The 44,049-nt window shown below is 53.9% G+C and carries 35 protein-coding genes; 5 read left to right on the top strand and 30 right to left on the bottom strand.

From position 1 onward, the window contains the following. Nucleotides 1-213: 213 nt before the first annotated feature. Nucleotides 214-1,791 (bottom strand): glutamine-hydrolyzing GMP synthase, encoded by a 1,578-nt coding sequence (guaA, locus tag NNO04_RS15960; RefSeq protein ID WP_271445522.1) that lies wholly within the window; start codon nt 1,789-1,791, stop codon nt 214-216. A gap of 68 nt (nt 1,792-1,859) precedes the next feature. Then, on the bottom strand, nt 1,860-3,326 hold the full coding sequence (guaB, locus tag NNO04_RS15955) for an IMP dehydrogenase (RefSeq protein ID WP_271445521.1): 1,467 nt from the start codon (nt 3,324-3,326) through the stop codon (nt 1,860-1,862). Between the two features lie 161 nt (nt 3,327-3,487). Between guaB and xseA the strand changes: the two genes are divergently transcribed. Beyond that, nucleotides 3,488-4,870, top strand: coding sequence for an exodeoxyribonuclease VII large subunit (xseA, locus tag NNO04_RS15950; protein WP_271445520.1), 1,383 nt, complete (start codon nt 3,488-3,490; stop codon nt 4,868-4,870). A 1-nt stretch (nt 4,871) separates the two neighbouring features. Here xseA and NNO04_RS15945 read toward each other — a convergent pair whose 3' ends face one another. The 11 genes from NNO04_RS15945 to NNO04_RS15895 all read right to left on the bottom strand — a co-directional run bounded on the left by NNO04_RS15945 (nt 4,872) and on the right by NNO04_RS15895 (nt 21,604). Continuing rightward, nucleotides 4,872-5,090, bottom strand: a complete 219-nt coding sequence (locus NNO04_RS15945; RefSeq protein WP_271445519.1) for a zinc ribbon domain-containing protein — start codon at nt 5,088-5,090, stop codon at nt 4,872-4,874. Nucleotides 5,091-5,153: 63 nt separating this feature from the next. Further along, nucleotides 5,154-6,626: a ribosome biogenesis GTPase Der gene (gene der / locus NNO04_RS15940; protein WP_162379101.1), complete on the bottom strand. Its 1,473-nt coding sequence runs from the start codon at nt 6,624-6,626 to the stop codon at nt 5,154-5,156. A gap of 116 nt (nt 6,627-6,742) precedes the next feature. After that, nucleotides 6,743-7,921 (bottom strand): outer membrane protein assembly factor BamB, encoded by a 1,179-nt coding sequence (bamB, locus tag NNO04_RS15935; RefSeq protein WP_192613063.1) that lies wholly within the window; start codon nt 7,919-7,921, stop codon nt 6,743-6,745. Between the two features lie 10 nt (nt 7,922-7,931). Next, nucleotides 7,932-8,552, bottom strand: coding sequence for a YfgM family protein (locus tag NNO04_RS15930; RefSeq protein ID WP_271445518.1), 621 nt, complete (start codon nt 8,550-8,552; stop codon nt 7,932-7,934). Nucleotides 8,553-8,565: 13 nt separating this feature from the next. After that, on the bottom strand, nt 8,566-9,840 hold the full coding sequence (hisS, locus tag NNO04_RS15925) for a histidine--tRNA ligase (RefSeq protein WP_271445517.1): 1,275 nt from the start codon (nt 9,838-9,840) through the stop codon (nt 8,566-8,568). 110 nt (nt 9,841-9,950) lie between these two features. Then, complete coding sequence (gene ispG, locus NNO04_RS15920; RefSeq protein WP_271445516.1) at nt 9,951-11,069, bottom strand: flavodoxin-dependent (E)-4-hydroxy-3-methylbut-2-enyl-diphosphate synthase; 1,119 nt, start codon at nt 11,067-11,069, stop codon at nt 9,951-9,953. Nucleotides 11,070-11,095: 26 nt separating this feature from the next. Beyond that, nucleotides 11,096-12,091 carry a cytoskeleton protein RodZ gene (rodZ, locus tag NNO04_RS15915; RefSeq protein WP_271445515.1) on the bottom strand — a complete coding sequence of 332 codons (996 nt, stop codon included), beginning with the start codon at nt 12,089-12,091 and terminating at the stop codon, nt 11,096-11,098. A 291-nt stretch (nt 12,092-12,382) separates the two neighbouring features. Next, entirely contained in the window at nt 12,383-13,549 is a 1,167-nt protein-coding gene (locus NNO04_RS15910) for a bifunctional tRNA (adenosine(37)-C2)-methyltransferase TrmG/ribosomal RNA large subunit methyltransferase RlmN (RefSeq protein ID WP_271445514.1), read from the bottom strand. A gap of 168 nt (nt 13,550-13,717) precedes the next feature. Next, complete coding sequence (ndk, locus tag NNO04_RS15905) at nt 13,718-14,149, bottom strand: nucleoside-diphosphate kinase (RefSeq protein ID WP_162379108.1); 432 nt, start codon at nt 14,147-14,149, stop codon at nt 13,718-13,720. 174 nt (nt 14,150-14,323) lie between these two features. Further along, the gene (gene pbpC, locus NNO04_RS15900) at nt 14,324-16,636 is read right to left on the bottom strand and encodes a peptidoglycan glycosyltransferase PbpC (protein ID WP_271445513.1); all 2,313 of its coding nucleotides are present in this window, start codon (nt 16,634-16,636) and stop codon (nt 14,324-14,326) included. After that, complete coding sequence (locus NNO04_RS15895; protein ID WP_271445512.1) at nt 16,637-21,604, bottom strand: alpha-2-macroglobulin family protein; 4,968 nt, start codon at nt 21,602-21,604, stop codon at nt 16,637-16,639. A 208-nt stretch (nt 21,605-21,812) separates the two neighbouring features. Between NNO04_RS15895 and sseA the strand changes: the two genes are divergently transcribed. Beyond that, on the top strand, nt 21,813-22,655 hold the full coding sequence (gene sseA, locus NNO04_RS15890; protein WP_271445511.1) for a 3-mercaptopyruvate sulfurtransferase: 843 nt from the start codon (nt 21,813-21,815) through the stop codon (nt 22,653-22,655). Between the two features lie 88 nt (nt 22,656-22,743). Here the strand turns inward: sseA and sseB are convergent, their stop codons facing one another. The 11 genes from sseB to trmJ form a co-directional block, all read right to left on the bottom strand. Beyond that, entirely contained in the window at nt 22,744-23,520 is a 777-nt protein-coding gene (gene sseB, locus NNO04_RS15885) for an enhanced serine sensitivity protein SseB (protein WP_271445510.1), read from the bottom strand. A 107-nt stretch (nt 23,521-23,627) separates the two neighbouring features. After that, on the bottom strand, nt 23,628-24,911 hold the full coding sequence (pepB, locus tag NNO04_RS15880) for an aminopeptidase PepB (RefSeq protein WP_271445509.1): 1,284 nt from the start codon (nt 24,909-24,911) through the stop codon (nt 23,628-23,630). A 70-nt stretch (nt 24,912-24,981) separates the two neighbouring features. Continuing rightward, nucleotides 24,982-25,182: a Fe-S cluster assembly protein IscX gene (iscX, locus tag NNO04_RS15875; RefSeq protein WP_162379114.1), complete on the bottom strand. Its 201-nt coding sequence runs from the start codon at nt 25,180-25,182 to the stop codon at nt 24,982-24,984. Nucleotides 25,183-25,193: 11 nt separating this feature from the next. After that, entirely contained in the window at nt 25,194-25,529 is a 336-nt protein-coding gene (gene fdx, locus NNO04_RS15870) for an ISC system 2Fe-2S type ferredoxin (protein ID WP_271445508.1), read from the bottom strand. A gap of 1 nt (nt 25,530) precedes the next feature. Beyond that, the gene (gene hscA, locus NNO04_RS15865) at nt 25,531-27,381 is read right to left on the bottom strand and encodes a Fe-S protein assembly chaperone HscA (protein ID WP_271445507.1); all 1,851 of its coding nucleotides are present in this window, start codon (nt 27,379-27,381) and stop codon (nt 25,531-25,533) included. 15 nt (nt 27,382-27,396) lie between these two features. Continuing rightward, nucleotides 27,397-27,912, bottom strand: coding sequence for a co-chaperone HscB (gene hscB, locus NNO04_RS15860; RefSeq protein ID WP_271445506.1), 516 nt, complete (start codon nt 27,910-27,912; stop codon nt 27,397-27,399). 92 nt (nt 27,913-28,004) lie between these two features. Then, nucleotides 28,005-28,328 carry an iron-sulfur cluster assembly protein IscA gene (gene iscA, locus NNO04_RS15855; RefSeq protein WP_003037681.1) on the bottom strand — a complete coding sequence of 108 codons (324 nt, stop codon included), beginning with the start codon at nt 28,326-28,328 and terminating at the stop codon, nt 28,005-28,007. 19 nt (nt 28,329-28,347) lie between these two features. Continuing rightward, nucleotides 28,348-28,734 (bottom strand): Fe-S cluster assembly scaffold IscU, encoded by a 387-nt coding sequence (gene iscU, locus NNO04_RS15850; RefSeq protein ID WP_002913991.1) that lies wholly within the window; start codon nt 28,732-28,734, stop codon nt 28,348-28,350. Between the two features lie 25 nt (nt 28,735-28,759). Then, nucleotides 28,760-29,974 carry a cysteine desulfurase gene (iscS, locus tag NNO04_RS15845; protein ID WP_271445505.1) on the bottom strand — a complete coding sequence of 405 codons (1,215 nt, stop codon included), beginning with the start codon at nt 29,972-29,974 and terminating at the stop codon, nt 28,760-28,762. A 241-nt stretch (nt 29,975-30,215) separates the two neighbouring features. After that, nucleotides 30,216-30,707, bottom strand: coding sequence for a Fe-S cluster assembly transcriptional regulator IscR (gene iscR, locus NNO04_RS15840; protein ID WP_271445504.1), 492 nt, complete (start codon nt 30,705-30,707; stop codon nt 30,216-30,218). Nucleotides 30,708-30,902: 195 nt separating this feature from the next. Continuing rightward, nucleotides 30,903-31,634 carry a tRNA (cytosine(32)/uridine(32)-2'-O)-methyltransferase TrmJ gene (gene trmJ / locus NNO04_RS15835; RefSeq protein ID WP_271445503.1) on the bottom strand — a complete coding sequence of 244 codons (732 nt, stop codon included), beginning with the start codon at nt 31,632-31,634 and terminating at the stop codon, nt 30,903-30,905. 118 nt (nt 31,635-31,752) lie between these two features. Between trmJ and suhB the strand changes: the two genes are divergently transcribed. Then, entirely contained in the window at nt 31,753-32,556 is an 804-nt protein-coding gene (suhB, locus tag NNO04_RS15830) for an inositol-1-monophosphatase (protein ID WP_162379120.1), read from the top strand. Nucleotides 32,557-32,657: 101 nt separating this feature from the next. On the opposite strand, the gene NNO04_RS15825 is transcribed toward suhB, so the two are convergent. Both NNO04_RS15825 and NNO04_RS15820 read right to left on the bottom strand, forming a co-directional pair. Further along, nucleotides 32,658-33,638, bottom strand: a complete 981-nt coding sequence (locus NNO04_RS15825) for a nickel/cobalt transporter (protein WP_271445502.1) — start codon at nt 33,636-33,638, stop codon at nt 32,658-32,660. Further along, nucleotides 33,629-34,267: a DUF1007 family protein gene (locus NNO04_RS15820; RefSeq protein ID WP_271445501.1), complete on the bottom strand. Its 639-nt coding sequence runs from the start codon at nt 34,265-34,267 to the stop codon at nt 33,629-33,631. The genes NNO04_RS15825 and NNO04_RS15820 overlap by 10 nt, the downstream gene beginning before the upstream one ends. Before the next feature lie 124 nt (nt 34,268-34,391). On the opposite strand from NNO04_RS15820, the gene csiE reads away from it, so the two are divergent. After that, nucleotides 34,392-35,669 carry a stationary phase inducible protein CsiE gene (gene csiE / locus NNO04_RS15815; RefSeq protein ID WP_271445500.1) on the top strand — a complete coding sequence of 426 codons (1,278 nt, stop codon included), beginning with the start codon at nt 34,392-34,394 and terminating at the stop codon, nt 35,667-35,669. Here csiE and NNO04_RS15810 read toward each other — a convergent pair. From NNO04_RS15810 to NNO04_RS15795, 4 genes are all read right to left on the bottom strand, one after another. Further along, nucleotides 35,664-36,812, bottom strand: coding sequence for a 3-phenylpropionate MFS transporter (locus tag NNO04_RS15810; protein WP_271445499.1), 1,149 nt, complete (start codon nt 36,810-36,812; stop codon nt 35,664-35,666). The genes csiE and NNO04_RS15810 overlap by 6 nt on opposite strands. An 89-nt stretch (nt 36,813-36,901) precedes the next feature. Continuing rightward, entirely contained in the window at nt 36,902-37,744 is an 843-nt protein-coding gene (locus tag NNO04_RS15805) for an aldose 1-epimerase (protein WP_271445498.1), read from the bottom strand. Continuing rightward, nucleotides 37,744-39,183 carry a sugar porter family MFS transporter gene (locus tag NNO04_RS15800; RefSeq protein ID WP_271445497.1) on the bottom strand — a complete coding sequence of 480 codons (1,440 nt, stop codon included), beginning with the start codon at nt 39,181-39,183 and terminating at the stop codon, nt 37,744-37,746. Before NNO04_RS15800 ends, NNO04_RS15805 begins: the two co-directional genes overlap by 1 nt. A 73-nt stretch (nt 39,184-39,256) precedes the next feature. Further along, nucleotides 39,257-42,523, bottom strand: coding sequence for a DUF5107 domain-containing protein (locus NNO04_RS15795; RefSeq protein WP_271445496.1), 3,267 nt, complete (start codon nt 42,521-42,523; stop codon nt 39,257-39,259). A 114-nt stretch (nt 42,524-42,637) separates the two neighbouring features. Between NNO04_RS15795 and NNO04_RS15790 the strand changes: the two genes are divergently transcribed. Continuing rightward, entirely contained in the window at nt 42,638-43,831 is a 1,194-nt protein-coding gene (locus tag NNO04_RS15790; protein ID WP_271445495.1) for an ROK family transcriptional regulator, read from the top strand. Nucleotides 43,832-44,049: the final 218 nt, after the last annotated feature.

Below are 44,049 nucleotides of genomic sequence, written 5' to 3'. Positions count from 1 at the left end.
GTTATTAAGTGCGATGCTGAGTACAGGATATTTATTTCACCACAAGAAAATTAGTTAATATATTTCAAATTTATTTTTATTCTTTCAAAAAAACAATTCATCTAAAAATTTTCGCGCCTGGAAATTTATAACACGCATAAAAAAACCCTCTGTAAAAACAGAGGGTTGATTGCGTAATTGGATAGTTATGATTCGCTATGAACTAGCGGTACATCATTCCCACTCAATCGTCGCTGGCGGCTTGCCGCTGATGTCATACACCACGCGGGAGATGCCGTTCACTTCGTTGATGATGCGGTTGGAGACGCGACCCAGGAAGTCATACGGCAGGTGCGCCCAGTGCGCAGTCATGAAGTCGATAGTTTCGACAGCACGCAGGGAAACAACCCAGTCGTACTTACGACCATCGCCCATCACACCCACAGAACGTACCGGCAGGAAGACGGTAAATGCCTGGCTCACTTTGTTGTACAGGTCAGCTTTATGCAGCTCTTCAATGAAGATAGCATCTGCACGACGCAGCAGATCGCAGTACTCTTTCTTCACTTCACCCAGCACGCGAACGCCGAGACCCGGCCCCGGGAACGGGTGACGGTAGAGCATGTCGTACGGCAGGCCCAGTTCCAGACCAATTTTACGCACTTCATCTTTGAACAGCTCACGGAGCGGTTCAACCAGCCCCATCTTCATCTCTTTCGGCAGGCCACCCACGTTGTGGTGAGATTTGATGACGTGTGCTTTGCCAGTCGCAGAAGCCGCAGACTCGATGACGTCAGGGTAGATGGTACCCTGCGCCAGCCATTTAACGTCTTCCAGTTTCAGCGCTTCTTCGTCAAACACTTCAACGAATACGCGACCGATGATTTTACGTTTCGCTTCTGGATCGTTTTCACCCGCCAACGCGTCGAGGAAGCGTTTTTCGCCTTCCACGTGAACGATGTTCAGACCGAAATGGTCACCAAACATGTCCATCACCTGCTGGGCTTCGTTCAGGCGCAGAAGACCGTTATCCACGAAGACGCAGGTCAGGTTTTTGCCAATAGCACGATGCAGCAGCATGGCGGTGACAGAGGAGTCAACACCGCCGGAAAGACCGAGGATCACTTTATCGTCGCCCACCTGCTCGCGGATGCGGGCAACGGCGTCGTCGATAATTTTCGCCGGGGTCCACAGCGCTTCACACTGGCAAATATCGCGCACAAAGCGCTCCAGCATACGCAGGCCCTGACGAGTGTGAGTAACTTCCGGGTGGAACTGCACGCCGTAGAAGCGTTTTTCTTCGTTGGCCATAATGGCAAACGGGCAGGTTTCGGTGCTGGCAACGGTGACAAAATCAGCCGGGATCGCCGTCACTTTGTCGCCGTGGCTCATCCACACATCCAGCAGTGGTTTGCCGTCAGCGGTCAGGGAGTCTTCGATACCGCGAATCAGGGCGCTGTCGGTTTTCACTTCAACTTGCGCATAACCGAACTCACGTTCGTTAGAGCTTTCAACATGACCGCCCAATTGCATTGCCATGGTCTGCATACCATAGCAAACGCCGAAGACAGGAACACCCGCTTCAAACACGTACTGCGGTGCGCGTGGGCTATTGTCTTCAGTGGTACTTTCCGGACCGCCGGAAAGGATAATGCCGCTTGGATTGAATTCGCGAATTTGTGCTTCCGTAACATCCCACGCCCACAGTTCGCAGTAAACGCCAAGTTCACGCACGCGACGCGCCACCAGCTGAGTGTACTGAGAACCGAAATCCAGGATGAGAATGCGATGTTTATGAATGTTTTCCGTCATTGACGCTAATTCCGAGGCAAGTGAAACAGATTAAATAAATCGCCCGACACAAGGTCGGGCGAAGAAAATCAGGAGCCCAGACGGTAGTTCGGGGACTCTTTGGTGATCGTCACATCGTGAACGTGACTTTCCTGAATGCCCGCACCGCTGATGCGTACAAACTCTGCTTTGGTACGCAACTCGTTGATAGTACCACAACCGGTCAGTCCCATACAGGAGCGCAGGCCGCCCATCTGCTGGTGAATAATCTCTTTCAGGCGGCCTTTATAAGCAACGCGACCTTCGATACCTTCCGGCACCAGTTTGTCAGCGGCATTATCGCTCTGGAAGTAACGGTCAGAAGACCCTTTGGACATCGCGCCAAGGGAACCCATACCACGATAAGATTTGTAAGAACGGCCCTGGTACAATTCGATTTCGCCCGGGGATTCTTCGGTACCAGCCAGCATGGAACCGACCATCACGGCAGCTGCGCCTGCTGCGATCGCTTTCGCGATATCGCCGGAGAAACGGATACCACCGTCAGCGATAACCGGAATACCGGTACCTTCCAGCGCTTCAACCGCGTCAGATACCGCGGTGATCTGCGGAACCCCTACGCCGGTAACGATACGGGTAGTACAGATAGAACCAGGACCGATACCGACTTTCACCGCGCTCACGCCAGCGTCAGCCAGCGCACGTGCGCCAGCGCCAGTCGCCACGTTGCCACCGATGATTTGCAGATCCGGGTATTTTGCACGGGTTTCACGAATACGCTGCAGAACGCCTTCAGAATGACCGTGAGAGGAGTCGATCAGCAGCACATCAACACCAGCAGCCACCAGCGCATCAACGCGCTCTTCATTGCCCGCGCCTGCACCGACTGCCGCGCCAACGCGCAAGCGGCCATGCTCATCTTTACAGGAATTCGGTTTACGTTCCGCTTTCTGGAAGTCTTTAACGGTAATCATGCCGCGCAGGTGGAAACCACCGTCAACCACCAGCGCTTTTTCAACGCGTTTTTCGTGCATTTTCGCTAATACTACGTCACGGGCTTCGCCTTCACGAACGGTGACCAGACGCTCTTTCGGCGTCATATAAACGCTCACCGGCTGGTTCAGATCGGTCACAAAACGGACATCACGGCCAGTGATAATACCGACCAGTTCGTTGTCTTCAGTAACGACAGGATAACCGGCAAAACCATTACGTTCGGTCAGCTCTTTGACTTCACGCAGCGTGGTGGTCGGCAGGACTGTCTGCGGGTCGGTTACGACACCCGACTCGTGTTTTTTCACACGACGAACTTCTTCAGCCTGGCGCTCAATAGACATGTTCTTGTGGATAAAACCGATGCCGCCTTCCTGCGCCAGGGCAATCGCCAGACGCGCTTCCGTCACGGTGTCCATTGCTGCAGAGAGCATAGGGATGTTCAGGCGAATGGTTTTCGTTAACTGCGTGCTGAGATCGGCAGTATTCGGCAGAACGGTAGAATGAGCGGGAACGAGGAGGACGTCGTCAAACGTCAAAGCTTCTTTAGCAATACGTAGCATGGGCAATATCTCTGACCTGGGGGTGGTTAAATATTGCCGTGGCATTATACAGAGCGGAACCGATTGCTTCCACACTTTTTTGCAAATAATACTTGCGCTCCTCTGTGGGCGGGTTACTATCGACTGAATAACCTGCTGATTTAGAATTTGATCCCGCTCACATGTTATCCGCTCAAACCTCCTCAATCTTTACTGTTAGCCGCCTCAACCAGACGGTTCGTTTGTTACTTGAACAGGAAATGGGACAGGTATGGATCAGCGGCGAAATCTCAAATTTTACCCAACCCTCTTCCGGGCACTGGTACTTCACGCTAAAAGACGATACAGCCCAGGTTCGCTGCGCGATGTTTCGCAACAGCAACCGCCGCGTCACTTTTCGCCCGCAGCACGGTCAGCAGGTTCTGGTTCGCGCCAATATTACGCTCTATGAACCGCGCGGCGACTATCAAATTATTGTCGAGAGCATGCAGCCTGCGGGTGAAGGGTTACTTCAGCAGAAATATGAACAGTTAAAAGCCAGTCTGCAGGCTGAAGGTCTTTTCGATCAACAGTTAAAGAAATCACTTCCCACCCCGGCACACTGTGTAGGGGTGATTACCTCTAAAACCGGCGCTGCGCTGCACGATATTCTCCACGTCCTTAAACGTCGCGATCCGTCGCTGCCAGTGATCATTTACCCGACGGCCGTACAGGGCGATGATGCGCCGGGGCAAATCGTCCGCGCCATTGAACTGGCGAACGCACGCAACGAATGTGACGTGTTAATTGTCGGGCGCGGCGGCGGTTCACTGGAAGATTTATGGAGCTTCAACGACGAGCGCGTGGCGCGGGCCATTTTTGCTAGCCAGATTCCGGTGGTCAGCGCCGTTGGCCATGAAACCGACGTCACGATTGCTGATTTTGTTGCCGATCTGCGGGCACCAACCCCTTCCGCAGCAGCGGAAATCGTCAGTCGCAATCAGCAGGAATTGCTACGCCAGGTGCAGTCTGCACAACAACGGCTGGAGATGGCGATGGATTATTATCTCGCCAACCGCGCGCGCCGTTTTACCCAGATCCATCACCGCTTACAGCAGCAACATCCGCAACTACGGCTGGCACGCCAGCAAACCGCGCTGGAGCGTCTGCAAAAACGGATGCGTTTTGCCCTTGAGAACCAACTCAAGCGCGCATCGTCGCAACAGCAACGACTGGTTCAACGCTTGAATCAGCAAAGCCCACAGCCGCGAATTCATCGCGCCCAGACACGTCTCCAGCAACTGGAATATCGCCTGGCGGAAACGTTGCGTGCGAAGCTCAGCGCTACGCGTGAACGTTTTGGCAACGCCGTGACTCACCTTGAAGCAGTCAGCCCACTTTCAACACTGGCGCGCGGTTATAGCGTAACCCGCACTGCCGATGGCGCTGTGCTGAAGCAGGTTAAGCAGGTGAAAGCGGGTGAAATAATGACCACTCGACTGGAGGATGGCTGGGTGGAGAGTCAGGTTCTTGATATCACGCCGGTGAAACTGAAGCGTAAACGCAGGCCTGCGGCGAAATCATGATTCAGTCTTGAACCACAAACTCTACGCGTTTTTTTGAAATTAACCCATGTCCGTGCTGGCAAAAATAATCTACGGCACCGCAGGCTTTTAAAACCTGCAAGGGTTGATGGCAATCAGGGCATCGGGCTTCCAGTTTGAAATCTTTTTCACATGACGCACAATGCGCTGTTTCGCCATTGCGTTCCAGTAGCTGGTGACAGACGGGACAAATGAGTTCCATACATCCTCCTCACATTCCTGTTGATGACACCCTCCCCGGAACGGAGAGGGCGATAAAGTCAGATTACTTACTTTTCTTGATGTGCTTGATCAGACGCTTACGCTTACGCATCTGGGTTGGGGTCAACGTATTGCGTTTGTTGGCATACGGATTTTCCCCTTCCTTAAACTGAATGCGGATCGGTGTCCCCATCACTTCCAGCGACTTACGGAAGTAGTTCATCAGATAGCGCTTGTAGGAGTCCGGCAAGTCTTTGACCTGATTACCGTGGATCACCACGATTGGCGGGTTATAACCACCGGCATGGGCATATTTCAACTTCACGCGACGACCACGTACCAGCGGCGGTTGATGATCTTCTGCCGCCATCGTCATGATACGGGTCAGCATCGCCGTGCTCACACGACGCGTTGAGCTGTCGTACGCCTCACGAATAGATTCAAACAGGTTACCCACACCGCTGCCGTGCAATGCAGAAATAAAGTGCACGCGGGCAAAGTCGATAAAGCCCAGACGGAAGTCCAGCGTCTCTTTTACCTGCTCTTTGACTTCCTGGGTCAGGCCATCCCATTTGTTCACCACAATAACAAGTGAGCGCCCACTATTGAGGATGAAGCCCAGCAACGACAGATCCTGATCGGAAATACCTTCGCGTGCGTCAATCACCAGCATCACCACGTTGGCGTCTTCAATCGCCTGCAACGTTTTGATAACGGAGAATTTTTCTACCGCGTCAGTGATTTTACCGCGTTTGCGAACACCCGCTGTATCAATCAGTACATACTCACGCTCGTCGCGCTCCATCGGAATATAGATGCTGTCACGCGTTGTGCCCGGCATGTCATAGACGACAACACGATCTTCACCCAAAATGCGGTTAGTGAGTGTGGACTTACCTACGTTCGGGCGACCGACGATAGCCAGCTTGATCGGCAGATCTTGCGGGTTGAAATCATCTTCCGGCTCTTCTTCACCGTTTTCTTCGGCTGCAAGCTTCGCCCAATACTCCGCGTCTTCATCAACTTCTTCCTGCGGAGCAACATCATCCATCCACGGCAGCAGCACGTGTTCCAGCAGGCTCAGTACGCCACGCCCATGAGATGCCGCAATCGGGTGGATTTCGCCTAAACCCAGTGAATAGAAATCGACGATTGCCTGGTCAGGATCAAGTCCGTCAGTTTTGTTGGCAACGAGGAACGTCGGTTTCTGGCGAGAACGCAGATGCTGGGCGATGGCTTCATCGGCTGGCATCAGTCCTGCTCGCGCATCAACCATGAACAACACCACATCGGCCTCTTCAATCGCCAGCAGCGACTGTTCCGCCATACGCGTCTCGACACCGTCTTCAGTGCCATCAATACCGCCGGTATCAATGCAGATAAACTCACGACCTTCAACTTCCGCACGACCGTACTTACGGTCACGAGTCAGACCCGGGAAATCCGCAACCAGCGCATCTCGGGTGCGAGTTAGACGGTTAAATAACGTGGATTTTCCGACGTTAGGGCGCCCGACAAGCGCGACCACAGGTACCATGTTTAAAGCCTCATTTAAAAAATCATCAGACAACGCGCACATTTTATGCCGTTGTTAAAAACAGTAAAACGGCCCCTGCACCAGGAGCCGTTTTTCAAAGCGAGCGGCCGTGACGGTTAACGCGTAATAGAATACACCGTGCCGTCTTTTGCCTGGAGCAGCAGTTTACCATCAGCCGATACCGGTTCGGTCAGTAAACCAGAGCCGTCTACTTTTTGCTGAGCCACAAAACGACCATCTTCAACGTTGAGCCAGTGCAGATAACCTTCGCTATCGCCGACCACTAAATTGCCATTATACAGCGCAGGTGAAGTCAGCAGACGGTGCAAAAGATCGCTTTGTGTCCACAGGGTCACGCCACCGTCAGTGGTCAACGCCATGATACGGTCATTCTGGTCAACGAGATAAATACGGTTGCCGTCAACGATAAAGTCATTCACCGAACCCAGCTCACGTTTCCACATAATCTGACCGCTGCGCAGATCAAGCGCCGTCAGGTTACCATTATAAGCCAGCGCGTAAACAACGCCATTGACGATGACCGGCGTCGTATCAACGTCGCTCAGACGGTCAATTTCAGTCGACCCTGTGGTTTGCGAAATACGCTGCTGCCAAATCATCTGGCCCTGCTGCATCAGCACCGCACTGACACGGCCATTATCGCCACCTACAATTGCGGCACCATAGGCGGTCGCTGGAGCAGACTCGCCACGCAGAGAGAGTGACGGCATATCAAGGTTGACGGTCCATTTGATAGCACCATCCGCCTCATTTAACGCCTGGAGTTGGCCGTTACTGGTATGAATCAGCACCACGCCATCACTGACCACCGGACGAGACAACGCTTCACCAGCGACTTTCGTCTGCCATGCTGGCGTGCCGTCGCTGGTATTCAAGGCATACACCTGCGCTTTTTCACTGCCGATATAAACATGGCCGCCGGAAACGGTCACACCGCCAGAGAGTTGCGCAGAGGCTCTGGAGAACCACCCGTCTTTCTCTCCCAGATTAACAGACCAGACCTCTTTGCCATCGTCTGCATTCAGTGCCTTAACAACGCCAGCACGATCGGCTGCATAGACGACGTTATCCGCCAGAGCAGGATGAAGATTGGAATAGAAATCACCAATACCGTTGCCTACAGAAGTGCTCCAGGCCGTGGACGGTTGAAACTGATTTTCAACCACTGGTAACGGGGACATCTTAACAACATCTTCTTCGCCACTAAACAGTGAACAACCGCTCACGAGGCTCACGGAAAGCAGCCCTGGCAGAAGTAATTTACGCAATTGCATCGGGTCCCTCTCAGATGGACAAATTATTGATTTTCATCTGCATCATTTCGCTCAGTGCTGGGGTAGCGTCGCTCTTCACGCCAGCTTCCCATGCACTACGCGCGCCTTGTTTATCACCTTTACTCAGCAATGCTTCTCCACGCAAATCGGCGACAATGGCTGCCCACCCTTCACCTTTGATGGTGTCGAGCGTTTTCAGCGCAGTATCCGCTTGCTTGAGTTGCACCTGAACGCGGGCCAGACGCAGATTGATCACCGCTTTGAGATTCTCATCGCTGGTGGCCGTCAACCCCTGCTGTAACTGGGCAGCGGCTTTCTCAAGTTCATTCTTATCAACAAACTGCTGCGCCAGTTCCATAGAAGCCAGCGCGCCGTATGTATTTTTGTTTTCCGCAGCAAATTTCTCCGCAGCAGGAAGGCTATCAGGTTTACCTGCACTCACCGCAGTTACCGCATTTTGATAGGCCAGAGAAGCAGAACGTGCAGACTCCGTCTGATGGCTGGTCCAGTAGCGCCAGCCGACCAGCGCACCAACCCCTAAAATAACCCCAACAACCAGCGCTTTACCGTTCTCAGCAAAGAAACGTTTGATCGCATCAATCTGATCGTTTTCGTTCTCGTAAATTTCCACGCGGTCCTTCTCCTTAACGAGTCAAAGTGCGCAAATATGCGGCAACGCTATCCTGCGCGACTGTCGTTTGCTCACCAGAGCGCAAATTCTTCACGACCACAGTACCGTCAGCCACTTCAGTCTCACCCAGCACCAGCGCAACGCTGGCACCCCATTTGTCGGCACGGGCAAACTGTTTTTTAAAGTTGCCGCCACCGTGGTTTGTCATCAGTTTTACGCCTGGCATTTCATCACGCAGACGTTCAGCGAAGGTCATCGCAGCGGACTGCGTATCCACGCCTGAAGCGACCAGATATATATCGACAACAGGATCGACGTTAAATTCCGGATTAACTGCCTGAACAAGCAAAACAAGACGTTCCAGACCCATGGCAAAACCGACCGCCGGGGCTGCGCGACCGCCAAGTTGCTCCACCAGACCGTCATAACGACCACCCGCACATACGGTGCCTTGTGAGCCCAGGCTGTTGGTGACCCATTCAAAGACGGTACGGTTGTAGTAGTCGAGGCCACGCACCAGACGTTGGTTGACGGTGTAGGCAATACCTGCGGCTTCAAGCAACTTGCACAGCCCCGCGAAGTGTTCGCGTGAATCGTCATCCAGATAATCACCCAGCGCCGGCGCGTCGTTGAGCAACGCCTGCACTTCCGGATTTTTGGAATCCAGGACACGCAGCGGATTGGTATACATACGGCGTTTGCAGTCTTCGTCCAGCTTCTCTTTATGCTGTTCGAGGAAGGCAACCAGCGCATCACGATAGTTAGCACGGGCTTCAAGTGAACCGATAGAGTTCAACTCAAGGCTGACATGTTCAGAAATACCCAGCGCACGCCACCAGCGCGCAGTGAGCATGATAAGCTCAGCATCAATGTCCGGGCCTTGCAGGCCAAACACTTCGACACCCAGCTGATGGAATTGACGATAACGCCCTTTCTGCGGGCGTTCGTGGCGGAACATCGGCCCGATATACCACAGACGCTGTTCCTGATTGTACAGGAGACCATGTTCGATGCCGGCGCGTACACAGCCCGCCGTCCCTTCGGGACGCAATGTCAGGCTATCGCCATTACGGTCCTCAAAGGTGTACATCTCTTTTTCAACCACGTCAGTAACTTCACCGATCGCGCGTTTGAATAACGGGGTCTGCTCTACAATCGGCAAGCGGATTTCACTGTAACCGTAGCTGCCGAGCACGTTTTTGAGTGTGCCTTCAATGCGCTGCCAGATGGCGGTTTCGCCAGGCAGATAATCGTTCATGCCGCGAATGGCTTGAATGTTTTTTGCCACGTTTATTCTCTTTCTGAATATAAAAATGAACCCTCAGCGCTTCCCCAAACGGTGCGGGAGCTATGCGGGTTCAATCATACACGGGAAGCACGCCGCTTCCCATCACGTTATTATTTTTCAACCTGCTGCACGTCAATTCGGCGCGCTTCATCCAGGATGCTTGCTTTCGCACGAATGCGGGCTTCAAGCTGCGTGATCATATCGTCGTTGTCGAGTCGGTCTTTACGCACACCGTCTTCATAGAGGCCGCTTTTCTTGTTACCGCCCGTCACACCCAACGTAGAAACCAGCGCTTCGCCTGGACCGTTTACAACGCAGCCGATAATCGAAACATCCATCGGCGTAATGATATCTTCCAGACGTTGTTCCAGCGCATTCACCGTACCGATGACGTCAAATTCCTGACGAGAACAGGTTGGGCAAGCGATAAAGTTGATTCCGCGAGCACGAATACGCAGCGATTTCAGAATATCGAAACCGACTTTGATCTCTTCCACTGGATCGGCAGCCAGCGAGACGCGCAGCGTATCGCCAATCCCTTCCGACAGCAGTAACCCCAGACCAATCGCTGATTTCACGGCGCCACTGCGTGCGCCGCCCGCCTCGGTGATCCCGAGATGCAAGGGTTGTTCGATCTGGCGCGCCAGCAAACGATAGGATTCAACCGCCAAAAAAACATCAGAGGCTTTAACGCTGACTTTAAACTGATCAAAATTGAGACGATCGAGATGATCCACATGGCGCATTGCTGATTCCAGCAACGCTTGCGGTGTGGGTTCGCCGTATTTTTCCTGGAGATCTTTTTCCAGCGATCCGGCGTTAACACCGATGCGGATCGGGATGTTCTTGTCGCGAGCGCAATCCACCACCATACGGATACGCTCTTCATTGCCAATATTGCCTGGGTTAATCCGCAAACAATCGACACCGTACTCCGCTACTTTTAGCGCAATGCGATAATCGAAATGGATATCGGCAACCAGAGGTACGCTGACCTGCTGTTTGATCAGTTTAAACGCTTCGGCAGCATCCATTGTCGGTACAGAAACACGAACAATATCGGCACCAACGCGTTCAAGCGCTTTGATTTGATTGACCGTCGCCACCACATCCGTGGTACGCGTGTTGGTCATAGATTGTACGGCGATGGGAGCACCATCGCCAATCGGCACATTCCCAACGTAAATACGCTTTGACTTTCTACGTTGAATTGGAGCCTGGTTATGCATGAAAAATCTCCCGCATTGCCCGTCTGTTACTGAGCCGGTGATTGTTCGGCATTAACGGTCAGACGTGCAACCTGGTTAGTTCTGATAAAACGGCTAAGATCGACAGGCTTTCCTTGATACTGGATCTGTACCGCGGCCGGAGCGCCAATTTTAAGCTTGTAAGGCGCCTGGCCCGTTAAGTTTAAATTGCCATCTTTACGCTGCATACCGCTAAACAACTTTTTACCTGTTGCATCAGTGACTTCTAACCAGCAATCGGCAGTGAAGTTCATGACCAGCGCATTGGGATCAACCGCAGGCGTCGTTACGCCAGCCTGGTCAGTCGGCAATGGCGCGCCTGGAGCAACAACAGGAGCCGTCGTTGCGGTATCAACGTTCGCCTGAGAAGGAGCAACAACCGCATTCTGTTGCGCATCAGCAGTCGGCGCAACGGATGTCGCTTCCGGCGTCTGCGGCGCAGTTGTCGTATTCGCGGCGTCAGCAGGCGCTTGAGCATTATCCGGGCTTGCCGTCGCGCTGGTATCCAGCGGTACGCTCTGCGTGCTCTCGTTACTGGCGTTCAGTTCCGCAGTGGATTGATCGGCCATCGTGGTGATCTCTTCCTGCTGCGCCTTGTGATTTTGCCACCACCAGGCACCTGTCAGGCCAACAACCACAAACAGAATCAGCCAGGTGAAAGTCATCAACCAGCCATCGCGTTTTTTACGACGCTTGCCGAGAGAAAAACTTTGCATCGGGGCGACTTTGCCCGGTCGAATCGGTGCCTGCTTTTCCAGCCCTGGCAGCAGCTCTTCTTCAGGAATATGCACCAAACGTGCGTAAGAACGGATATACCCGCGCAGGAACGTTGAGGCGAGATCGGCTGGTGCCTTATCGTCTTCAATGTCGCGTACAGTGGAAACCTTCAGGCAAAGTCGCTCCGCGACTGCCTGCTGGCTGAGTCCGAGTTGTTCACGGGCATTGCGCAGACGAACGCCGGTGGTTTGTGCTTCATTTTTGTCGTGCGTGGCTTCAGTATTCATTCGCTACAGCTGCAGGTACGTGTAAATAAGGGCTCAGGTGCCGGCGAGCCACAATGCCCACCCGCACCGCGAAACATCAGGTTAGTTAACCTTAGTCGGACAGTATAAGACTGCCAGGTTACTCATGACAAAACAGCTAAAGCCTAAGGCTAAACTATTGTTGCACCGCTACATACTGCCCTAAAGTCGACAAAAACGCACCGTTATTATTGAGCATAGAGAGATAGCGATACCTCAAAATAGTTTACCTTAGTGCTGCGGTAAATTAATTATACCGCAGCGTAACTAACATCAAACCGCTTTAATGTCGATTGCTTCACCCTGCATGCGCTTACGCAGGGTGCGTTTAGTACGATCAATCACGTCACCCGCCAACTGACCGCAGGCTGCATCGATATCATCACCGCGGGTTTTACGCACAATAGTGGTGAAGCCGTAACCCATCAACACTTTGGAGAAACGGTCGATCCGACTGTTTGAACTACGTCCATACGGTGCGCCCGGGAACGGGTTCCACGGAATCAGGTTAATCTTGCACGGCGTATCTTTCAGCAACTCTGCCAGTTGATGCGCATGTTCGGTGCCGTCGTTAACATGATCGAGCATGACATACTCAATCGTGACGCGCCCCTGGTTCGCATTGGATTTCTCCAGATAGCGACGAACCGCGCTCAGGAACGTTTCGATATTGTACTTTTTGTTGATAGGAACGATTTCATCACGAATTTCGTCGTTCGGCGCATGCAGGGAAATCGCCAGCGCGACGTCAATCATATCACCCAGTTTGTCCAGAGCAGGTACAACACCGGAGGTGGACAGGGTAACGCGACGCTTTGATAAACCGAACCCGAAATCATCCAGCATGATTTCCATGGCCGGAACGACGTTGGTCAGATTGAGTAATGGCTCGCCCATCCCCATCATCACCACATTGGTAATAGGACGTTGCCCGGTGATTTTCGCGGCACCGACGATCTTCGCCGCCCGCCACACCTGGCCGATAATTTCCGACACGCGCAGGTTACGGTTAAAGCCTTGCTGCGCAGTTGAGCAGAATTTACACTCCAGCGCACACCCCACCTGTGAAGAGACACACAGTGTGGCGCGATCGTCTTCCGGGATATAGACCGTTTCAACACGCTGATCGCCAACTGCAATCGCCCATTTGATGGTGCCGTCAGACGAACGCTGCTCTTCAACCACCTCCGGCGCGCGGATTTCCGCCACCTCTTTCAGCTTACCACGCAATACCTTGTTGATATCGGTCATATCATCAAAGTCATCGCTGCAATAGTGGTACATCCACTTCATCACCTGGTCGGCGCGGAAGGGTTTTTCACCTAATTCTTTAAAAAACTCGCGCATCTGCTGGCGGTTGAGATCCAACAGATTAATTTTATTCTCTTTATTAGGAACTACCGGGGTGATGCATTCAGATGTGACAATTTGTTCAGACATAATCTATTCCGGCCTCGTTATTACACGTTATGGCCCCTGGAGGGTTGAAAAAAGAAACGCCCCGGTGAGCGGTGCTCGTCCGGGGGCGCTGCATTGTACAAATTCTATCGCAAGGATGCCACGCTTGCGCGAGACATTAGCGAAAATAATGTGTAAACGCCTGCTCGATTAGCGAGTACGCGGGCACACTTCGCCTTCGCCAAAGAAATAGGCGATTTCACGCGCGGCAGACTCAGCGGAATCAGAACCGTGGGTGCCGTTTTCAGTGAAGCTGTCAGCGTAGTCAGCACGCAGGGTGCCAGCCAGCGCGTTAGCTGGGTTGGTTGCGCCCAGCAGATCGCGATGACGCTGAACGGCATTTTCGCTTTCCAGTACGGAAACGACGATCGGGCCTGAGGTCATGAACTCTACCAGGCCATCGAAGAAAGGTTTACCGTCGTGCTCTGCATAGAATCCGCGAGCCTGTTCAACGGTCAGGTGCAGCATTTTAGTACCGACAATTTTAAACCCTGCTGCTTCAAAGCGCGCAAAGATGTTGCCAATAACGTTTTTTGCCACCGCGTTTGGTTTGATGATGGAAAAAGTACGTTCAATAGCCATGATTACCTCTGAATATGTTCTGTTGTTATCTACCCGTTAGGGTTTATGTACGTATGTACGACCTGGCGCGGATTATAATGACCCTCCAGCCAGTTGACCATTGACGAAGGTAACATTTTTTTAAAATAAATCGAACGTTAGCAACAATTCCACGCAATCAGGTCTACTGTCCAGCTACTGCAAGGTAAATCTCACTGTCGCCACCTGCCCCGCATCATCCATCACCAGGAGCTGATATTCTCCTTTTTTCGCAACGCGTAACGTGATATTCCGCCCACGCTCTGGCAGTCGTTCTCCATTCAAAAACCACCAGCGCTCTTCCGTTCCACCACGGGTTTGGATCGGTAAAGAGGCTTCTGGCGATCCGGGTAAGCGCCTCAGAATCGCGTCGTCGCGAACCCCCGTCAACTGGAGGGGTAAAAGCGCCCCCTGCCCCAACGGCGGACAGGTGGTTGAAACCGGTGGAAGCCGCGATGCGCGGCGTTCGGAGGCAGGAAGCCAGGGTTCAAGCGGTAAAGGCCATACAATCAACGTTTGCTCACGCGCCTGCGGACAGTCAGCGGCGACACGTTTTCCCGAGTCATCCAGCCAGACCGGAAAATGGATGCCGTTAATCCCTTCCTGTTCAGGTAATAACAGTGTTGGCGGCTGGTTGCCTTCCAGTAGCCATGTGGCCAGTCGGCGACGGCAGTTTGGGTCTCCTGCGGGAAGTGATTGTCCTCCAGGCCAACAGATCACGCCCTGACTGACCGATGGCGGGCGCGGATCTTCAGGCTGAACCGTCGTTCGCGCCTGCAAAATATTGTTCACCTGATTCAGTAACGGGATAGCGCTTGCGAATCCAAACTGTCCCACAACGGGCGTGCCGTCCGGCCTGCCCGTCCAGACACCAATGACATAGCGCGCGTTAATGCCGATTGCCCAGGCATCGCGATAGCCATAGCTGGTGCCGGTTTTCCATGCCAGCGGCGCAATCCTCGGCAGAGTATTATCCGGTAAAGGCTGCGCCTCATCCGCCATAATTCGCCGGATAATCCACGCAGCGCCTGGCGACATCAACGGACGTTCTTGTAACGGGGAGTCAGGCTGAAGCCGCAAAGCACCGGCTTTGCCATGACGCGCAAAGGCGCTCCAGGCCGCCGTCATCTCATCCAGTTTCGCCCCTGCCCCCCCCAGAATCAGTGAAAGATTAGGGGCCGCCCCGGCAGGTAAATACAACGGCAGACCTGCATTGCGGAGTTTGCCGGCAAAACGTTTTGGACCATACGCTTCCAGCACTTGTACTGCGGGTAAATTCAGAGAACTCACCAACGCTTCGCTCATGCTGACCGGACCATGAAATCCACTGTCAAAATTCCCCGGGCGATAATCACCAGTACGGCGCGGGACGTCCTGTAATAATGACGCCGGATGGATCAGACCTTCATCCAACGCCAGACCGTAAACAAAAGGTTTGAGCAGCGATCCCGGCGATCGGATCGCATTGACCATATTGACATGACCAAAGCGACTGTCGTCGTTCATGTCCACCGATCCCACCCAGCCGCGCACGCTCATATCGGTGTGTTCAACAACGATCATCGCCAGTGAACTGCGGGCGGGAAGCCTGCTTTTCCAGGTCTGGGCAAGCTCTTCCAGTTGATACTGTAATCCCGCATCCAGCGTGGTAACGATTTTGTCGCTTTTGCTTTTCCCGAGCATCATGCGTGAGAAGAGCGGCGCCAACTGCGGCATTTTCCGGGGCGACAGCCAGACCGGTTCTTCACGAGCTTCCTGCACGATTTTTGCTGACCATATGCCCTGGGTCGCCATCCGTTCCAGCACTTTATTTCGCGCCGCTTGTGCGCGATCCGGCCAGCGATCGGGACGCAAACGACTGGGTGCCTGCGGCAAAACGGCCAACAGCGCCGCTTCCGAATAGCTCAGTTTCCCTGGCGGTTTTCCGAGGTAGGCCCAGCTTGCTGCGCCAATGCCTTGCAACGTTCCCCCAAAGGGCGCGCGGTTAAGATACAACGTCAAAATATCGCGTTTGGAGAGATGCCATTCAAGCTGAAGCGCGCGCCAAAGCTGGCGAAACTTGCCGCCGAATGTGCGCGGATGGGGATCAAGCAATCTGGCGACCTGCATGGTGAGTGTACTGCCGCCAGACACCACACGTCCGGAGGAGAGATCCTGCCAGGCTGCGCGTACGACAGAAAACGGATTTACCCCTGGATGCTTCCAGAACCAGCGATCTTCATAATTGATGAGCGCCTCCAGATATCGGGGGGACACCTCTTCGGGAGTCACCGGATAACGCCAGATGCCGTCCGCATCAGCAAAACGCCAAAGCGGTACGCCGTCATGCGCCACCACCACCCGCGCAGGGCTCACTTCCCTGAGCGGCAGCGGCCAGATTTTATCTGCAGCCCATACCAAAAAGAGAATGAAAATGGGGGCGGCTACCAGTCCAGTCCAGTAGCCGCGTTTTCCTCGAAAGCCTCTCATTTACGGTGTAACAATCATGAATCCTTCGGTTGCCCCGGTCGCCCGCCACTTCGGAACATACATTGATTCCACCTGCGGAACCGGAACCTGATACGTTCCCGGCGTCACCGCTCGCGCGAGGTAGACCAGCGTCACCGGTTGTCCTTCATTTACCGCGACGGCGGCAACAAAGCGGTCATCTCTGAATTCCAGATGCTGGATGTCCGCCTGCTGCATTTGGCTCAACAGATTCTGCACCGCGCTACCGCTATCCTGCAGGCTGGCGCTGCCGTTCGCCAGATTCTGGTTTTCCAGTTCAAGCCCGGCGGGTAATAAATCCACGACCAGAGCATCGGGTACATTCTGGCTGGCAGTCACCGTCAACGAAACCAGCACCAGTTCGCCGCTACGCAAAGAGGAGAGCGATTTACGCTGCCCGTCGGTTCCCAGGATCTGGCGTTCAATTTGCAGAACGTGACTTGTCGACGCAGGAGCTGAATCCGGATAGCCGCTGCTGTCCAGACGCAGCCACAGCGGTTGATTGCCGCTGTTAGTGACAGCAAGGGTAGATAACTGGTCGGCATCAAGATTACGCGTTTGTGCGTTGGTGCCCGTAAGCGGCTGCTCTGAAAGCGAAGTCTGCGCCTGCCAGTTCCCCGGCAAATCCTGCAAAGTTCGCGCTGCAAGGAACAGAGCATTACTTTCCTGAGTGGAAAGCCAGCGCTGGCCGAATGCCTGCTCAGACAAGGTGTTCAGCAAGGTATTTTGCACATCCGGTTTGAGTTTATTTTCTTCCAGCAGCGACAACATCAGCGCGTTATCGCGCAGCGAACTGCCGTAATCCGCCATCCACTGCTGCGTATCACGCCGCGGCGTATTGAGAGCCAGCGTCAAAGCTTGTTCACTGCGAGTGGCATCGCCCATGTTTTTCAGCGCAATACCCAATTGCAGCAAGGACAAGCCTGATGCGGCCTGAGCACGACGTTCCCAGATCTCACGCAACGCGCCCAAAGGCGCCTTTTGCTGGCGTGCTAGTACCAGCGCAGCGTACGCCTGAACAGCAAATTTGCTGGCCGGAGTATCGTCGCTGTAGCGGATCGACATCATGCCCGGGTCCTGCAGATAGCGAAGCAGGCGTTCATTGCCACGGTTCACCGCCTCCGTCGGCACGCTGTATCCTTGTTCGCCAGCACGCACGAGGAAGTCCATCGCATAAGCCGTCAGCCAATACTCTTCCGGTCCGTTTTTATCCCACAGAGCAAAACCGCCGTTATCACGCTGCATCTGCAAAATACGAGAAATACCGACATCGACCGCCGCACGACGTTTTTCATCGCTATCGCCCGTAATATCCAGCGCCTTCAACTGCGCCGCATTGGTATACAGTGAAGGGAACAGTCCGCTGGCGGTCTGCTCAAGACACCCGTACGGATACGCTTTCAATTCACGAATATAACGCGCCAAATTCAGCGGCGGTTTGCCGCTCAGCAACAATTGCCCCTGTAGCGTAACCACAGAGAAATTCTCCAGATTCTGCGCAGGTGCACGCCAGGTTTCTCCGGGTTGCAGAGTGACGCCGCTGTTTACCGTCTGGGCAGGCCAGGCAGGGCGTACCCCAATCTTCCACTGTTTATTTTGCGCGGCAATGGTTTCACCCGGCAGGCTTACTCCGTCGATAGTTGCCTGTAATTCGCCATCGCCAAAACCCTCAAGAGCACGCACGGGAATGAACAATGTGGTCCTGACTCCCGGCGCCAGATTGACGGGCTGAGGCTGTTGGCTCACCAGTTCGAGTAATCCGCTGGCGTTAAGCGTGATATTGAGCGTTTGCGGCTTGTCTGTCAGGTTCGTGACGTCCAGCGTCAGGCGTGAGGTATCGCCAGCAGCCATAAAGCGTGGGGTATTCAGCTCCGCAATCACTGGCGCCGCAACGACCACTTTGCTTTCACTGCTGCCAAAATTTTCGGCAGTCCACGCCTGTGCCATGACCCGCAGTTCACCATTAAAATCACCAATCGGCAGAGTCACCGTACCTTCACCCTGTTCATTGAGCGCCACTGGCAATGCCTGCTGCGCCACAATGTTCACATGGTTGACTGGTGGTTTACCGCCGCGTTTGAGTGCATCGCCATCGCCACCAAAGCGAAGCGCCGCCAGACGCCCCTGGCCTTCAATCACCTGGCCGTAAATATCATAGATATCTGCGCCATAGCGTTTTTGCCCGAAGAACGCCTGCCACGGATCCGGCGTCACGTAATCCGTAATATTCAGCACCCCGCTGTCCACGGCGGACACCAGCACATTGACCTGTTTTGGTGTTTCGCCCTGTTTGACGCTGGCTTTCACCTTCACCGTGAGCGGTTGATTGGGACGCATTTTGGCTGGCGTGTCCAGACTCAGGTCCAGACGGCGGGTTTCATCCCCTAACGGCAGATGTAATAACCCGACAGCGCGTTTCGGCGTGGCTGAGCGTGATTTATCGCCAGGGCGCACCACCAGCGCGCTCAGGTATAAATCGTGGCGATTCCAGGTTTTATCGACCGGAATCGCCAGTTCAAGTCCCTCCGCAGGGACATCAATTTCTTTCCACCACAACGGGCCGTCGCTCGATTCCACCATCGCATACCCTTTGCCCGCAGCAGGCGCAGCGATATGCAACTTGAGGGTGTCGCCAGGGCGATAGGTAGGTTTATCCAGTTTCAGCGTGACACGATCCGGACGGGCAGCGCCGCTGCCATCGCTGTTATCCTGCCAGCTGTATCCAGCCCAGAATCTGACGCTACTGACCGCGTCGTTTGGCGCTTTCACCTCCAGACGATATGAACCCCAGTCAACGGGAAAGCTGACTTTGCCGGTTTCGTCCGCGTTAAGATCGAGAGACTGTTCTCCTTCCACCAGATCTTTTTGATCAAACTGTGATTCCCAGCCTTCGCTTTCTGACCAGTTCCAGTAGTAATCACGCCGCTCGCGAATCAAACGAACCTGTAATCCTGAAACCGCCTTTTTTACGCCTTGCGCATCGGCGTAGACAATGTCAAAGGCCGCATTGCTGCCTTCGTCCACAATTGGCTGATTTACCGTAGTGTCCGTGCGGTAGTCATACACGGCTTTCGCAGCGAATTGCGGACGAATGCCAGGCAATGTTTCCGCAGGCCAAATAGCCTGTTCAACACGGCGCGTCACCGGGCGTCCTCCTGACTCCAGCAAGCTTGCCTGTAGGATCACCTGCAACGGCGAGTGCGCCTCTTGCCACTGGCTCGTCGTCGTCACCTCACCGCGTCCTGTATCATCCAGCGTTAACTGAACTTCATCGAGACTGCGGGAGAGATTCTCTTCGGCAATATTACCAAACTGGAATCCCGGCAGCGCCGATACTGCTTCTCGCAGCGGGCGCAAAAACAGCTGTCCTTGCAACGCATTACCGTTTGCTGGTGCGCCGTACAGGTAGTAGCCGACGACAGAGAATTTCACTTCATCGGCGGGGGCTATCGGTGTTTTTTGTGCTGTCAGGTTGAGCGCCATCCGCTCGGGCATAAAGTCTTCAACGTGGAAATCCCACATCCGTGACTGGTTATCGCCTGTGTTCGCGCGGATGTGCCACATGCCGGTCGCCGCACCGCTGTCCAGCGGGTACGTAAAGCGATACAAGCCGTTTTCTGGCTGACTCACTACCGTACGTAACACCTGACCATCCGGTTTCACCACTTCCAGTTTGACGGGTTGATCGGGCAACGCCTTGCCGTCGCTGTCACGCAGTAACCCATTGAGGATCACCGTTTCACCAGGACGATAGAGATCGCGGGGTCCAAACATAAAGAACTGTTTGCTGTAACCTGGTGCGCCCGCAATATTAAATTCAGCCAGATCCAGAGCAGGCAATTTCAAATCCAGCAGCGTGGTTTGCCCGTCTTTTCTCGCCAGCAATAACGCCGCGTTTTTGTCCGTCTCCAGTTGGACGTGTCCCTGCGCATCACTGGTCGCTTGCGCCAGTGTTTGTCCCTTATCATTGAGTAAAGCGACCTCAATGCCCTGTTGCGCGGCACCGTTCCCCAGACTTTGCGTAAAAACATCAAGCCGGTTGTGATAACGGTGCGCAGAAACACCGATGTCGCTGAGTGTAAACAGCGTAGCGGCATTGCTGTAATTATAATGTCCTGCCTGATTCATCACTGCCACATAGACCCCTGCCTGCTGTAATGGCTTAATCTCGCTTAATGGCAGGAGGAGTTTTTCGCGGGTATTACGGGCAGGATTTAAATCGAAGCGGCCGGTATAGACCAAATCCGCCATTTTAAGCAGATTGTCAGATTCCCAGTTTGAGACTGAATTCCGGTACTCCCACTGGCTGACAAATGCCGCCAGCGACTCGGGTTTAACCCGAAAGAAATTAACATCCACATTGTTCACATTGAGTGCCATCACCGGCAAGCCTTCAACCACTTTCCCCGGCAGCAACGAGCCGCGACTGGCGAATCCCACACTCGGTTGAATATCCCGCGTCGTGATGGTTTTTTCATAATCGCTACCAAACGTGGCTTTATTCAACGCCTTTACATCGCGCTCAACCGTCACGATCAGATCCCGATTTGGCTCAAGATGCCGTAAACGCAATTCTTTCAGATTTGGCGCAAGCTCCCAGGCCCCGTCGATCTTGCCGCTTTTTTTATCAACCACATGCACGGTACGGGAAAAGTCTTGCTCAGGATCTAACGGGATCGAGAATGTGAGCACCAGCGCGGCAGCGCCTTCCAACTGGACTTCCGATGCATCCAGCAGCGTTAGCGCTTTCCCCTGGCTTTGCTGAGTCAGCTTCTGCAACAACGCGGGATCTTTCACCGCTGCTGCCTGTTGCGCAGGGGCGGCATTTTTAGGCTTTGTTGCCTGAGGTGCAGACGTAGTATTTTTTGCCGTTGTCGTTGCGTCGTCGCTGTTATCGCATCCCGCCAGCGCTGCCAGCAGCATACAGGCTGCTACACGTAAGTGTTTCATCGTTCATCCCTGGCCACTCAGGCCCGTTGCCACTGTTGATAAGATATTATGCGTGATATTTCCAGTTGTGTACGTCCGTATCAATATGATGAATTCTGATTTTTTAGTGAGAAATGTGGCTCCGCCTGATAAATCAGCCTCTTTTACTTGTTCCTTTACGGCAAACGGCCGACAATTTGCCAAAGAACTGGTAAAAATGGAGACGCCTATGACTACCCCCTGGTTTGTTACAGCCGACTGGCTTGCAGAACATATCGACGACCCGGAAATACAAATCATTGACGCCCGCATGGCTCCCCCAGGACAAGAAGACCGTGACGTTGCGGGCGAATACCGCACAGGCCACATCCCCGGGGCTGTTTTTTTCGATATCGAAGCGCTCTCCGACCATACCTCATCATTGCCGCACATGATGCCCCGCCCGGAAGCTTTCGCTGTCGCAATGCGCGAACTGGGTGTCTTTCAGGATAAACATCTGGTGGTCTATGACGATGGCAACCTCTTCTCTGCCCCGCGTGCGTGGTGGATGCTCCGCACCTTCGGGGTAGAAAATGTCTCTATTCTTGCCGGTGGACTTGCAGGCTGGCTGCGTGAAAAACGGCCGTTAGAGGAAGGGGAAGCCGCACCGGGTGAAGGGGAGTTTGAGGTTAAATTCACCCCAGAGTCAGTCGTGCGTGTGACCGATGTCTTGCTGGCCAGTCATGAAAAAACGGCGCAGATTGTTGATGCCCGTCCGGCAGCACGATTCAATGCAGAAGTCGACGAACCGCGCCCGGGCCTGAGACGCGGTCACGTTCCTGGCGCCCTAAACGTACCGTGGAGTGAACTGGTCCGTGATGGCGCGTTAAAAACAGCTGACGAGCTGGATACTATTTTCTTCAGCCACGGGGTCAGTTTTGACAGACCGATCATCGCAAGCTGCGGTTCAGGCGTCACGGCGGCTGTCGTGGTTCTGGCGCTGACGACGCTCGGCGTGCAGAACGTTGCACTGTATGACGGCGCATGGAGTGAATGGGGCGCACGCGCCGATTTACCGGTAGAGCCTGCTTAATGATTGCAATGCCGGATTGCGCTAAACGCTATCCGGCCAACAAAATTGCCCCTTGTAGGCCTGATAAGCGCAGCGCCATCAGGCTTTTTCAGATGATCCGATTCTGTTTAAAATCGCGCAGGAACCCGCCCCAGCGGCGCTCGTAGAACGGCGCGATATGCTCGGAAAAAAAGTGGCTAATCCCCTTATCACCTTTCACTACCTGGCAGATATCAATCGGTTCATCGCCCGGTAACGTGTCGGTCGCCACGCTGCCCGCCGCCTGAATAATCTCCTCAATATCGCCATCCGCTTCGATACCAATTAGCAGGTTGGGTTGTGCTTCTGCGCTGTCTTTGATCGAACAAAGGAACGCCCTTTTTACCGGTTTAATGGTTTTAAACAGCGTCGTCAGCGAATCAATCATCTGCGCTGGCGGTTCTGCCACTTCGGAGAGGATCAACGATTCGCCGCCTTCCAGTACCTCCTGAGTACTCAGTGGATTGCCCTCTTCACCGATCAAATGACTGATTTCACGCGGCATAAACTCTTTGCCCGTCGGCAGTTTGGCATTGAGAAAAAGCGTCTCGCCCAGCGTCATTTCAAACAGGGTACGCACCGGCATCACCACAAATGCCTGCTCTTCTTCCACGGCTTGCTGCAAGGCTTCAAGCGAGGTGAAAAATGGGATGACCGTCGTGCCGTCCTCTTTTTCCCAGTGCTGCAGATCCAGCGCGCTGTCTTCAACAATCGCTTCGCCTTCTGCGGCGGTGCCCGGAACCCAGACGGTAGACTCCAGTAAAGTGCGGAAAAATGCCGGACGATGCGCGGGCTCAGTAGCCGCCTTCTCCAGCAGGGTTTCTAATTCGTTTTTTGTTTCAGACATAGAGATCACAAATTATATATGGGTTGTAGGCCTGATAAGACGCACTGCGTCGCCATCAGGCAAAATGCCGGGTGGCGCTTCGCTTACCCGGCCTACAAAAACACTTTTCAGGCAGTCAGTAGATTAGCAATCGTGCGGACACCCAGTCCTGTCGCCCCTGCGGACCACTGCTCTACCGGTGCCTTGCGGTAGGTTGCGGAGCAGTCGATATGCAGCCAACCTTGCTGGTAGTTTTCCACAAAATGCGACAGGAACCCCGCCGCCGTACTCGCCCCTGCCGGGTACGCCGCACTGGCAGTGTTGTTCAGTTCTGCAAAGTTAGACGGCAACTGGTTACGGTGGAACTCAGCCAGCGGCAAACGCCAGAACGGCTCATTTTCTGCCGTCGCGCTCGCCAGCAGACGACCTGCCAGTTGATCGTCAAAGCTGAACAGCGCGTGATAATCATTACCCAGCGCGGTTTTCGCCGCCCCCGTGAGCGTCGCGGCATCAATGATCAGCTCCGGTTTTTGTGCGCAGGCATCAATCAACCCGTCCGCCAGAACCAGACGCCCTTCTGCATCCGTGTTCATGATTTCAACGTTTTTGCCGTTGCGATAGCGAATAATATCACCCAGTTTGAAGGCATTGCCGCTGATCAGGTTATCCGCACAGCACAGGTAGAGCTTCACACGTTTGTTCAGACCACGGGTAATAGCAAACGCCAGCGCGCCAGCCACCGTTGCCGCACCGCCCATATCGGACTTCATCGAGTCCATAAACGCGCTTTGCTTAATGCTGTAACCACCGGAATCAAAGGTGATCCCTTTACCCACCAGGCAGGCATACACCGGCGCTTCTTTGCTGCCCGTCGGATTGTAATCCAGCGCCAACAGAACCGGCGGACGTTCGGAACCACGCCCCACCGTGTGCAGACCCATATAGTTCTGCTCGCGCAGATCTTCACCTTTAGTGATGCGATAAGAGACGTGGTCGCACGCCACGCTACACAACAAATCCACCGCACGCTGCGCCAGTTGTTCCGGCCCAAGCTCTTCCGCTGGCGCGTTAATGGTATCGCGCACCCAGTCGATAATAGTCAGACGGCTCTCCAGTTCCTGACGTTGCGCGTCCTCCAGATCCGGCCATTCCACTTTACGGCTGCCTTTCGGCGCTTTGTAACCCTGCCAGAATGCCCAGCAGCGATCCGTATCCCAGCCTTCCCCGGTCAACTGCACATGTTTGATACTCAGACCGTCGATTTTACGCGCCGCGCGCTGGATAACACCAAGGTCGTCTTTCCCATTGAGATGCAGGGTAATGCCTTCGTTATTAATGCTGTATGTCGCTTTTTCTCCCCAGCGAGCGTCAGCAGGTTGCGTGGAAAGCGTAATTTTCATGGCTTCTGTCATTGTTATTTTCCTTATTCGCACATAATTCGCACATACAGAAAAACGGGCCACCCGTGGGCAGCCCGTTTACTTATTCAGCTTCGTCCAGCCAGATCAGCAGGATGGCTTCAAGAATTTTTTCGTTTGATGCCTGCGGGTCATCATCGAAATCTTCCAGCTCGCAGATCCATTGATGCAGGTCGGTGAAACGAACAGTCTTTGGGTCAAGATCGGGGAAGGCATCATACAGCGCTTCACCAATCTCGCGGCTATCAGTCCACTTCAATCCCATACTACCCCCTGTTAATGCTCACGCGCATGGTTGATTGTGTAACGTGGGATTTCGACCACTAAATCTTCGTCAGTGACGCGCGCCTGGCAGCCTAAACGACTCTCCGGCTCCAGTCCCCAGGCCTTATCCAGCATGTCGTCTTCGTCTTCCGAGCTTTCGGCCAGGGAGTCGAAACCTTCACGTACGATGCAGTGGCAGGTAGTGCAGGCACAGGATTTTTCACAGGCGTGTTCAATCTCGATACCGTTGCGCAGGGCAACATCAAGAATGGTTTCTCCGCTTTCGGCTTCCAGAACTGCGCCATCGGGACAGAGATCCTGATGAGGCAGAAAAACAATCTTTGGCATATTAAACCTCGTCCACGGATTGGCCTTTCAGCGCGCTACGGACCGACTGGTCCATACGGCGAGCGGCGAATTCCTGGGTTTGTTTGTCTACGTTTTTGATGGCTTGTTCAATGGCGTCAACATCATCGCCCTGTGCAACCTCGCGTAAGTGCGCGGCGGCATCGTCGATAACCTGACGCTCTGCGGCGCTGAGCAGCGCGGCATCCGCAATGAGCGCGCTGGTCAAGCTTTCCAGCACGCGTGCAGCTTCGACTTTTTGCTCTGCCAGCATACGGGCTTTTACATCCTGCTCGGCAAAGCTCATGGAGTCCTGGATCATGGAGGCGATTTCGCTGTCCGTCAGGCCGTACGAAGGCTTAACCTGGATAGACGATTCGACGCCAGTGGATTTCTCCATCGCAGTGACGCTCAACAGACCGTCGGCATCGACCTGGAAAGTCACGCGAATATGCGCCCCACCGGCAGGCAGCGCCGGAATTCCTCGCAATGCGAAGCGTGCCAGCGAACGGCAATCCTGCACCAGTTCACGTTCACCCTGCATTACGTGGATAGACATGGCGGTCTGACCGTCTTTAAAGGTGGTGAAGTCCTGCGCACGCGCCACTGGAATCGTGGTGTTGCGAGGGATCACTTTTTCCACCAGGCCACCCATGGTTTCCAGACCCAGCGACAGCGGGATCACATCCAGCAGCAGCATTTCGCTGTCCGGCTTGTTACCGACCAAAATATCAGCCTGGATCGCAGCGCCGATGGCGACCACTTTATCCGGGTCGATAGAAGTCAGCGGCGGACGACCAAAGAATTCCCCGACGCGTTCGCGCACCAACGGCACACGGGTGGATCCCCCGACCATCACCACTTCCAGCACATCCTGCGCCTCGACACCGGCATCTTTCAATGCGCGACGGCAGGCCAACAGGGTACGTTTGACCAGTGCGGAAATGAGTTCGTTAAACTGTTCGCGGGTAATGTCACCCTGCCATCCCGCCACATTCACGGTGACGACATCGGAATCGCTGAGCGCGATTTTCGCCGCAATCGCCGCATCCAGCAGTTCGCGCTGTACACGGTTGTCGCTACGGTCGGCAACACCGGCTTGTTCGCGAATGTAGTCAGCCAGCAGATGGTCGAAGTCATCGCCGCCCAGCGCGGAATCACCGCCGGTCGCCAGCACTTCGAACACACCGCGACTCAGGCGTAAAATCGAAATATCAAACGTGCCGCCGCCCAGGTCATAAACCGCGATGACGCCCTCTTTACCGGAGTCCAGGCCATAGGCAATTGCCGCCGCCGTCGGTTCATTAAGCAGACGCAGCACATGCAGCCCTGCCAGACGCGCGGCGTCCTTGGTGCCCTGACGCTGTGCGTCATCAAAATACGCCGGAACCGTGATGACGACGCCGTCCAGTTCACCTGACAGTGATTCGGTTGCCCGCGCCGCCAGCGCTTTCAGGATATCGGCAGAGACACGTATCGGATTCAACAATCCTGCCGCAGTTTCGATCATCGGCAGACCGTTTTCACTTGCCTGAAACTGATAGGGCAGGTGCGGGTAACGTGCACGAATGTCCGCCAGAGAACGGCCCATCATACGTTTAACCGAGCTGATGGTGTTGGCGGTATCCAGCGCGGCATTGGCGCGTGCGTCGTAACCGACCGAGTGGCCCTGCTGCTGATAGTGAACCACTGACGGCAACAGGTGACGGCCTTCGTGATCGGCCAGCGTTTCCGCCTGCCCGCTACGCACGGTCGCCACTAAAGAGTTGGTGGTGCCTAAGTCGATACCGGCCGCCAGACGACGCTGGTGCGGCGCAGCACTCAGACCAGGCTCACTAATTTGTAATAAGGCCATATTCGCTTCCGAAAATTAAAAATCGAGCAGCTTTTCTTCGAGTTGTTCTGCTGAGCTTTGCAGTTTATCGAGAAAACGCAGTTTACGCACGGTGTCTGCCGCCCTATCCCACGTCTCATTGTCTAACTGTTCCACCATCTGCTGACGGCGGGTCTCAAACATCGTTTTCACACGCTTGATAAAACCTTCCAGCCGCGCTTCATCCTTCACCTGTTCAATCTCATCAAGCTCTTCACGCAGTTCGAGCTGTTCCATCAGGAACGCGGTATCACGCACGGTGTGCTGCTCGCTGGAAAGATCGAAACCGTGCAGTGACAACAAATATTCGGCACGCATCAAAGGATGGCGCAACGTTTGCCAGGCCTGGTTAATGTTGGCGGAGTGTTGTACGGCAGCGAGTTGCTCCGCCTGCGTACCGCTGGCGAATTTATCAGGATGATACTGACGTTGAAGATCCTGAAAACGAAGGCTCAGCGCCTGAGTATCGAGTTGATATTGCGCCGGTAAGCCAAAGAGGGTGAAGTAGTCCATAACATTCTCAGGGCAGCGATTCTCTTTTACAGAGAGTCAGGTAAAACAAACCCCACGCGCAGGCGACCACGGTGGGGTTATCGGTAAGCGCGTTACACGTGGAAGCTTTCGCCGCATCCACACTCGTCTTTTACGTTCGGGTTAGTGAATTTAAACCCTTCGTTCAGACCTTCTTTCACGAAGTCCAGTTGCGTACCGTCCAGAAATTGCAGGCTCTTGCCGTCGACCACTACTTTTACGCCTTTGTCTTCAAACACGGTGTCTTCAGCCGCCGGTTCATCGACAAATTCCAGTACATAAGCCATACCCGAGCAGCCAGAGGTTCTCACACCCAGACGCAGACCAAACCCTTTACCGCGGTTGGCCAGAAAGGTATTAACTCGCGCTGCTGCACTGTCGCTAAGTGTAATCGACATAACAAAACCTCAACTCTTTTTATTTTGCTTCACGTTTGCTTTTGTAGTCCGCAATGGCGGCTTTAATTGCGTCTTCTGCCAGAATGGAACAGTGAATTTTCACTGGCGGCAGTTCAAGCTCGTCTGCGATGTCTGTGTTTTTAATTGCCTGTGCTTCGTCCAGCGATTTCCCCTTTACCCATTCGGTAACCAGGGAGCTGGAGGCAATGGCGGAACCACAGCCGTAAGTCTTGAAACGCGCGTCTTCAATGATACCTTCATTGTTGACTTTAATCTGCAACTTCATCACGTCGCCACAGGCTGGTGCACCCACCATACCGCTGCCCACGTTCTCGTCGCTGTTGTCAAAAGAACCCACGTTACGTGGATTCTCGTAATGATCGATTACTTTTTCGCTGTAAGCCATGATGAATTCCCCTTATCGGTACCGATTAATGATGTGACCATTCGATGCTGTTCAGATCCACGCCCTGCTTGAACATGTCCCACAACGGAGAAAGTTCACGCAGACGACCAATGGATTTGCGAACCAGAGCGATGGTGTAATCAATTTCTTCTTCGGTAGTAAAACGACCTAAAGAGAAACGGATAGAGCTATGTGCCAGCTCGTCGGTCATCCCCAGCGCACGCAGCACATAGGATGGCTCGAGGCTTGCGGACGTACAGGCGGAACCAGAAGAGACGGCCAGATCTTTCAGCGCCATAATCAGCGATTCGCCTTCAACATAGTTAAAGCTGACGTTAAGAATGTTCGGCGCGCCTTGCTCGAGGGAGCCGTTCAGGTAAACCTCTTCCATATCTTTCACGCCTTCCCACAGACGGTTGCGCAGACCACGCAGACGCGCCATCTCGGTTTCCATCTCAACTTTGGCGATACGGTAAGCTTCACCCATGCCGACAATCTGGTGAACAGGCAACGTACCGGAACGCATGCCGCGCTCGTGACCGCCGCCGTGCATCTGAGCTTCGATGCGGATACGCGGTTTACGACGCACATACAGCGCGCCAATGCCTTTCGGACCATAGATTTTGTGGCCGGAGAAGGACATCAGATCCACTTTCAACTGGCTCAGATCGATAGGCAGTTTGCCCACGCTCTGAGTAGCGTCAACGTGGTAGATGATCCCGCGCGCACGGCACATTTCGCCGATCGTCGCAATATCCTGTACCACGCCGATTTCGTTGTTCACGTGCATAATCGACACGAGGATGGTGTCGTCACGCATCGCCGCTTCCAGTTCTTTCAGGTCGATAATACCGTTGCTCTGCGGCGCCAGGTAGGTCACTTCAAACCCTTCGCGCTCCAGCTGACGACAGGTATCCAGCACGGCTTTATGTTCGGTTTTGCTGGTGATGATGTGCTTGCCTTTTTTCTGATAAAAGTTGGCTGCACCTTTGATCGCCAGGTTGTCGGATTCGGTTGCACCGGAGGTGAAAACAATTTCACGCGGGTCGGCACCCACCAGGTCAGCAATCTGATTACGGGCGATATCAACCGCCTCTTCAGCATGCCAGCCAAAACGGTGTGAACGGGAAGCTGGGTTACCAAAGTTTCCGTCCAGAGTCAGACACTGCATCATTTTCTCGGCAACACGCGGATCCACCGGCGTGGTTGCGGAGTAATCGAGATAAATCGGTAATTTCATTGCTCTTAAACTCCGTACATCACTCAATGCAAGGAGTCAGGCAACCGGCTGGATGTACGACCGCGTTAACGGGGTGTGTAACACCCCGGCCTGACTCTGAATTCTTTATAATTTTTTGCCCTAAATAGTTCGTGTTGCAGCAAGGCGGCAAACTTGAGAGTCCCAGGAGCTTACATCAAGTAAGTGACTGGGGCGAGCAAGTGCGGCCAACGCAGTTGCAGCACGAAATATGACGGGCAAATTAGGCGCGCAACTTCACGTCGATTGCCTCTTGTGTACGAGCACTGCGCGGGTTGTCGTGAGTGTGCTGGCGACCAGACACATCCAGCACTTCCTGGTTATTCACCAGTTCGCCCAGGGTAATATTGTTAAGGAAACCGGTCAGACGGTCACTCAAATCACGCCACAGCGCATGCGTCAGGCACTTATCGCCGCCCTGACAACCGCCTTTGCCCTGGCAACGGGTCGCATCAACCGACTCGTCAACAGCGCTGATCACTTCACCTACTGCGATGCTGCCTGCATCTTTGCCCAGCAGATAACCACCGCCAGGTCCACGTACGCTGGAAACCAGACCGTTTTTCCGCAAACGTGAAAACAGCTGTTCCAGATAAGAAAGGGAGATTCCCTGACGTTCAGAAATATCAGCCAACGGTACCGGGCCCGCTTCAGAGTTGAGCGCAACGTCCAACATTGCGGTCACGGCATAGCGCCCTTTAGATGTCAGTCTCATGTCTTACTTAACCTCAAACTCGCCCCTGCCCGGGGTTTTTATTGTAAAATGGGGGTATTGCATAGCAGGGCCAAGTCTGACATTCCTGACTAAATTGGTCAACTATTTACTTGACTGATTTAGTCAGGTATTTAACCTTCAGTGCCATTTTCTGTCACCGGATAGCGCTACGCTTACCCGGTCAGTCGCTCGCACTTACTTTCCTTTATTTTGTTGCTCAATCGATGCCAGAATCCCGCGCAGAATATTTAATTCCTGGCTTTCCGGACGCGCACGGGTAAACAGACGGCGCAATTTGTTCATCACTTGTCCCGGGTGGCCCTCACGAATAAAGCCAGTTGAAAGCAACGTTTGCTCCAGGTGGCCATAAAAACGTTCCAGATCGTCCACCAGCGGATACGGCGTCTCTTCGTGTTTCTCTGCGTCGCCGGATTCCTGCGTGGCCAGCCAGGCCATACGCACTTCATAGGCAATCACCTGAACAGCCATGGCGAGGTTAAGTGAGCTGTACTCCGGGTTCGCAGCAATCGCGACATGATAATGACACTTTTGCAGTTCGTCATTGGTCAGGCCGACACGTTCACGCCCAAAAACCAGCGCAACAGGCGCATTTGCTGCCTCTGCGACACTTTTTAAACCGCATTCACGAGGGTCAAGCATCGGCCACGGCAGCGTACGAGAACGCGCGCTGGTGCCGACGACCAGGCTGCATCCCGCCAGCGCTTCATCGAGCGAGTCAACAATTTGCGCATTGCCGATCACATCGCTGGCACCTGCCGCCAGGGCGATGGCCTGAGAGTCAGGTTTTACCAACGGATTCACCAGCCACAGATTGGTTAACCCCATGGTTTTCATCGCACGAGCAACAGAACCCATGTTGCCAGTGTGAGAGGTTTCCACCAGTACAATTCGAATATTTTGCAGCATTGTCTTTCTTCAGCTAAAGATTATTCAGCCATATTATCATAAATCGAAGACATATTCCGATCTCGCTGCTATACTCTGCGCCGTTTTCCCGTTCTTTAACATCCAGTGAGAGAGACCGATGCATCCGATGCTGACCATCGCCGTGCGCGCAGCGCGCAAGGCGGGTAATGTAATTGCCAAACACTACGAAACTCCAGACTCTGTAGAAACCAGCCAGAAAGGCAGCAATGATTTTGTGACTAACGTTGATAAAGCCGCCGAAGCGATTATTATCGAAACGATCCGCAAATCTTACCCTCAGCACACCATCATCACCGAAGAAAGCGGTGAACATGTTGGTGAAGATTTGGATGTTCAATGGGTTATCGATCCACTGGATGGCACCACTAACTTCGTAAAACGCCTCCCGCACTTCGCGGTATCCATCGCAGTACGCATTAAAGGCCGTACTGAAGTCGCCGTTGTTTACGATCCAATGCGTAACGAACTGTTCACCGCCACTCGCGGTCAGGGCGCACAGCTGAATGGCTACCGTCTGCGCGGCAGCACCGCTCGCGATCTGGACGGCACCATTATCGCCACCGGCTTCCCGTTCAAAGCCAAGCAGCACGCCACCTCTTACATGAATATTCTCGGCAAAATGTATACCGAATGCGCTGACTTCCGTCGCACCGGTTCCGCTGCGCTGGATCTGGCCTATGTTGCCTCTGCTCGCGTTGACGGTTACTTCGAAATCGGTCTCAAGCCGTGGGATTTTGCCGCAGGTGAACTGATTGCCCGTGAAGCAGGCGCGCTGGTGTGCGACTTTACTGGCGGTCATAACTATATGGCAACCGGCAACATCGTCGCAGGTAACCCACGCGTTGTTAAAGCGATGCTGGCGAATATGCGTGACGAACTGAGCGATGCGCTGAAGCGTTAATCTGTTGTTGTGCCGGATGGCGACGCTTACGCGTCTTATCCGGCCTACAATGCATACCGTTCACGTAGACCGGATAAGGCGTCAGCCACTATCCGGTTTTTCTAAAATGGCCTTAATCCCCTTCCCACTGGCACCGCACTTACCCACATCACCACAGCAGTAATAATGAGCACTGCGCCTCCGGCTAATGCCAGCGTTACCCCGCCAACCTGTCGCCATAATACCGGCGTTCTGTTACCGCTTAGCCTGATAGCCAACGTTCGAAAACTGTGCACCAGCAAAGCCAAAGAGGTTATCGTTAAAGATGTGCCCGCCGCCATCGCCAGCGCCGACGCCATTCCCCAGCTAAAGACGCCAATCACTTTGCTGAACAACAACACCATGATGGCGCCGGAACAGGGACGCATCCCCATCGACAGAATAATCATCAGCCGTGCGCGCCAGTCATCCCCGCGCTGTAACTGTTCAGGATTAGGCAAATGCTGATGCCCACAACCACAGTTTTCATGATGCACGTGGTGCGGTGTAAAGGCGGTAAATTTCGGGCGACGCAGCAGCATGCGTAATTTTTTCAACGCCCGCCAGCACAGTAAAATCCCCAGCACACCAACCAATGCATAACTCCCTTTCTCCAGCCAGAAACTGCTCATATGCAGTTGTCGCGCAGGCAGTTGCAGTACCGTTAGCACCACAACCACCAGCCCAATCGCCACCAGTCCCTGTAACAAGGATGATGCCAGTGTCAGGCCGATACTGGATTTCAGCTTTGAGGGGTGGGTCGCCAGCCAGGTGGTGATCACCACTTTTCCATGCCCCGGCCCCAGTGCATGCAGCACGCCATACGTAAAACTAAACAACAGTAGCGAACCACCTGCCTGGGTCGGGTTCGCCGCCACGGCCTTCAGCAAGACGCTAATCTGTTGGTTCACTTCTCTTTGCCAGAGAACACTTTTCACCATCACTTGTGGCCAGTTCTGCCACAGCCAAAATCCGCCGCCGATTGCCAGTAAGACGAAGAGCGCCAGCGGCCACAATGCCCACCAACGTCGTGGGTGACGGCGTGACAGGGACATTACTGGCATGTCACCGTCACCTTCTGTGCAAACTGTTGGCCCAAATTCATATCCTCCGGCGGGGCATCTTCTTTATCTAGCGACTGGGCAAAGCTCAGCGTTTCTTCATTTGGCGTCGGTGTGTGCATCACCATCTGGCACTGCTTTTCCAACGTCGGCGGCAGCATCGCGTCGCTGTCCTTGTCATAGCTCATGTCGACATAATAACTCGGGTCGAAGGTCGAAAATGTATACGTCTGTCCGTGTAATGGCTGCGGTTGTGCCAGTGGTAGCACAAATGTCAGCACAGCCTGATGACCTTCACGCGCCATCCCATATTCTGTGGGCCGGTTTTTAAACTTCACCTTTTGTCCGCGATGCCAGACCTCGGTGAAATAGTGCTGCCCGAGCACGTTGGCCATCACTTCCGCCGCCAGCTTTTTCCATATCTCCGAACCCGGTTTAGCATTCCCGGCATCATAAAGCAGATCGGCAGAGGTGATTTCGTCCATCGTCCAGCGCATTTTCAGCGCCACAAACTGGTCATTTTCGCTAACGATCTGAGTTTGTAGATGAATAAAGCTATGAGGGTGCGCCTCCGCAGTAAAAGAGTAAACTGCCAGAAATATCATCAAAACGCTGCGTTTCACTGCCTGCATCTCTTCCTCACGTTAAAAATTCTGTGATGCTCTTCAGCATTCCTGGTGTAAAGCGCCCTTATCCCCACTTTCACAGGCAAACTTTAGCTATCCTTACCTAACATACCAACGGGAGGCCAGACGGATGATGCCAACACTCACTACACCATCTGTATTTTCCGCTCCCCAGCGCCGCTGCCAGGTGCTACTGACGCTTTTCCAGCCTGGGCAAAATGCCACTACGGAAACACTCAGCGCACTCAATGGCGTTGATGATGAGATTGTTCGTGAGGATATCACCGAAACCCGCCTGGAGATCCAGCGCTATCATCAGCTCACCATCACCACTGCTCAAAACGGTCGCTACCGGATTGAAGGTTCAGCGCTTAATCAACGTCTGTGCCTGGTACAGTGGTTACGACGCGGTCTGCGGCTGTGTCCGACGTTTGTTACACAACAGTTTACGCATGCGCTGAAAACCGAGCTTAAACAGCGAGGGATTGCACGCACGTTATATGACGACGCGAATCTCCACGCGCTGATTAATCTCTGCTCGCGGCGGTTGCAAAAACCGTTTGAATTCCGTGATATCCAGTTTTTGCAGCTGTTTTTGCAGTATTGCCTGCTGCAACACCATGCCGGTATCTCCCCGGAGTTTAACCCGGTACAGCAGCGGTGGGCGCAATCCTGCGCAGAGTATCAACTCGCTCTGGAGATTGGCCGTCACTGGCAACGCCGCGTGATGCAAAATGCGCCACTGAATGAGTCGCTGTTTATCGCCCTGCTGTTTTCACTGATCCGGATCCCTGATCCCATCCGCGACAATCATCAGCAAGATCGACAGCTGCGTCTGGCCGTCGCCAGACTGGTGTTGCGCTTTAGAGAGATGGGCAATACTCGCTTTCGCGACGAACAAGGGTTGCACGATCAACTTTACATCCATCTCGCGCAGGCGCTGCACCGCAGCATGTTCGCTATCGGTATCGATAATACGTTACCTGAAGAGTTCGCAAAGCTTTACCCGCGACTGGTGCGGACCACCCGTGATGCGCTCAGTGGGTTTGAGGCGGAATACAATGTGCAGTTTTCTGAAGAAGAGAGCGGACTGGTTGCGGTGATTTTCGGCGCATGGCTGATGCAGGAAAACGATCTGCACGAAAAGCAAATTGTTCTGCTGACGGGCAATGACAAACACCGCGAGGAAGACATTGAGCAGCAACTGCGTGAACTCACGCTTCTGCCGCTCAATATTAAACGCATGCCCATGTTGGCGTTTCAAAAAGAGGGTTCGCTGCGTGGGGTTACGCTGATTGTCACCCCCTACACCACACCGCTACCGCTCTTTTCACCCCCTCTGATCCATGCCGAGCAGGTGTTAACGACGCATCAGCAACAGCAGATCCGCCGTATACTCGAATCATAGCGCTGGCGAGCGCGCTGCCACTTTTGGCCGTATGGCTATCGCGGGCAGCGCAACCAGCGCCATCACCCAGAACACGCCGCTCCCCAGATGTTGGTAGAGGTACCCGGCAAAGACGGTCATGATGGCAATACTCCCGCCCATCGCCACGGCGGAATAAACAGCCTGCAAACGGATCACTTCGCTACCCTGACGAGCGGCAATGTAACGCATCGCCGCCAGGTGGCAAACGGTAAAAGTACCGCAGTGCAGGATCTGCACCACAATCAGCCACGGCAGCGCAGTGCTCCAGCCCATCAACCCCCAGCGTACAACTCCGCAAACGGTGGAAAGCAGTAACAAATCACGGGCGCTAAAACGACGGAACAGCTTATTACTGAGCGCAAAGATGATGACTTCCGCGACGACGCCCAGCGACCATAAATAGCCAACTGCCGACGCGGAATACCCTGCCCCCTGCCAGTAAATCGCGCTAAAGCCGTAATATGCGGCGTGCGCCCCCTGCAACAAACTCACACAGGCCAGAAAGCGCCAGCTTTGTGTTATCAACGCGCGCCAGGCTGGCCAGCCTGCGCTCTCCTGGTGACGACTTTCCCCTTGCGGCAACACGCCTGGGCGCAGCAGCATCCCCAACAGCATAGAAGCCAGCCCAAGACTCAGCAGTGCAAGAATGGCCTGATAATCAAACAGGCTCACCAGTTTACCGGTCAGCGCGGAGCCAATCACAAACGCAATCGAGCCCCACAGTCTGACCCGACCATAGTCCATCGTTATCTGTTTTTGCCAGGTGTTTGCCAGCGCATCCGTCAGCGGCACCAGCGGAGAGAAAAACAGGTTAAACCCAACCATCACCACCATCAGCCATGCAACGTGAGTCCCTGCCCAAAATGCCAGGGCAAAGACCAGCGTCAGCAATGCCAACACACGCAATGCAGAAATCAGCCGGGAAGGATCGCTTACGCGAGGGGCAATCAGCAGGCTGCCGAGGAAACGCGCCACCAGTCCTGCGCCCAGCAGAAGACCAATGGTTTCAGGCGTTAATCCCAGACCTTTGAGCCAGACGCTCCAGAAGGGTAAAAAGATACCGTAGCTAAAAAAATAGGTGAAATAAGCGAGCGCCAGCCAGCGCGTGGAGTGCAAAACCATGATTCCCTCCCGTTAGGAGGCGATAGTCTGGCGATAAACGCAGGCTGGCGCAAGTATGTATTAACAGTGATATAACATGTGCCGTTAGGCTAATCGACGATGATTTGCATAGCGAAATGGCAGCTCTCCCCCTGAGATAAAACCTGCAGTCCGGGCTGCCCCGGCATATGATGGGCGTTGACCGGATGCGACTGCGGTTCAAGACAAAGGAACCCGCCGCCCGACATTCTGAAAAGCATCAGCCACGGAGTTTGCGCCAAAAGCGTGACACGCATCACATCACGTTGTATGACCGCCTTCCCGCTCCAGCCGGAATACCCCACATTCAGCCAGGTATCCTCGCCGTATTGTGGATGGGCGAAATTCGCAGACCTGGGGATTTTCACCTGCCACGCCAACGGCAGATGCTGTTCATCTTCCGGCCAATACCCGCTGGCGGAAAACTGCACGGTACTTTGTGCGTCGAACACAAAAAACGGATGAAAACCGCAGCCGTAAAGCATCGGGCGTTCCCCCTGATGCGTTATCGTCAGCGAGGATTTGAGTGTCGAGTCCTCCAACTGATAGTGAAGTTCCGCCAGATAGTCGTAGCCGCATGCCAGCCGACTACGCAATCGCAACACACAACGGTCACTGGCAACGTTGACGAGATCCCAGAGTTTCAGCCAACCGTCACCGTGCAGAAAGAAGCGTTCATCCGCACGATGATTTGGCAAAATCACCTCATCACCATGCAATTTAAAGCGATTACCCGCCACGCGATTAGCGACCGGCAACATGGGGAACTGAGCGCAATCACCCGCAGCATGCCCTTTGCCCGCCCGTAAAACAGCGTGTTGATGACGTAACGAAAACAGATCCAACAACGTACCGCCTTGCGGATCAACGCGCATCCTCAGATGCGCGTTTTGAAGCGTTACCGTGCCGTCCATTACTGAGCCCGATGCTGCTGAGAAGAGGGGGCACTTTTTGCGTGTCGCGCCGCCAGTTGTTCTTCCAGTGCTTCCAGCGTTACGCCTTTGGTTTCCGGTACATTACGCAGGACGTAAACATAGCCCATCGCACAAATCACGCCATAGAGCAGAAAACTCCCCGCAGCGCCTAATCCAGCATTTAGCAGCGGGAAGGTGTAAGTCAGTAAGAAACAGGCAATCCATAACGCCAGTGTGCCTAATGACATCGCCAGGCCGCGCACACGGTTAGGGAAAATTTCAGACAGCAGAACCCAGGTAACGGGAGCCAGCGTCAGGGCATAAATGGCGATTGCCGCCAATACCAGAACGAGCACTGGCCAGCCCATAATGCCTAACCCATATGCGCCTGCAATCAACACATAAATGACCGTTAAACCGGACGCGCCAAACAGCATCAGCTTACGGCGGCCAATTTTGTCCACCAGCGGCAGCGCGGCGAGGGTAAAGATGAGATTGATGACCCCGGTTGCGACGATCGATTTCAGCGTACTATTGATATCAAACCCGGCGGAGGCAAAGATCTCCTGCGCATAGTTGAAGATCACGTTGATCCCGCACCATTGCTGGAAGACCGCCAGAACCATCCCGATAATCACGATCGGTTTGATCTGTGGCTGTAATAACGTAGACCAGGCCACCTTTTGCGTGTCTTTCTGTAGGGTCTGTTCGATCTCTTTCAGTGTTTGTTCGGCATACTCTGGCGAGCCAATCCGCTGCAGCATGGCGCGGGCACGTTCGGGTTTACCTGCTTTTACCAACCACCGGGGCGATTCAGGCACAAAAAACATCAACACCAGAAACGCCAGCGCAGGCACCAGTTCCGCACCAAACATCCAGCGCCAGCCCATTTGCCCATTCCAGCTTTCGACAATCGCCTGCTGCGTAGCGCCAGCAGCAACGGGTTCGGCAATCATCAGGTTAATTAACTGCGCCGCCAGTACGCCAATGACGATAGTCAGCTGGTTAACCGCCACAAAACGCCCCCGTTTTTCTGCCGGGCTAACTTCCGCGATATAGAGAGGGCTGAGAGCCGATGCCAGGCCAATCCCCACCCCGCCGACAATACGGTAGATAACAAACATGTCGAAGTTGCTGGAAACCGCCGTTCCCCAGGCCGAGGCGCTGAACAGGACAGCTGACAGGATCAGCGGCATTTTTCGGCCAAATTTGTCGGCACACCAGCCAGAGATCAGCGCGCCAAAGATGCATCCGACCAGCGCCGAACTCATCGCCCAACCGGACTGTGCGGGATCGGTAATTGAGAACCAGGCTTCATAGAACGGTTTGGCTCCTCCGATAACCACCCAGTCATAGCCAAACAGCAGGCCGCCGCAGGCGGCAACCAGACAGATAGTCCAGACATAACCAATTTTTAAATGTGTCTGCGTGTTATTCATTATGATTCCTCTCTCAGGGAAACGCAGGGAACAGAGGGGTTCAGGTGGGGGCAGCCCCCACCTGGTTAGGGTGTTATTGAAATAGTTGTATGTTTAACGCGTGTCGTAACAACAACGCCTTGTCATGAGACGGATTGAGTGTCTGAAGTGTATTGAGCGCGCGCTGGCACCCAGAAAGATCGCCCAATCCAAGCGCGCCTAATGCCGCAATAAACTGGCAATGTTGTTGGTGTTTTTCTTTAGCGGGCGTATCCAGCACCACCAGATCCGGCAGCGACACCGCAAAGAAATCAACGTCAGGGATCTCGTCGCGATGCATATCAACCCACTGACCGAAACTATGAAAGAGCGCGTCAGCCGCCGCGTTATCACCCAGCGCTTTTAGCGCCATCCCTTGCCAGAAGAGATAATCCACAGGTTGATCGTTGTAATAGCGTCCAGCATCCAGTGAGCAACCGCCCCGGGTCGCCCGGGCAAAGTAGCGCTGCGCCTCATCAATGTGCCCCTGCAATCGCGCGCAGTAACCCAGTAAATACCAGATGTCGTTATCGGTTTGCCCAGGTAACCGCCCTTCTCCCAGATTATGCGGGTAATGCAACGCCTGCTGGAGCAGCGTCATCGCCGTCGGTAAATCGCCCGTTTGAATCGCCGCCAGCGCGCGATGAAGTTGATTCAGCAGATATTGCCCGGTGGCTTTGCCCTCTCCCCCTTCCCAGGGATGAAATACGCGTTCACTCAGCACTGCGGCAGCAGCATCATATTTACCCTGCCCATTCCACAAGCTGAGTAACTCTACGGTCAGGTCATCGCGATGAAGAACGACCTCTTTACGCTCTTCCAGCATTTGCAGGCGCTGCGCTACCGGTTGGGCCGTCAGTTTGTTGAGATAGTCGAGTTCAAACAAGAAGCGCGCATTTTCTGGCTCAAGCGCGACCGCCTGGGACAAATACTGTGCAGCCAACTGTGCATCATGCTGTTTATTCCAGGCATAAACGCCCAGCAGTCGATACACCGGTGCGAAATCAGGTTCCTGCTCAAGGGTAAAGCGCCAGCAGGCAACAGCCTCTTCGTAACGGCGTTTGCTATACCAGAAACACCCCAGCAGATAGCGGGCAAAAGCACAGTGCGGTAGCGTTTGCAGCATTTGCACTTCGTCCAGCGAATTGGGAAAACGCACGCGGTTGCGCAGGCACGCCTGGGCACGCGCAATAAACGGTTGTGGATTGTCGCTCAGCGAGGCCCGCCACAACATCGGCAGCGTTTCCTGGCTATCCAACACCTCCAGCACATCGCGAGCGGCCTCTTTCATCCCAAAAGAGATCAACCATCCAGCCAATTCGCAGGCATTGGTGCCGCGCCGCCCCGTGACATTGAGTAACCCGATTTTTGCCGCGTCGTCCTGGGTGATGGCCCAGCGCGCGTAATGCAGGGTATAGCTCAGAGGATACTCAGTAAGCTGTTGCGTGATGTACGATTGCGCCTGTGCAATACGGCCGAGTTTTGCCAGCACCAGCGCTTTCATGCCCATCGCCAGATTGTTGCTGCCGTTAAAACGCAAACTCTGGTTCACTTTTTCCAGCGCGCCAGCGTAATCCTTACGCTTCATGGCAATACGGGCAAGCGACCAGAAAGCGGCGTCACGGCAGTTTCCACTCCAGGTCGCTTTATAGTAATGATCCCAGGCCGCATCATCGTTGCCCTGCCGTTCAAGCGCTGTCGCAAGCAGCATACTGGCTTCGCCGTCTCGTGGATTTTTATTGAGTTTATGCGCCCGTGTTAACGCGGATTGCGCGCATTGCTCCGCCAGCGCCCAGTCAGCACGGTTTAGCGCCAGCGTCCCCAGCGCCACATTGTTGCGATAATCCAGCGGGTCCACCTCCAGCGCCCGACGGTAATAATCTTCCGCATAGCGGCTGGCGTGGTTGTACTGCTCCAGATGCTGACCAATAAAATAAAGCTCGTCAGTATTGGATAATGCTTCCGGCAATTCCGGTGCGCTGGCCGCCGAAGGTAGCGGCAGTTCTTCAGCGATATGCTCTTCGTAATCAAGCAACACGCTGCCATCTTGCTGACTGACCGTCATTGTCACACGCGTGTAGCCCGTATCAGAAAGGCGGGTTTGCCAGTGTTGTCCCGGTTCCAGGGTAAGCGTTTTCTCGAAGAACGGTTTTCCCTGGTCAGACAGTGTGACCAGTACGTTTTGCAGCGGCGCAATGGCGTAAACGCCCAGCGAAAGTTGTGCCTCATCCCGAACCAGGCGCAGCGCAAGTTGGGTACTGGCGTTTTGCACCATGCCTAACTCGCTGTAAGGCAAGAAATTTTGCACAAACACTTTTTCTTCATACGGGGCAAGCCAGGTGAAATCCGGCTGATTATCGGTAAACACCCCTGTCATCAATTCAATGTACGGACCATTGTCATCGGTCAGATTGCGGTCCCAGGCAACGCCGAAATCACCGTATCCCCATGTCCACTGCTTTTTCCCCGGTGAAACATGGTGGTCGGCAACGTGAAGCAATCCACCGCGCTCCCCGTGGTGCCAGGCGCCAACAAAATCATAATTCGACTTTTCAGCCATGTAGGACGTGGGAACAGGGACGTTTTTATAGCGGGAAATATCGACACCAGCGGAGTAGTCCACTTTGTAGTAGGTACCGGTGGCGATCGGAAAGGCAGATACATCACGTTTACCGTGGTCGAAAACAGCCGTGACATCTGGAGGGAAGACGCTCTGATGATCATCACCACCTTTGACGGCTGGATTAGCCCACCATAAAAAATGACGCGGGGTCGCATTACCATTGAAGACTTTACCGGTGATTTCGATCAAGGCGCGATCCGGCCAGAGCGTGAATCCGGTCATGACCTGCAGACCGCGCATCGGCTCCACTTCCCCCATCCACACGGTGTGTTCGCCGTGCTCGCCCGCCTGTTGTGTAAAGTCTACTGGCATAAACGTGGTGGGACGGTGATGCTGCGGCCAGTTAAATTCGATACCGCCAGAAATCCAGGGCCCCAACAATCCTACCAGGGCAGGTTTCACGACTTCGTTGTAATAGACAAAATCACGTTGCTGCACCTTGTCATAAGCACGATGAATACGCCCACCTAACTCCGGCAGCAACATGATGCGAATGAAATCATTCTCCATCCATACCGCGTGGTATTCGCGCATCTCACGCTGCCCGCTCAACGTATCGATGACGCCATAAGGGTAAACCGCGCCAGACGATCCTTGATAAACACGATTCTCCAAAAACATCGGGTTAGTATCTTCTTCGCCGGTGGTCCACGTAGGGAGTGAGATCGTTTCCTGCCAGACCTTGACTGAACCGTACATGCTTTTCTCCACTAAATGAAATAAAGTAAAAAAAGAGAATACGGTGAGTCTATAGCGCCAGTTCGCTGCTTAAATACGCAGTGTTCACGCAATACAGTTAAGGGAGTTAAGTATATGCTGCGACTGGGTCTTAATAATGCGCGGGTCCGCCTGGCAAACAAGGCACTGTTTTTGTCGCATTTATGGCGAGAAAAGCAGCTCAGTAAATCGCAACTCGCCCAACGAACCGGCTTATCGATTCCGGCCGTCAGTAACATTCTGGAAGAGTTGCTGGACGAAGGACGCATCAGCCATTCCAACAAAAACATGAGTGCCCGTGGGCTTAACAGCGGTAGCTATCAAATTCCGCAGCAGGGTCCGTGGACCCTGTGCATGACCATTTCGCCCACCAGCATTGAGTGCCAGCTTGCCGACTCGCGGCTATTGGCTGTGGGCGAACATCAGCATATTTCGGTGGATGCCCCAGAGCCACAGGCGCTGCTCAAGGCAATTGCCGGGTGCTGGCGATATTATCGACAGCAGTATCCGACACAACAGATTAACCTGGCGCTGGGTGTGCATGGGCAGGTCGATCCGGTTACTGGCGTGTCGCAAACCATGCCCCAGGCGCGATGGAAAACACCTGTCGAAATAAAGTATTTGCTGGAAGAACAACTGGGTATACAGGTACGGCTGGATAATGACTGTGTCATGCTCGCGCTGGCGGAAAAATGGCAAAACCGCACCGCGCATCAGGATTTCTGCGTCATAAACGTCGATTATGGCATCGGTTCATCGTTCGTCATTAACGATCAGATCTACAGAGGGAACTTGTACGGCAGCGGGCAAATTGGACACACCATTGTTAATCCTGACGGTATCGCCTGTGATTGCGGTCGCTATGGCTGTCTGGAAACGGTTGCATCATTAAGCGCGTTAAAAAAACAGGCCAGGGTCTGGCTAAAAACACAACCTGGCGCAGAATTGTCTCCAGAGCAGTTAACCACGGCGGCGCTTATTCACGCCTGGGAGCGCGGTGACGTCCAGGTTCAGGCATGGGTAGAGAGTGCTGCTAATGCGATTGGTCTGAGTCTGTATAACTTCCTGAATATTCTTAATATCAATCAGATATGGCTTTACGGACGCAGCTGCGCTTTCGGCGAAAACTGGTTAAACACGATCATTCGCCAGACCGGATTTAACCCGTTTGACCGGGACGAAGGACCCAGTGCAAAAGCGACACACATTGGTTTTGGTCAACTCAGCCGCCCCCAACAAATTTTGGGAATCGGGTATTTGTACGTTGAGTCACAGCTTAACGATCTGTGAGAACTCGTTATTCTGGGGATCAGAGAACCTGCTGGCGGTGATGTAAGATTCAGGAACGATAGATGTCGGAACTGACACCGTGACATGAAATGCAATAAATATCCTCCGGCATAGCCGGAGGTTTTTCAAATGCGCCTGTAAGGCTCTGTTACCAGCCGCGCCCTAACAGGCGCATACGATCTGACATTTGCATCCAACTTTGTTACTTACGGCCCGTA

Source organism: Citrobacter sp. Awk 4, from assembly GCF_028069725.1.
Classification (GTDB): domain Bacteria; phylum Pseudomonadota; class Gammaproteobacteria; order Enterobacterales; family Enterobacteriaceae; genus Citrobacter_D.
The sequence above is the reverse complement of the archived record's forward strand: the minus strand, read 5'-3'. Positions and strand labels throughout refer to the sequence as shown.

What these genes read in the sequence shown, in the direction of transcription:
- guaA (WP_271445522.1), bottom strand. Translation starts at nt 1,791, where the DNA reads ATGACGGAAAACATTCATAAACATCGCATTCTCATCCTGGATTTCGGT.
- guaB (WP_271445521.1), bottom strand. Translation starts at nt 3,326, where the DNA reads ATGCTACGTATTGCTAAAGAAGCTTTGACGTTTGACGACGTCCTCCTC.
- xseA (WP_271445520.1), top strand. Translation starts at nt 3,488, where the DNA reads ATGTTATCCGCTCAAACCTCCTCAATCTTTACTGTTAGCCGCCTCAAC.
- NNO04_RS15945 (WP_271445519.1), bottom strand. Translation starts at nt 5,090, where the DNA reads ATGGAACTCATTTGTCCCGTCTGTCACCAGCTACTGGAACGCAATGGC.
- der (WP_162379101.1), bottom strand. Translation starts at nt 6,626, where the DNA reads ATGGTACCTGTGGTCGCGCTTGTCGGGCGCCCTAACGTCGGAAAATCC.
- bamB (WP_192613063.1), bottom strand. Translation starts at nt 7,921, where the DNA reads ATGCAATTGCGTAAATTACTTCTGCCAGGGCTGCTTTCCGTGAGCCTC.
- ispG (WP_271445516.1), bottom strand. Translation starts at nt 11,069, where the DNA reads ATGCATAACCAGGCTCCAATTCAACGTAGAAAGTCAAAGCGTATTTAC.
- rodZ (WP_271445515.1), bottom strand. Translation starts at nt 12,091, where the DNA reads ATGAATACTGAAGCCACGCACGACAAAAATGAAGCACAAACCACCGGC.
- NNO04_RS15910 (WP_271445514.1), bottom strand. Translation starts at nt 13,549, where the DNA reads ATGTCTGAACAAATTGTCACATCTGAATGCATCACCCCGGTAGTTCCT.
- ndk (WP_162379108.1), bottom strand. Translation starts at nt 14,149, where the DNA reads ATGGCTATTGAACGTACTTTTTCCATCATCAAACCAAACGCGGTGGCA.
- pbpC (WP_271445513.1), bottom strand. Translation starts at nt 16,636, where the DNA reads ATGAGAGGCTTTCGAGGAAAACGCGGCTACTGGACTGGACTGGTAGCC.
- NNO04_RS15895 (WP_271445512.1), bottom strand. Translation starts at nt 21,604, where the DNA reads ATGAAACACTTACGTGTAGCAGCCTGTATGCTGCTGGCAGCGCTGGCG.
- sseA (WP_271445511.1), top strand. Translation starts at nt 21,813, where the DNA reads ATGACTACCCCCTGGTTTGTTACAGCCGACTGGCTTGCAGAACATATC.
- sseB (WP_271445510.1), bottom strand. Translation starts at nt 23,520, where the DNA reads ATGTCTGAAACAAAAAACGAATTAGAAACCCTGCTGGAGAAGGCGGCT.
- pepB (WP_271445509.1), bottom strand. Translation starts at nt 24,911, where the DNA reads ATGACAGAAGCCATGAAAATTACGCTTTCCACGCAACCTGCTGACGCT.
- iscX (WP_162379114.1), bottom strand. Translation starts at nt 25,182, where the DNA reads ATGGGATTGAAGTGGACTGATAGCCGCGAGATTGGTGAAGCGCTGTAT.
- fdx (WP_271445508.1), bottom strand. Translation starts at nt 25,529, where the DNA reads ATGCCAAAGATTGTTTTTCTGCCTCATCAGGATCTCTGTCCCGATGGC.
- hscA (WP_271445507.1), bottom strand. Translation starts at nt 27,381, where the DNA reads ATGGCCTTATTACAAATTAGTGAGCCTGGTCTGAGTGCTGCGCCGCAC.
- hscB (WP_271445506.1), bottom strand. Translation starts at nt 27,912, where the DNA reads ATGGACTACTTCACCCTCTTTGGCTTACCGGCGCAATATCAACTCGAT.
- iscA (WP_003037681.1), bottom strand. Translation starts at nt 28,328, where the DNA reads ATGTCGATTACACTTAGCGACAGTGCAGCAGCGCGAGTTAATACCTTT.
- iscU (WP_002913991.1), bottom strand. Translation starts at nt 28,734, where the DNA reads ATGGCTTACAGCGAAAAAGTAATCGATCATTACGAGAATCCACGTAAC.
- iscS (WP_271445505.1), bottom strand. Translation starts at nt 29,974, where the DNA reads ATGAAATTACCGATTTATCTCGATTACTCCGCAACCACGCCGGTGGAT.
- iscR (WP_271445504.1), bottom strand. Translation starts at nt 30,707, where the DNA reads ATGAGACTGACATCTAAAGGGCGCTATGCCGTGACCGCAATGTTGGAC.
- trmJ (WP_271445503.1), bottom strand. Translation starts at nt 31,634, where the DNA reads ATGCTGCAAAATATTCGAATTGTACTGGTGGAAACCTCTCACACTGGC.
- suhB (WP_162379120.1), top strand. Translation starts at nt 31,753, where the DNA reads ATGCATCCGATGCTGACCATCGCCGTGCGCGCAGCGCGCAAGGCGGGT.
- NNO04_RS15825 (WP_271445502.1), bottom strand. Translation starts at nt 33,638, where the DNA reads ATGCCAGTAATGTCCCTGTCACGCCGTCACCCACGACGTTGGTGGGCA.
- NNO04_RS15820 (WP_271445501.1), bottom strand. Translation starts at nt 34,267, where the DNA reads ATGCAGGCAGTGAAACGCAGCGTTTTGATGATATTTCTGGCAGTTTAC.
- csiE (WP_271445500.1), top strand. Translation starts at nt 34,392, where the DNA reads ATGATGCCAACACTCACTACACCATCTGTATTTTCCGCTCCCCAGCGC.
- NNO04_RS15810 (WP_271445499.1), bottom strand. Translation starts at nt 36,812, where the DNA reads ATGGTTTTGCACTCCACGCGCTGGCTGGCGCTCGCTTATTTCACCTAT.
- NNO04_RS15805 (WP_271445498.1), bottom strand. Translation starts at nt 37,744, where the DNA reads ATGGACGGCACGGTAACGCTTCAAAACGCGCATCTGAGGATGCGCGTT.
- NNO04_RS15800 (WP_271445497.1), bottom strand. Translation starts at nt 39,183, where the DNA reads ATGAATAACACGCAGACACATTTAAAAATTGGTTATGTCTGGACTATC.
- NNO04_RS15795 (WP_271445496.1), bottom strand. Translation starts at nt 42,523, where the DNA reads ATGTACGGTTCAGTCAAGGTCTGGCAGGAAACGATCTCACTCCCTACG.
- NNO04_RS15790 (WP_271445495.1), top strand. Translation starts at nt 42,638, where the DNA reads ATGCTGCGACTGGGTCTTAATAATGCGCGGGTCCGCCTGGCAAACAAG.